We start from the raw sequence: 57446 nt of genomic DNA, 5'->3' as shown, positions 1-57446 counted from the left end.
CCCGACCGCACCCCATGCAGCTTCCGCCTGCGACCGGCCCACGCTGTCGGCGGCACCGCCCTCGGCCGCCGTTGCCTTGTAGAGGGCAAGGAGGCGGTCATCGCTCCCGAGGATCGCGTCGAGTCGTTTGGCCATTGCCTCGGATGTGCCCCGTTCGTCCCGGCAGAGCTTGGAGATTGTGCCGGGGTTGCAGGGCACCTGTCTGGCCAGGGCGCGGACGCCGATGCCGCGCTCGGTCATGAGTTCGCGCAGTGCCTCGCCGAACGACTCGCCGCTCATTGGCTTCCCACCGTTTCGCCAGGTGCGGACCGTTGCTTGTTGCCCACGCCGCGTAGCCGACAGGCAACGACTTCCACGCTAACGCCGGAGGCGGTCTGGTGGTGGGCGGAAGGTGTCGCCCGACACGAAAGACGGCCCCGGCCGGCGGGCAAACGCCAGGGTTCCGGGGCCTGACCGGACAACGGAGGTCCGGCTGACGATGACGATATCCGAGACCATGGCACGGCTCCGCGACGAGAACCCGGGCTGGCAGATCGAGTACGACGAGACCAGGCCCGTCCCGTGGCTGGCCATCCGCGAGCCGTCGCAGAAGTGGACCGGCGGGCACTCGGTCGCCGAGGCCACGCTTCCCGGGCACCTGGGCCGCCTCATGGCTCAGGCGATCGACTTGGCGGCGCTCGCGCCCACCAAGCACGCGCTGCCCTACGCCAAGCGCATCGAGCAACTGACCAATCTGCGCAAGTGGTTCCCCGAGTGGGCGTTCGAGGTGCGCGAGACCCGGCCGGTCTGGCACGGGCAGCGCAACTGGGTCGACTACGCCGAGCGGGCCGCCGCGTTCACCGAGGTGTACGGCAACGACCCGAACGAGCTGGCGCTGCTGCTGTTGCGCCTCCCGCGCGCCGAGGCCGGGGTCGGGGAGGACCGGGAGGACGGGCGGTGACCGGCCCGCGTCACGCTCGCGAGGCCGAGCGCGCGATCGCCGGGTTCGAGGTGTACGAGCTGCCGGACGGCTCTTGGCGCGCGGTCTCCCGGCAGGACGGCGCGCGGATCGTCGAGCACGAGCGGTGGTGCGAGTTGGCCTGGGCGTGCGTCTCGTCCCGGATCGCCGAGGACCTGCGCGTCGCGGGTGAGGAACTGGCCGCGCGCATGGCCGAGCCTAGCCGCGCCTGGCGCAACGAGCCCAGCGAGAAGGTCGAAGCCCAGCCGCTCAACGTCGTGCGGGAACCGCGCCGCTGAGCCGGGGTGACCCGCCCCGGCGGTTGGCCCTATCCCCTGAGAAAGGAGGCTCGCTGACGTGCGGGTCGGGTGGGTGAAAGGGGCGGTCGGCCACGCCGGTGGTGTGTCAATCATTGGAACGGCGATAGAAGTAGGACGGCCGAGTTTCTGTCACGCTCAGTGATGTCTGGTTAGCGTTGTGGCATGACGACATCGGCCAGTGCGCTTTCCCTGCAGGGTCCCTCCAAGATGTGGGTTCAGACCGGTCCGCTCGACATCAACCAGGCCCTCACGACCTCTTACGCGCAGGTCTACCCGTCGGGTCTGACGATCACGATTCCCTTCCCCGGGGTGTGGGAGGTCGCCTACCAGGCCCGTTCTGTGATCAATTCGGGCGCCGCGAACACCAACTACTGGGCGAGCACCGTCCTGTACAAGGGGCAGAGCCCCATCGACGGCAGTCAGGCCCTCGCCGGGGGCGGCGGCCCCGCGAACCTGATCCTTCAGGCCACTGCCGGGCAGACCGTCCTGGTGGCCTTTGATGCCAACGACGTCGTGAGCCTTTATGCCAAGGGCATCGGCTCGCAGGGCAACAACGCCTCCGTCCTCAGCAACGCCGACGGACGCACCGCTATCGCGGCGCACTGGGTCAGCGCGGTCTGAGCGCGGGCGCGCGGCGTGATGCCCCCTGCTCCGGCGCTCGGGTCAGGGGCTTCGGCGCAGACCCTCTACCCGCTGCCGGGTGCGGGCCACCTACGCGCATGGCGCCGCCCGGACTCCTGCAGCAGTTGAGTTTCTACTCCGACGCCAAGTAGCGGGTGGCGAGGGTGCGGACGGTGTTCGCGGCGGCGAAGGCGTGGCCGCGGGCGTTGAGGTGTAGGCGGTCGGCGCTGTAGATGGCGGGGTCGGCGGCGGTCGGGTGGTCGTACGGGGTGGTGACGTGGCAGGCGTCGTGGGCGGCGGCGACCTCGGCGGCGATGTCGTTCAGCAGCCGCGTCCGGGCCGACATGACCTCGCGGTAGCGGACGGGGCCGAGCCCGGCGGAGGTGAGGTCGAACAGGCCGATCGTGACGACGTCGGCACCGGTTGCGCGGAGCGTCGACACGATCGAGGTCAGTTCGCGCCGCACCTCGTCGGCGTCGAAGTGCGGGCGGAGCATGTCGTTCCCGCCCGCCGCGATGATCGCGAGGTCGGGGCCGAACGCGAGCGCGGGGCCGAGCTGCTCGGCCGCGACCTGTGCGGCGACGCGGTCGCGGCGGCCGAGGTTCAGCGCGGCGAGGCCCGGCGTCACGGCGCGCAGCGCCTCCTCGACGCGGTCGGCCCACGACAGGTCGCGGTAGCCGGGGACGGGTTCGCGGACGCCCTCGGCGACGCTGTCCCCGAGCGTCGCCAGCCGCGTCCAGGGCGCGCCCGCGAGCAGCGCGGCGGCCTCGGCGGCGGGCAGGACGTCCGGGTCCGTCCACTCGGACAGGCTCGTACTGGACAGGGGCATGTCGACTCCTTCAGGACCTGGTGCGCCGCAGGGTCAGCGGCAGCCCGGCGAGGGCGGCGCCGCCCGCGGCGAGGGTGCAGAACAGGTAGACGTGGGTGTAGTCGCCGTGCGTCGCCCCTGCCGGGAGCAGCGCGGCGAGGACGGCGATGCCGAGCGCGCCGCCGAGCTGGCGGGCCGTCGTGTTGAGGCCGGTGGCCCCGGCGAACCGCAGCGGGTCGACCGACAGCGCGGCGGCGGACGCGGTGCCGGTGGTGACCATCCCCATGCCGGTCCCGACGAGCAGGCCGACGGGCAGCCAGAACGTGGTGAAGTGCGGTTCGGACGGCAGCGCGGCGAGCGTCCAGACCCCGGCGGCGACCATGACCAGCGCGCCGCCGGTCACCGCCGGTCGGACGCCGATGCGGCCGGTCAGCCGTCCCATGATCACGGCGGCGGCGGTGGCGGTGAACGCGCCGGGCGTGGAGGCGAGGCCGGCCTTGAGCACCGAGTAGTCCCACTTGTCGGTCAGGTAGAGGACGCCGAGCAGGAGCCAGGAGTAGAGGGCCGTCCCGTAGAGGAACGAGGCGGCGTTGGCGACGGCGAACCGGTGGCTGCGCCACAGCGAGATCTCCAGGGCGGGCACGGGGTGCCGCGCCGACCGCCACAGCGCGAGCCCGACGAGGACGGCGCCGCCGAGCAGCAGACCGAGGGTGCGGGCGTCCGTCCAGGACCAGTCCCGGGTCTGGGTGACGCCGAGCGCGACGGCGCCGACGCCGCCGCCGAGCAGGACGGTGCCGAGCAGGTCGGGCAGCCGCCCGGCGCCGCCCTCCGCGCGCGGCAGGCGGAGCGCGGCGCCGAGCAGCGCGAGGCCGACGGGCACGTTGATGACGAACAGCGACCGCCAGCCGAACTGGTCGACGAGCACGCCGCCGAGGCTCGGGCCGATCGCGGCGGCGAACGCGCCCGCCGCGCTCCACAGCCCGATGGCGCCCGCGCGGCGCTCGGGCGGGGTGTCGCGCAGCAGCAGCGCGAGCGACGCGGGGATCATCGCGGCCGCGGCGGCGCCCTGGACGGCCCGGGTGCCGAGCAGCACGGGCACGGTCGGCGCGAGCGCGCAGGCGAGCGAGGCCAGCGTGAACAGCCCGACCCCCCACTGGTAGAGGGACCGCCGCCCGACCAGGTCGGCGAGCCGCCCGGCGGGCGCGAGCAGCGCGGCGAACAGCACCGCGTAGAGCGTGATCATCCAGGTCAGCCCGGACACCGAGGCGGCCGGGAAGTCGGCGTGCAGGTCGGGGACGGCCAGGTTCGCGACGGTGGCGTCGAGCATGGCCAGGAACGTCGCCCCGGCGGCGAGCCAGGGGACGTCGCGCCGCGCGCGGGCGGCGGCGGGCGCCGCGGCGGTCTGGACGGACGACATCGGAGAGCCTCCAAGAAAATTAAACGAACGGTCGTACACTCTTCTGTCGAAGGCTCTCCCGTCAAGGGGTTTCTCGCGTTGACTTTGTACGAACGGTCGTGCAGATTAGTTGGCGTGAGCACCGACGGACGGCTTCTCAAGGGCGCGCAGACGCGCTCCGCCATCCTGTCCCGGGCCGCCGACATCGCGTCCGCGGAGGGCCTTGAGGGCCTGTCGATCGGACGGCTCGCCACCGAGCTGCGGATCAGCAAGAGCGGCGTGTTCACGCACTTCGGCTCCAAGGAGGAGTTGCAGCTCGCGACCGTCCGCAAGGCCGTCGAGGTGTTCCGGGAGCACGTGGTCGAGCCCGCGCTCGCCGTGCCGGGCGGTCTCGGGCGCGTCCGCGCGCTGCTCGCGGCGTGGCGGCGCTACGAGCGCGAGCCGGTCTTCCCCGGCGGCTGCTTCTTCCACTCCACGATGGCCGAGTTCGACGCGCGGCCCGGCCGCGTCCGGGACGCGATCGCGGCCTCGCAGCGCGACTGGCGCGGCTTCCTGGAGCGCTGCCTGCGCGAGGCGCGGGAGCTCGGCGAGATCGACGCCTCCGCCGACATCGCCCAACTCGCCTTCGAGGTGGACGCCGTCTTCCGCGCCGGAGCTGCCTACGCGCTGCTGCACGACGACCCGTCCGAGTTCGACCGGGGCGCCCGCGCGGCCGAGGCGCGCCTCGCCGCCGTCTCCGCTAAGGGTTGACGGAGTACGACGGGCGTGTGTTCAGCGCTTCCGCGTCGTCGAACGACGTCCGCCGGTACGCCCCGGTGATCGTGCTCAGCTCCTCCGGGGTCAGGACGTCCTCGATCCTGTCGAAGCCGTCCGGGGCGCGCTCGCCGACGGCGTGCAGGACGCGGTCCGCGGGCATGTCGCGGCAGGCCAGCACGATCGCGTTGACCGGTTCGCGGCGGGCCCGCTCGTAGGCGAGCAGCCCCTCCGCCGGGTCGGCGGCCTTCGCCAGCTCGTGGGCGAGGACGCGCGCGTCCAGCACGGCCTGCGACCCGCCGTTCGACCCGATCGGGTACATCGGGTGGGCGGCGTCGCCGAGGAGCGTGACGCGGCCGGACGTCCAGCGGTCGAGCGGGTCGCGGTCGACCATCGGGTACTCCAGGATCTCCGCCGTGCGGGACAGCATGGCCGGGACGTCGAGCCAGTCGAACGTCCAGTCCGCGTAGTGGGGGAGGACGTCCTCCAGGCGGCCCGTGCGGTTCCAGTCGGCGGTCTGGCCGAGCGGAATGCCGGAGGGGAGCCTGACCTCGGCGACCCAGTTCAGCAGGGCGCGCCCCGCGCGCTCGGCCCGGATGGAGATCGGGTACACGACGATCTTGCTGGCGGCGTTGCTGCCCGCGACGGCCAGGGTCCGCCCGGACAGGAACGGCTCGCCCTCGGTGACGCCGCGCCACATCCGGATGCCGTTCCACAGCGGCGGCGGTTCGTCCGGGTTCAGTTGCGCCCGGACGGTCGAGTGCAGCCCGTCCGCCCCGACGAGCACGTCGGCGTCGACGGTCTCGGCGGCGCCGGACGCGCGGTCGAGCAGCCGCGCCCGCACCCGCGCCGCGTCCTGCTCGAAGCCCTCGAACAGCGTGCCCGCGCGGACGGCGCCCGCGCCGAGCCGCGCCCGCACCGCGTCGAGCAGCGCCATCTGCAGCTCGCCCCGGTGGATCGAGTACTGCGGCCAGTCGTAGCCGAGCGCGCGGCCGCGCGGCTCGCCCCAGATCCGCCCGCCGTGCCGGTCGAAGTGCACCATCTCGGCGGTCGGGACGCCGAGCTCCGCCAGCGCGCCGTCGAGCCCCAGCTCGGTCAGCTCCCGGACGGCGTGCGGCAGCAGGTTGATGCCGACACCGAGCGGCCGTAACCGCGCCGACGACTCGACGACGAGCGTCTCCACGCCCGCCTCGTGCAGGCTCAGCGCGGCGGTGAGCCCGCCGATCCCCGCGCCGACGATCACAACGCGCATGAAACGCCCCCTTCGTTCCAGCCTGTCCGTTCCAGCCCGGTCAGCCGCGGCCACCGCTCGCGGGCGCCGCGCCGGGGACCTTCGCGCCGCCCCGCACGAGCCGTCCGACCTCGGCCCTGAGCTGGACGAACTGCGGCATCCCCCGGGTCTCGATCTGGTCCCGGCCGGACGGCAGCCCGACGGGCAGGTCGGCGTGCACGCGGGCGGGGGACCGGTTCAGCACGACGACCCGGTCGCCGACGTACACGCTCTCGTCGATGTCGTGGGTGACGAGCAGGATCGTGATCTTCTGCGTCCGGTGCACCTGGAGGACGAGGTCCTCAAGGTCCTCGCGGGTCTGCGCGTCGACGGAGCCGAACGGCTCGTCCATCAGCAGGAGGGACGGGCGGTAGGCGAGCGCCCGCGCGATCGAGACGCGCTGCTGCATGCCGCCCGAGAGCTGCCACGGGTACTTGCGCCCGGCGTCCGGCAGGCCCACCGACGCCAGCGCCTCCTGCGCGGCGGTGCGCCGCTCCTTCCGCGCCATGCCGCGGCGGCGCAGCGGCAGCGCCACGTTGTCCCGGACGGTCAGCCACGGGAACAGCGACCTGCTGTAGTCCTGGAACACGACGGCGAGGTCGTCGGGCACACCGTTGATCGGCGAGCCGTTCAGGGTGAGCGTCCCGGAGGTGGGGCGGAGCAGCCCGGCGATGCAGCGCAGCAGCGTGGACTTCCCGCAGCCGGACGGCCCGACGATGCTGAGGAGCTGTCCGTCCGGGACGGTGAGGTCGAGGCCGTCGATCGCGCGGTGGCCGTCCGCGTAAGAGTGCGTGAGGCCGGTTATCTGGAGCATTTCCTTCGCCTTCTCCGTCTGTGGGCGCTCCATGGGCGGGGTGGTCCGGCGACGGGTGATCGTTCACCGCGCGGGGAGCGTAACGCACCACAGATCAACTATGAGTGGTATGGGAGGAATTTCCGATGATTATTGCTCGGTGGCGCTCCAGTACATGGCCTCCTCGTCGGCGGCCACGCTGACGTCCACGAGGAAGGGTCCCTCGTGCGCGAGCGCCTCGTCGAGCGCCGCGTCGAGGTCGGCGGCGGACGTGACGGTCCGCCCCGGGACGCCGAGCCCGCGCGCGACGGCCGCGTAGTCGATGCCCGCGATGTCCGCGCCGACGACGCCGTCGATGCCGATCCGGCGGCCGAGCGCCCGCACCGCCCCGTAGCCGCCGTTGTTCATGACGATCACCGTCATCGGCAGCCTGTGCCGGGCGGCCGTCCAGAGCGCCTGCACCGAGTACATGATCGCGCCGTCGCCGAGGACGCACACGATCCGCTCCCCGGACCCGGCGAGCGCGCGCCCGACGCCCATCGGCAGGCTCCAGCCGAGCACGCCGCTGCCCATGGTCAGGAACGTTCCAGGCCGTGTGATCGGGAACCGCGCGTGGAACATGTCCCGGTGGCTGGGGATCTCCTCCACCAGGACCGCGTCCGCGGGCATCCGCTCCCGCAGCGCATCCACGACGAGGGCCGCGTCGATCGGGTCGGCCGCCGCGGGGCGCGCCAGCCGGGGCCGCGGCTCGGGCGTCGGACGGTCGGCCTTGTCGACCAGGTCCAGCAGCCCGGACAGCCCCGCCTGGAGGGTGGTGAGGACGCTCGTCCCGACCGGCGCCCACGCGGTCAGCGTGGGATCGCAGTCGAACAGGAACAGCCGCGTGCCCTCCGGGATGAACGGGCCCTCCGTGTGCACGTGGTAGTTGAACACGGGCGCGCCCAGCACGAGCACGACGTCGTGCCCCTCCAACTCCGCGACGAGCCGGTTCCGGACGGGCGGCAGGAACCCCTTGAACAGGGCGTGGTCCTCGGGGAAGCCGGACCGGCCGGACAGCGGGCTGATCCACACGGGCGCGCCCGTCCGCTCGGCGAGGCTGACCACGAGGTGTCCGGCGTTCTCGTCCTCGACGCCGGAGCCGACGACGATGACGGGGTTCGCGGCGCCGTTCAGCGCGTCCGCCGTCTCCCGCAGCGCGGCGGGGTCGGCGGCGAACCCGGCCCGGATCTCGCGGTGCGGGACGGGCTCGGCCGGACGGTCCCAGTCGTCCTCCGGCACGGACAGGAACACCGGCCCGCGCGGCGGCGTCATCGCGACGCGGTACGCCTCGGCGAACGCGGCGGGCACGTCCTCCGCCCGCTCGGGCTGCCGGCTCCACTTCACGTACGGGCGCGGGAACTGGGCGGGCTCCTCCGCGCCGAGGAACGGCCGCGTCGGCAGCATCGCCCGCGTCTGCTGCCCCGCGACGATGACCAGCGGGATCCGGTCCCGGTAGGCGTTGAAGACCCCGCCGAGCGCGTGCCCGACGCCGCCCGCGGAGTGCAGGTTGACGAGGGCCGCGCCGCCGGTGCCGAGGGCGTGCCCCGCCGCCGCGCCCACCACGACGAGCTCCTGCAGCCCGAGCACGTACTCGAAGTCCGCTGGGAAATCGCGGAGCATCCGCAGCTCGGTGGAGCCGGGGTTGCCGAAGACGGTGGTCATCCCCGTCCGCCGGCAGAAGTCGAACACCGCGTCCCGGACCGTGAATTCCGCCGTCATGAATCCGCCCTCCTCATGAATCCGCCTTCGTCATGAGTTCGCCTTCCGCGCCCCGCGGTGCCAGGAGAGCACGCGCCGCTCCACCGCGAGGAGGATCGTGTTGAACAGGTAGCCGAGGATGCCGAGCAGCACGATCACCGCCCAGATCGTGAGCATGTCGGACTGGCTCTGCGCGTTCGTCAGCTCGAAGCCGAGCCCGTCCGCCGTGCCGGGCAGCAGCTCGGAGAAGACCATCAGGATCAGCGACAGCGACAGCGCGAGCCGCAGCCCCGCGAAGATCTTCGGCAGCGCGGACGGGATGATCAGGTACCGGATCCGCTGCGGCCCGGACAGCCGGAACGCCTCGGCCGTCTGCATCTGCGTCGCGTCGACGCTGCGCGCGCCGTCGGCGGTGTTGAGCAGGATCGGCCACACCGCGCCGAAGACGATCGAGGTGATCTGCATCTGCGTGCCGAGGTGCATCAGGGCGACGAACACCGGCACCAGCGTCGGCGGCGGGATCACGCGCGCGAACTGCAGCACGGGCTCCAGGTAGGCGAGGGCGCGCTCCGAGCGCCCGAGCGCCAGCCCGAGGACGATCCCGACCACCGCGGACAGCACCAGCGCGACCGTCATCCGGGCGAGGCTCGGCGCCATCGAGTCGCGCGCGCCGCCGCTGAAGAACAGGTGGCTCGCGGGCCCGGCGAACCACATCTCCCGCATCCGGGGGACGATGTCCGACGGCGGCGGGAAGAACGGGCTCTCGGCGACGCGCGTCGCCGCCTCCCAGGCCGCGATGAGGACGGCGAGGGGGAGCAGCCGGTGCGCGAGACCGCGGACGAGCCGCCAGGCGAGGGCGCCGGGCCGCCACGCGGGGCGCCGGGCGACGGCGGCGGCCGTCATGACGCACCACTCCTCTGCGCCAGGTGCCACCGGAACGCGCGGTTCTCGGCCTGCACCAGCACGGTGTCGATGATCAGTCCGATGCAGCCCGCCCAGACGGTGCCGGCGAGCACGTCGCGGGTGCCTTCGGGGACCGTCCCGGCCTGGGCGATGAACATGCCGAGGCCGTCCCCGAAGCCGGACAGGATCTCCGTCCCGACGGCGAGGATCAGCGCCACGGACGCCGACAGCCGCACCCCGGTCGCGATGAAGGGGGCCGCGCTGCGCAGCGACACCCGGATGAGGACCTGGAGGCGGTTGAAGCCGAACGAGCGCAACGTCTCCTTGGCGAGGGGGTCGACGTCGTGCAGCCCGTACATCGTGTTGAACAGGATGGGCCAGCAGCACGCGTAGACGATGAGCGGCACCTCCATGTTCAGCCCGGAGCCGAGGATCAGCCCGGCCAGCGGGATCAGCGCGACCGACGGGATCGGCCGCAGGAACTCGACGATCGCCCGGACCGCGGTGTTCACCGCCGGGACGCTGCCGAGCAGCAGCCCGAGCGGCACCGCGATCGCGACGGCGATGGCGAGGCCGAGCGCCCACGCGGTGAGCGTGACGCGCACGTTGGACAGGAAGTCGGAGTCGCCGAACAGTTCGATGGCGCGGGCGGTGACGCTCGACGCGGGAGGCAGAAAGGAACGGTCCACTATCCCGGCTCTACCGAGCGCCTCGCTCGCCAGGAACAGGACCGCCACCCCTGCGGCCCCGCGCGCCCATTTTCCTGGACGGGAGAGGCCGCGGGGCGGCGTCGTCTTGTCGGACATGAATCGCCTGCGCCTCGCGTCAGGACGCCGGCTGGAACAGGATGGTCTTCAGGTCGGGCTTCTCCTTGAGGAGGCCCGCCGAGATCATGAGGTCCACGACCCGCTGCATCCGCGTGGTGTTGAGGGAGCTCGGGTAGCCGGGGAGCGTGATGACGCCCGCGACCTTCGCGTCGATCTTGGTGTAGGTGGGGAGCACCTGCTCGACGCGCTTGCGGTCGCTGCTGGCGATCTCCTGCGCCTTGAAGATCGCGCGCTGGAACGCGGCGGCGGTCTTCGGGTTGTCCTTCACGAAGTCCTGCGTGCTGAGGTAGCCGGCGATCGGGGTGTTGGTCACCGGCTCCGAGCCCGCGTCCACGGCCACCCGCGCGCCGAGCGACTTCTCGGCGCCGGACGTGAACGGCTCGACGGCGTGGATGGCGTCGACGTCGCCCTTCTGGAGCGCGGTCGCCATCTGCGGGAAGGGCACCGCGCGGTAGGTGACCTTCGAGGCGTCGACGTTGTTCGCCTTGAGGATCGCGTTCAGCGTCAGGGACTGGATGTTGTTCAGAAGGTTGACCGCGACCGTCTTGCCCTCAAGGTCCTTGAGGGCGCGGACCTTCGAGTTCGGCATGACGAGGACGTCCATCATGTGGGACGTCAGCGACGCGCCCTCGGCCAGCACGCTCAGCTTGAGCGTGCCCTTCGCGTCGGCCTGCAGGAAGGACACGTAGTTGCCGCCGGCGATCACGTTGACGTCGCCCTTGACCAGTGCGGGAATGGCCTGGATGCTCTGCTGGACGGGCTTGATCTGTACCTTCAGCCCCTCCTTCTCGAAGAGCTTCTCCTTCTGGGCGATGTAGAGCGCCGCGTCGTCGGCGATGGGCAGCGCGGCCACCGTCACGGTGTCCTTCTCGAGTCCGCTGCCGCCGGACGAGTCGTCCGAGTCTCCGCAGCCGACGGCGGTGGACAGGAGGAGGGCGGCAGCGCTCACCAGCGCTGAGAGACGGAGGGATTGCCGCATGGGCACTCCTTAAACTCACGGGGGAAGTTGTATCGGCAGGGCTGTCGGCCGGGACATGCGAGCCAGGGGAACGACTGTAGCCACCACGCCGGACGCCTGAAGATCACGTGCGACCGGAGAGTATCGCGTACTGGGTGACTTGGGTGGTTTGGCTCCGAATTGTGTGACTGTCTTGTGTCCTGAGCGAGTGCCAGGACCGCGCGCACGCGAAGCCGAGTGGCGCTCGATAAGACGCTCGCGCTGTTTTGTTTCATTGGCCCTCGTCCGACTTCGGCGGGCTTCCGCGGCTTTCGTCGGCGCAGGTGACGATGCAGCGCCGCGCTGCTCCGCAGAGTCACGGCCCCCGCGCCATCTGGCCCGGAACCGGTTTCCGCCGTTCGGGGGACGGGTCGGGACGAGCAGCGCCTGTTACGTTGTGAGAGTTTCCGATCACCGTAGGTTCAACTGCGGAGCGTGATCGCCCGTACTCAGTAAATCGGACATACGGGCATGAAGTCACGATCATGGCATTGGTCAATATCGGCTGGCCTATGGTCCTTTGCGGCCTATCCGTGGATGTGCTGCAATGTCGTGCGCCGAGGGTGAAGAAGATGTCGCAATTACCCTTCGCGTCCGTGTAGCCACGGAGAGTGCGACATCGTGGAGAGGGTGTTAACGGCGGATGCAACCAAGCGACGAAGGTCGCGACGGTCCTCGACCCGGTAACGTCGGGACGCAGTCGGGCCAACCGACACGGTCGGGCAGCAGGCTGAGCCTGCGGAACTGGCGGGTGCCCCAGCGGCTCATCGTCCTGATCCTGGTTCCGACGGTCGCCGCCGTCGCGCTGGCCGGGGTGCGCATCTCCAGCTCCCTCAGCGAGGCGGAGGCGTACGGCCGGGTCGAGCGCATGGCGGAGATGGGCGACGGGATCACCCGCTTCGTCCAGCAGTTCACGGCGGAGCGCGACCTCGCCGTCGAGTACAGCGCGGCCAACCGCGCCGCCGCCCTCCTGCCCGAGCTGGAGGGCCAGCAGCGCAAGACCGACGCCCAGATCGAGCCGGTGCGCGCCGCCGCCGGGGCGATCAACGGGTCCTATGGAACGGAGGCCGTGCGCGACGCGCGCACCGTGCTGAACCGGCTCGACGGCGTGAAGGCGCTGCGCTCCCTCGTCACCGGCACCAAGGTGCCGGCCTTCACCGTCCTGCAGAAGTACACCGAGGTCACCGACGAGCTCGTCGCCATCCTGGACGGCCTCGCGCAGAACGTCGCCGACGACCGGCTCGCGGAGTCCAGCCGGGCGCTCGGCGCGCTCGCCCGCGCCAAGGAGGCGGTGTCGCGCGAGCGCGCGGTGCTGCTCATCGGCGCGCGCTCGCACCAGCTGGCCGCCGACGAGCTGCAGGAGCTCACCGCCGCCCGCTCCCAGGAGGACAGCCAGCTCGCCGCCTTCCGCGACTCGGCGCGGCTCGACCAGATCCAGCTCTTCGAGGACACCGTCGTCGGCCCCAAGGTCGACCAGGCCCGCGAGGTGCGCCAGCGCGTGATCGCGGGCGTCGGCGCGTCCGGCGGCAACCTGCCGCCCTCGCTCGGCACCGCCCGCTCCGCCGCCGTGATCCGCGACTCCATGACCGACATGATCGGGAAGATGCGGCTCGTGGAGGAGCGGCTCGCGAACGACATCAAGGTGCGCAGCGACGACCAGGGCGCCGCCGCCCGGACCTCCACCATCACCGACTCGATCATCGTCGCGGTGCTGCTCGCCGCCGTCCTGCTGGTCACGATCCTGATGGCGCGCTCGCTGGTGCGGCCGCTGCGCCGGCTGCAGTCCGGCGCGCTGGAGATCGCCGGCACCCGGCTGCCCGGCCTGGTCGACCGGCTGCGAGATCCGGAGGCCGCCGCGGGCGGCATCGAGGTGCAGCCGATCGAGGTCGACTCCACCGACGAGATCGGCCAGGTCGCCCGCGCCTTCGACGAGGTTCACCGCGAGGCGGTGCGGCTCGCGGCCGACGAGGCCGTCCTGCGCGGCAACATCAACGCCATGTTCGTCAACCTCTCCCGCCGCAGCCAGTCCCTGATCGAGCGGCAGCTCCGCCTGATCGAGGAACTGGAGCAGAGCGAGCGGGACGAGGAGCAGCTCGGCAACCTGTTCCGCCTCGACCACCTCGCCACCCGCATGCGCCGCAACTGCGAGAACCTCCTCGTCCTCGGAGGGCAGGAGCAGGTGCGGCGCTGGAACCAGGCCGTCCCGCTCATCGACGTCGTCCGCGCGTCGCTGTCCGAGGTGGAGCAGTACGAGCGGGTGGCGCTCCGGGTTCAAGGCGACATGACGGTCGCCGGACCCGTCGTCAACGACCTCGTCCACCTGCTGGCCGAGCTGGTGGAGAACGCGACGGTGTTCTCGTCCGAGCACACCAAGGTGACCGTCTCCGGACAGACGCTCAGCGGCGGCGGCGCCATGCTGCAGATCACCGACAACGGCGTCGGGATGTCGACCGAGGACCTGGAGCAGGCGAACTGGCGGCTCGCGAACCCGCCCGTCATCGACTTCTCCGCGGCCCGCCGCATGGGCCTGTTCGTGGTCGGCCGGCTCGCCGTCCGGCACGGGATCCGGGTGGAGCTGCGCGCCGCGCAGGGCGGCGGGCTCACCGCGTTCGTGGTCCTGCCGGACGCCGTGATCACCCCCGGCGACACCGCCGGGATCGGCGCCCGCGGCCTCGGCCCGCGCGAGGCGGGCGCGCACGGCCAGCTCGCCGCGCTCACCACCGCGCCCGAGCCGCCCGCGCTCGGCACGAGCGGCGCGTTCCCGCAGCCCGGCGAGCGCGGCCCGGTCGGTCCGCCCACCGGCCCGCTGACCGGGCCGCTGACCGGCGGGACGGGCTCGCACCCCATGGTCGGCGGCACCGGCCCGCTGCGCCCGATCCGGCGCGGCACCGGCCCCCAGCCCGCCCTGAACGAGACCGGCCCGATCCCGACCGGAACCGGCCCCATCCCCACCGGGACCGGGGCGCATCCGACGGTGCCGGGCACCGGGCCGCAGCCCGCCGTCCCGCCCGCCGAGGACCCCTACCAGCCGGGCGACCGGCGTCCGCCGCGGCGGCCGGGCGAGCTGCCCGTCCGGCGGCCGGGCGCGCACCTGCCCGGCGGCGGCGCGGCCGCGAACCCGCCCGACGACGGCCCGAACGGGCTGTTCCAGCCGCGCAGCGAGCGGCGGGACGACACCGGGTCCAACGGCGTCCACCGGCCCGACAGCCACCGGCCCGACGTCCACCGGCCCGACATGGGCCGGACCGGGCCGCAGTCCGTCGTCCCGGAGGCGCAGCCGATCGTGCCGGACCCCGGCTCCGGGCGGCAGATCCCCTGGGAGACCGGTCCGCTCGACCAGGTCGGCCCCGAGCAGAGCCCGTTCGGCGACACCCCGCGGACCGACCCGCGGGCCGGACGGCAGACCGGGGCGCACGGCACACGGTGGACGGCCGCCGCGGCCGAGCGGACGGGGGAGCGCCCCGTCCCGGTCCCGCCCGCCCCGCCGGAGAGCGCCGCGCCGGAACCCCCGGCCCCCGCCCCGCCGCAGGCACCGCCCGAGCCGAAGCAGCCGCGCCGGCTCCCCGAACGCTCGCCGATCTTCGACGCGATGCAGTCGGAGTGGTTCCAGCGCCGGTCGGCCGACGCCGGGTCCGGCGAGGACCCGGTCCGCGGCTGGGAGTCCCCGGCGGACGCCGGGTTCCGGGCCGCCGAGGCCGCCCGCCGGCCGGTGGCGGCGAGCCGTACCAGCGTCGGGCTCCCGAAGCGGGTGCCCGGTAAGAACCGCATCCCCGGCGCGGTCGGGCACGCGGCGGCGCCGGCCGCCGCGCAGCCGCCGCCGGAACCGCCGCCGGGGGCGGCCGAGCGGGAGGCGCCCGCGCAGGGCCAGCCCGCCCAGGCCCGCCAGGGTCACGGCCAGACGGCCGACGTCGTACGCAACCGTTTCGCGAGTCTCCAGCGGGGCGTCCACCGCGGGCGCCACGAGATCCGCGATACAGGCACGTCAGGTGAGGCGCCGTCGCAGCGCGACGACGAGACAGGAGGCACCCGGTGAGCGGGCAGGATCTCAACTGGTTGGTGACGAACTTCGCGGACCGTGTCGCGAAGGTCGCGCACGCCGTCGTGGTCTCCTCGGACGGCCTGCCGATGGCCTACTCGTCGGGCTTCCCGCCCGAGCGGGCGGACCAGCTCTCGGCGATCGCCTCGGGGCTGATGAGCCTGACCCAGGGCGCGGCGAAGATCTTCGACGCGGGGGGCGTGAACCAGACCGTCGTCGAGATGGACCGCGGGCTGCTGTTCGTCATGTCCATCACGAACGGGTCGGTGTTCGCGGTGCTGGCCGCGCCGGACTGCGACCTCGGCCTCGTCGCCTATGAGATGACGCTCCTGGTGGAGCGCGTCGGCCGGGTGCTCACGCCCGCGCTGCGCGCCCAGGACCAGCAGCAGCCGCCGTTCTCGGGTCCTCCCGTGACCGAGATGGGCGCCGGGCCCGCCCGCTACTGATCGTGACTGACTAGGCCGGAGGTCGGCGACATGGATCGAGGCAGTCCCTTCGGAGGCGGTCCCGGAGGGCCCGGACGCTGGCCGGGCGACCCCCAGGGGAGGACGCCGGCGCAGGGACGTCCTCCCGAGCGCGACGATGACCCGAACGCGAGCTCGTCGCTGGTGCGCCCCTACGCGGTGACCGGCGGCCGGACCAAGCCGCGCTACGACCTGGCCATCGAGGCCCTGGTCACCGCAGCGCCGTACCCGCCGCGGGACGTGGCCGTGCTGACCCCGGAGTACCGGGCGATCATGGACCTGTGCCGGTCCGCCCGCTCCGTGGCCGAGGTCTCCGCCCTGCTGCGCCTGCCGCTCGGCGTCGCGCGGGTCCTCATCGCCGACATGGCCGTCGAGGGGCTGCTGCGGCTGCACCAGTCCCAGCCCGCCACCACCGCCGGCGGACAGCCGGACCTTCGCTTGCTAGAAAGGGTGCTCAGTGGCCTTCGGAAGCTCTGACCAGATCCCGGGCCCGCCCGGCGGCGAGGCCGAGCTGACCTCGGTCAAGATCGTCGTCGGCGGCGGCTTCGGCGTCGGCAAGACCACGTTCGTCGGCTCCGTCTCGGAGATCATGCCGCTCACCACCGAGGCGGTGATGACCGCCGCGAGCGCCGACGTGGACGACCTGTCCGCCGTCCCGGACAAGACGACCACCACCGTCGCGATGGACTTCGGGCGCGTGTCGCTCGACAGCGAGCTGATCCTGTACCTGTTCGGCACGCCGGGCCAGCACCGCTTCTGGTTCATGTGGGACGACCTGGTCCGCGGCGCGATCGGCGCCGTCGTCCTCGTCGACACCCGCCGGCTGGAGGACTGCTTCGCCGCCGTGGACTACTTCGAGGAGCTCGGCCTGCCGTTCGTGGTCGGCGTCAACGGGTTCCACGGCGAGTTCCAGTACGCCGTCGAGGACATCCGCGAGGCCCTGTCGATCAGCGCGCACGTGCCGATCGTGCAGTGCGACGCGCGGAGCCGCGAGTCCACCAAGCAGGTGCTGATCACGCTCGTCCAGCACGCGATGACGGTGCACGCCACGACCTCCTCCGCCGCGTCCGCGCCGCCCGCCGGCCCCGGCGCGCAGCCGCCGGGCGTCCAGCCGGGGACGACGTCGCCGAGCTGGACCTGACGCCCCGCGACCGACGCCCCGCAGCTGACGTCCCGCAGTTGACGTCTCGCGTCCCCTGACCCGGCCGGAATCCGGTCGCGTAACTCGTGTGCACGATGCATGATCTACGTGATCTACCATGAACCGGTGTTGGGGGTTGCGATGCATGAAATGAGGCGGATCAGGACGTACGTGGCCATCGGCGACAGCTTCACCGAGGGCCTGGACGACCCCTACCCCGGCGGGGACGACCGCTTCCGCGGCTGGGCCGACCGCCTCGCCGAACACCTCTCCGCGCGCCACCCCGGCCTCCGCTACGCCAACCTCGCCGTGCGCGGGAAACTCGTCCGCCAGATCGTCGACGACCAGGTCCCCCTCGCCGTCGACCTCGCCCCCGACCTCGTCACGTTCTGCGCCGGCGGCAACGACATGATCCGCCCCGGCGCCGACCCCGACGCGCTCGCCGTCGTCTTCGACGACGCCGTCCGCAGGCTCCGCGCCACCGGCGCCGCCGTCGTCGTCTTCACCGGCTTCGACACCCGCGGGCTCCGCACCGGCGGCCGCATCCGCGGCAAGGCCGCCACCTACAACATGCACCTGCGCGCCATCGCCGACCGGCGCGGCTGCACCGTCGTCGACCTGTGGCCCCTCCGCGTCTTCAACGACCCCCGCGCCTGGTCCGAGGACCGCCTCCACCTCTCACCCGAAGGCCACCGCCGCATGGCCCTCCTCGTCGCCGACGTCATCGGCGTCCCCGGCGACGACGACTGGCGCGCCCCCTGGCCCCCCGCCGACCCCGCCGACTGGCTCACCCTCCGCCGCGAAGACGTCCGCTGGGCCCGCACCTACCTCCTCCCCTGGATAGGCCGCCGCGCCACGGGCCGCTCCACAGGAGACGGCCGCGCCCCGAAGCGGCCCTGGGCTACGCCGCTTTGACCCAGGGGGGACGACCCCCCTGGAACCCCCCGTTGCGGCGCAGGCGATCCTCACGCCGCCGTTTCGGTCTGTCTTGCCTGTTGCGGGTGTGTGTGGCGTCGCTGCGGTCGCCTGCGCCGGCGGGTCGGGCGGCCTCCGGCGCTGGGGCGCCTCCGGCCGCCCGACCCGCGACGCTGGTTTGGGTTCCGTCCACGGAGCGTTCTTGCTGGAGCCCTCAAGTTGTCCGGATCCGCGACGCGGGGTTGGGGGTTGTCTGCGGAGTGTTCTTGTTGGGTGACCTGGGGTTGCTTGAGCTGATGTGGCGGTCTGGGGCGTCCAAGGCGCGTTCGCGTTGGCCGCCTTCGGTCGCTTGGGGGTGGGGCGGGTTGGGGGTTGTTCGAGGGTTTTCGCGGGATCCCGGTGGGGGTGTGAATTGTCTTGGATGTATTGATTTGGGGTGGTTGGGGGGTTGGCGAGTCGGTTATGGGGTGGTCGCGGGGCGGGGAGCGGAAATGTGCGGGGCGCATGGGGCGGGGCTAGATTGGCCGTCGGTTCCGCGCGAATGTTCGTGCGCGGGCTCGAATGACGCGAAAGGAATCTCAACGTGGGTTCTCCTCGGCTGCCTGATCATCTTGAAGTGCTGCTCACCGAGGAGCCCGTGCTGGATGTGTACGCGTTCGGGCCTTGGCGGGTGCCGGACGGGTTGTACGAGGAGATGCGCGAGCGCGCGCTGGAGTACAACCGCGACCAGCGGGCCGTGGTGCTGACGCGGCAGCTCAGCGACTTCTACGGGGGCGACACCAGCGCGGCCGGGGCGGAGCAGTGGTCGCTGCTGACGTTCCTGCTCGGCGCGTCCGCCGTGCGCGGCGGGTCGCGGGGGGACGTCGACTACGAGCTGCTGTCGGCGTTCCTCGCGACGCCGGAGTCGGCCGTCCGGGAGCCGACCGCGTGGTTCACGCAGGGCGGGCGGTGGCGTCCGCCGGGGCTGTGGCTGCCCGAGCCCGCCGGGAACGACCGCGAGCGGCGTGCGGTGATGTTCGAGCTGGCGCGCGCGGGGCTGGACGTGTTCGACGGGCTCGAACCCGTCCAGCGGCGGCGGAAGACGCTGATCGATCTGTTCGATCGGCGGGCCGCTGATCCCGAGCTGCGGGAGCTCGACATGAGCGTCCCGAACGCGCGGCTTGAGGATGTGTGGGTCTCCGGGTTGACCGAGGAGGAGTTGTCGGTCCTTCCCGAGTTGGCGGGGCCGGTCGCGTATCTGGGCTGGGCCTGCTCTGGGCTGGACGCGGCGCACGAGCGCCTGGCCGGGGCCGTCTCGGACGGCGACGAGCCCGACGTCTCGCTCGCTCGGCTGCTGCTCGCCGCCGAGGCGCGGGTCGTCCCGGCGGAGCTCGCGGTGGTGCTCGGGACGACCCGCTACGAGAACGTCGAGGAGCGGTTCCGGGCGGCGCGCGAGGGGTTCTCGCCCGACGCCTGGCAGCAGGACGTCCGGGCGTGGCTGGCGCGCGGCTTGGTCGCGGGCGAGGCGGACGCCGCCCGCGCCTGGCTGGACATGGCCGTGCGGATCACCGGGTCCGTCCAGGGGCTGCCCGAGGCGCCGGTGAGCCCGCGCTGCCGGGTGCCGGTGCGGATGTTCCAGGCGGACCTGCGGCGGCTGTTCAGCGTGCGGCGCGTCCTCAACACGCTGGCGTTCGGTGGGCGGGACGTCGTCGAGGAGGAGGCCGCTGAGGAGGCGTCGAATGTCGTCGGCGGCGCGCTCGTCGGGCAGCCGGAACTCGCCGGGGCGGTCGGGGAGGCGGTGGTCGCGCGGCTCGCCGGGGAGCGGCCCGTCCGGCTGCTGGTCGCGGGGCCCGAGGGCACCGGCAAGGGGACGGCGGCGGAGCTCGTCGAGGCCCGGCTCGCCGCGGGCGGCGCGGTGCGCGAGGCGATGTGGATCTCCGACCAGGTGTTCGCGTCGCTGGGCGTGAGCGACGCCGTCCTGTGGCTGCAGACCCGGGTCCGCGAGTGCCTGGACGCGCGGATGCTCCTCGTCGTCGACGACCTGGAGAAGCTCGCCGCGCACGAGCGGTGCGGCGCGGCGGCGGCCGAGGAGCTGCGGCGGCTGATGGCGCGGTCGCCGTCGCTGAACGTCGTTGCGCTGTGCCGCCCAGGCGGCGACCGGCGGCTGTTCGACGCCAACCCCGCCCTGGTGCGCGCGTTCGACGTGGCGCGGACGCGCGACTTCGGCGAGGACGACTTCGCCGAGCTGTTCGCGCTCGCCGCCGCCCGGCGCGGGGCGCGCGTCGCCCCGGAGGTCGCCGCGACGGCGGGCGGCATGCTCCGCCGCACCCCGCCGCTGCGGAACCTGCGCGGCGCGCGGCTGGTCGAGCACATGGCCGCCGAGGCGGTCGCCGCCGCCTACCGGCGCGACGGAGAAGGCGCACTTGAGATCACCGCGGCCGACCTGCCGCAGCGGCTCGTGCCGGGGCGTCCGGCGGAGGCCGACCCGCTCGCGGAGCTGGCCGCCTGCGCGGGCATCGAGCCCGTCAAGCGGGAGGTGGACGCGCTGGTCGCCGAGGCCAAGGCGGCGCGGCTGCGGCGCGAGGCGGGCATGACCGCGCGGACCCGGCTCCGGCACCTCGTCTTCACCGGCAACCCGGGCACCGGCAAGAGCAAGGTCGCCGGGATCCTCGGCCGGGTCTACGCCGATCTCGGCGTGCTGACGTCCGGGCACCTCGTCCAGGTCGAGCGGGCCGACCTGCTGGGGGAGTACGCGAGCGAGAGCGTCCTGCGGGTCCGGCGGGCCGTCGAGCAGGCGCACGGCGGCGTGCTCCTCGTCCGCGACGCGCACGCGCTGGTGTCCGCCGCGTCGGACGCGGCGCGCGGCCGCGAGGTCCTGGACGTGCTGCTCACCGGCGTCCAGGCGTACACCGAGGACCTCCTCGTCGTGCTGACCGGGCCCGAGGCAGAGCTGAACGGGCTGCTCAAGTCGCATCCCGACCTCGCCGCGCTGTTCCCGCGCACCGTCCGGTTCCCCGACCTCACCGTGGACGAGCTGGTCGAGGTGTTCGCCGCCAAGGCCGCCGACTCCGGCTTCGCGCTCGCCCCCGGCGTCCTCGGCCGCGTGCGGGAGCTCGCCGAGTCCGCGCCGCGCGACCGCGGCTTCGGCAACGCCCGCGCGATGATCAACCTGCTGGACCGGGCGGTCGCGCTGCAGGGCCGCCGCGTCCTCGCCGACGGGATCGTCGACGAGACCGAGTCGCTCGACGAGATCCTCCTGGAGGACGTCCCCGACACGCTCAGCCGGGGCCGCGACGACGTCCCCGGCGACCCGCTCGCCGAGATCGAGCGGCTGATCGGGCTCGCCGACATCAAGCGGGAGGTGGCCGCGCTGGTCGCCGAGGTCCGCGCCGAGCAGATGCGGCGGGACGCCAAGGTGTCCCCGGCGTCGCCGTCCCGGCACATGGTCTTCATGGGCAACCCCGGCACGGCGAAGACGACGATCGCCCGACTGATCGCCGCCGTGTACGCCCGGCTCGGGCTGCTGTCGTCCGGCCACCTGGTCGAGGTCGCCCGCGCCGACCTCGTCGGCGAGTTCATCGGGCAGACCGCGCCCCGGGTGCGCGGCGCGGTCGAGCGGGCGCTCGGCGGCGTCCTGTTCGTGGACGAGGCGTACTCCCTGTCGTCCGCCGCGGGCGACAGCCGCGACTTCGGCCACGAGGCGATCGCCGAGCTGCTCCGGCTGATGGAGGAGCACCGCGGCGACCTCGTCGTCATCGTCGCCGGGTACGACGCGGAGATGGAGCAGTTCCTGAACGTCAACCCGGGCCTGAAGTCCCGGTTCCCGAAGGTGCTGCGGTTCCCCGACTACACCGACGACGAGCTCGTCGCGATCTTCGAGTTCATGGCGGCGGAGGCCGGGTTCGCGCTCGCCCCCGGCGTGCTGGACGCGCTGCGCGTCCTCGTCGGCGCCCAGCCGCGCGGCGCGTCGTTCGGCAACGCGCGGCTCGTCCGGAACCTGCTGGAGGAGTCGATCTCCCGGCAGGCGCGCCGGATCACCGCCGCCGACGACGCCGCGCCCGGCGGGATCGCGCACGACGAGATCGTGACGCTCCGCCCGGACGACCTGCCCGACGTCCCGGCCCGCGAGCGGAGCATCGGGTTCGGCCCCTACATCTAACCCGCGCGCGCCTGCGGGTCGGCGGCCCCGTACGCGGCGGCCTGAAGGGAGTACAGCTCGGCGTAGAGGCCGTCGCGCGCCATCAGCGCGGCGTGGTCCCCCTCCTCGACGACGAGGCCCCGCTCCAGGACGTAGATCCGGTCGGCGTACCGGACGCTGGCCAGCCGGTGCGTGATCAGCAGCACCGTCCGGCCGTCGGCGTGCGTGCGGATCCGCTCGAACAGCAGGTGCTCGGCCCGCGCGTCCAGCGCGGCGGTCGGCTCGTCGCAGATCAGCAGCGGCGCGTCCCGGTAGAAGCCGCGGCCGACCGCGAGCCGCTGCCACTGCCCGCCGGACAGCTCCGCGCCGCCCTTGAACCGGCGGTCCAGCAGCGTGTCGTAGCCCGCCGCGAGACCGTCCACGACCTCGTCGGCCCCGGACGCGCGGGCGGCGGCGAGCAGCGCCGGGTCCTCGTCCTCGCCGCGGACGTGCTCGCTTCCGCGGCCCATCGTGATGTTGTGCCGGGCGGTCATCGGCCAGTGCGTGTACTCCTGCGCGATGACGGCGACGCGCTGCCAGACGTCCTGCGGCGCGACCCGCGTCAGCGGGACGTCGTCCCAGCGGACCTCGCCCTCGTCCGGGTCGTACAGGCCCGCCATGATCTTCGCGAGCGTCGTCTTGCCGGACCCGTTCTCGCCGACGAGCGCGACCACCTCGCCCCGGCGGAGGTCGGCCGAGACGCCGCGCAGGGACGGCTCGTCCGCGCCCGGGTAGGTGAACGCGACGCCCTCGACGCGGATGCGCGCGAAGTCGTCCGGGAGGCGCGCGGTCCGCTCCGCCTCGGCGGCGGGCAGGGCGCGGCGCGGGATGCGCTCCTCGGCGGCGTCGCAGAAGGCCACGTAGTCGCCGAAGTACAGGCCCTCCTCGTAGCACCGGTTGACCGCGTAGACGAGGTTGGCCAGGGACGTCTGGCCCGTCCTGATCGCCAGCACGGCCGTGCCCGCGACGGCCAGCGGCACGGCCCCCTTCCACAGCATGACGCCGAGCGCGATGTAGACGGCGGCCGTCGCGACGCCCTTCAGCATGTCGCCGGTGATCTTCACGACGGTCTGCCTGCGCGCCACGTCCAGCTCGACGTGCCGCTGGTAGGACGCCGCCCGGTCGTACTGGCCGAGCAGGAACGCCCGCATCGTGAACGACCGCACCTCGGGGGCGTGGCGCCGCTCCACCATCAGGTCGGACAGGATCCACTTGCGCCGCGTCACGCCGACCAGGGAGAGCAGCATCAGGTACCGCATCCGCGCGCTGCGGACCGACGCCCACCCCTCCGGCACGGCCGTCAGCAGGAGCAGCGGCAGCAGCAGCGGGTGCAGGACGCCGAGCGTGCCCGCCGCGGCGACCATGCCGACGGCGCCGGTCAGCACGTCCACCGCGTACTGGACGACCATGGGCGCCGACACCATGCCGCGTCCCTGGGCGCGTTTCAGCTCGTCCAGGAAGTCGGAGTCGTCCAGCGCGGTGAGGTCGACGGCGGTCGTGGCCTCGAACAGCCGCAGCTCCACCAGCCGCTCGACCTGCGGCTGGAGCCGGGCCTGCGACCAGCCCGCGCACGCCTGCAGCCCGGCCCGCAGCGCGACCGCGCCCGCCACCAGCGCCAGCGAGGGCAGCGCGTCCCGCACCCGGGACGGCGTCGGCGCCTCGCTGAACAGCGCGGTGAGCACCCCGGTCGTGGCGAGCAGCCAGAACGCGGTGAAGAACCCGGCGGCGAGGTTCAGGCCGACGGTGACGAGCGTGTCCTTCCTGCTCGCCCGCCAGGCGAGGCCCGCCGCCTGCGCGATCACGGCCGGAAGCCGCTGCGCCATCGTGCGCATGCCCGTCTCGGTGAGTTCCTTGTCCCGCGCGTGCCAGTTGAGAATCACCTCGGGCAGGCCGGGGTCGGGGGGCGGTTCCCGGCGGCGACGGCTGCGCCGATTCGTCCCATTCTGGTGGCTACCTCGGGAGAAACGCCGTCCTGTGCCCATACGCCGCCCTTCGCGCATCCTGACCGGCCCAGGGCAGTGTGCACCTTGAGGAGGACGGTGTCCGCTTCATCTGTCACATAGGGAGGTGATTCGCCTTATTGGACAATCATGCGCTGGATGGACGCGCCGAGTGCTCCCGGTTGTCTATGGTCTACGGGACGACAGACGGCCGGCCCAGCGCCGGACAGGCTGAGGAGGGCGACCGGGTGGCGCGCAGCAGGGACCGTTCCGTACGCGCGGAGCACCACCACGCGGCCTACGGGCGGGAGGCGTACGACGACCCGTACGCCGACCCCCACGCGGGCGACCAGCTCGCCGGGCACCGCGTCGGCAAGGGCGGCGGCGCCTACGACGGGTACGACGCGCCGCCGCGGCGGCGGCGCCGCAAGCGGTGGCCGAGGGTGCTCGGCGCCGTCGTCGTGGTGCTGCTGCTGATCGTCGTCGGCGGCTACTTCTACCTCGACTCGCGGCTCAAGCGGGAGTCCGTGCTCGTCGACTACCCGGGCCGGGCCGGCGACACCCCGGGCACGAACTGGCTGATCGTCGGCTCCGACAGCCGCGAGGGACTGTCCAAGGCCGACCAGCGGCGGCTCCGGACGGGGTTCGCCTCGGGCCGCCGCACCGACTCGATGATGCTGCTGCACTACGGCTCGGGCGGGACGTCCCTGATCAGCCTCCCGCGCGACTCCTACCTCCCGATCCAGGGGCACGGGTCGAACAAGCTGAACGCGGCGTTCGCCTACGGCGGGCCGAAGCTGCTCGCCCAGACGGTGGAGAAGGCGACCGGCGTCCACATCGACCACTACGCCGAGATCGGCTTCAACGGCTTCGTCGGCGTGGTCGACGCGGTCGGCGGCGTGGACATCTGCGTCAAGGACGCCATCAACGACCCGAAGGCCGGGCTGAACCTCAAGGCGGGCTGCCAGACGCTGAACGGCGGGCAGGCGCTCGGCTACGTCCGGACCCGCAAGTTCGCCCGCGCCGACCTGGAGCGGGTCGAGCACCAGCGGCAGTTCTTCGCCGCGCTGATGAAGAAGGCGACGAGCCCGGGGACGCTGTTCAACCCGTTCCGCGGCGTCCCGCTCGCGCTGAACTCCACCAGCAACTTCCTCGTCGACGACGGCGACCACCTGTACGACCTCGTCCGGATGATGTGGGCGATGAAGGGCGTCAGCGGGGGCGGCGGCGTGACGACGACCGTCCCGATCGGCGGCACCGGCAGCTCGGCCGCGGCGGGCTCGTACATCACCTGGGACCGGAGCAAGGCGTCCCGCCTGTTCGACGCGCTCAAGCAGGACCAGAAGATCCCCGAGGACGTCATCACGAAGTGACCCCTTTTCGGGCGCGCGGGCCGTCCGGTTAGAGTCGGGGCATGTCCAACGTAACGCCGGACGGCGTCGCCGAGCTGGAGGCGCTGCCGTCCAAGGAACTGTACGAACGCGCGGTCGGCCTCGCCAAGGAGCGGCGCGACGTCGGCTTCCTGTGGGACCTGCTGCGCGCCATTCCCGCCGCCGCGGCGGCGACCGGGGAGGTCGGCCGCGCCGAGTTCGACCTGCTCCACGGGCTGTCGCTGCTCGAGGAGCTCACCCACGCGGGCGAGGGCGAGATGGCGGACGCGCTCCGTCCCTTCTACATCGAGTACCTCACCGAGCACGCCAAAGGGACCTGACGCTCTCTTGCCGCTCCCTTGATCTCCGTCGCGCGGCCGGAGGGAATCACTCTGTGTAGTCTGTAGACCGCAGAGGGTGGTTGAATTGAATAAGAAGCACTTCAAGATCGCCGCGATCGCCTTCGTGGCGTGGTACGTCATCAGCAGGCCGGAGGGAGCGGCGCATCTCGTCAACAACGCCCTGAGCGGGCTCGGCACCGCAGCCGAGTCGTTGTCGCAGTTCATGAGCGCCATCCCGAGCTGACGGACGGCTCGAAGGCCCCGTACCTCCGGCGGTACGGGGCTTCTTAGCGTCCCGACACCAAGCGGTTGCCCGCGCGTCACAGTAAAATCGCGCTTTGCGGGCAGACGCGCGTGGGCACAATTGAATCGGGTCAGTTGTTGTCGTTGCGCTACAACCAGGGACGGCGTACGGATGAAGAAGAACCTCCGCTATGTGGCGATCGCCTTCGTCATCTTCTACTTGCTGAGCTCACCGACCGACGCGGCGGGAGTGGTCAACAACGCCTTCAGCCAGCTCGGCAAGGCGGGCAACCAGCTTGCCTCCTTCGTGAACGCGTTGGGGACGTAAGGGCGCGCCGGCGGCGCGGGCCCACCGTCCCCGGGGGCGCGCGGGGGTTCTCCTCCGCATGGGGCGGGCGCGGCCCGGCGGTGCCGGTGAACGAGACGAACGACACGGCCGACCGGGGGGACGATCTCCTAGGATCGGCCTCATGTCTGTCTTCGACGTAGAGATCGATGGTCTGCGGGGCGGTTCCGCCGACCTCGGCCAGTACCGGGGCAAGGCCATGCTCGTCGTCAACGTCGCGTCCCGGTGCGGCCTCACCCCTCAGTACTCCGGTCTGGAGCGGCTGCAGGAGAGGTTCGCCGGGCGCGGCTTCACCGTCCTCGGCGTCCCCTGCAACCAGTTCATGGGCCAGGAACCCGGCACCGCCGACGAGATCGCCGAGTTCTGCTCGACGACCTACGGCGTCACGTTCCCGCTGACCGAGAAGATCGAGGTCAACGGCGACGGGCGGCATCCGCTGTACCAGGGCCTCGTCGGCTCGCCGGACGCCGAGGGCCACACCGGCGACATCCGCTGGAACTTCGAGAAGTTCCTCATCGCCCCGGACGGCGCGGTCGCGGCGCGCTTCGCGCCGCAGACCGAGCCCGAGTCGGACGAGGTCGTCGCCGCCATCGAGAAGAGCCTGCCGTCCTGACCGCGGACGCGCCCTCCGGGCCCTCGGAGGGCGCGCCCCCCGGTGAGTTGCCGCGAGCCGCCGTGAGCCGCCGTGTGGAGCGCGGCACATCGCACCCGGTTGCCCTCTATTCGAGTCGGCGTCTAACTTGGGATTCGCGATGTGACCTGCGTGGAGGTGCGGCATGGGCGGTTGGACGGTGCGCGACATCCCCGGCCTGCGCGGCCGCCGGGCCGTCGTCACCGGGGCGAACAGCGGCATCGGCTACCACACGGCGCTCCAGCTCGCCCGGCACGGCGCGTCCGTCGTGCTCGCCTGCCGCAGCGCCGAGCGCGGGCAGGCCGCGTTCGACCGGATGCGGGCCGCCGCGCCGGACGCCGACCTCGTCCTCGGCTCACTCGACCTGGCCGATCTCGCCTCCGTCCGGACGTTCGCGGACCGGCACGGCGGCGAGCCCCTCGACATCCTCGTCAACAACGCGGGCGTGATGGCGCTGCCCCGGCGCTCCACCGCCGACGGGTTCGAGATGCAGTTCGGCACCAACCATCTCGGCCACTTCGCGCTCACCGGGCTGCTGCTGGACGCGCTGCGGTCCGCGGCGTCCCTTCGCGGGCCGGCGCGCGTGGTGACCGTGACGTCCGCCTTCGCCTGGACGGGCCGGCTGAGCTTCGACGACCTCCAGGGCGAGCGCCGCTACCGCAAGTGGTCCGCCTACAGCCAGGCCAAGCTCGCCAACCTGATCTTCGCGAAGGAGCTCGACCGGCGCGTCCGGGAGCTGACCAGCGTCGCCGCCCATCCCGGCTACGCGGCCACGAACCTCCAGCAGGCGGGGCCCAGGATGCAGGGCAGCTCGCTCATGGAGAAGGCGACCGGGCTGGGCAACGCGCTGATGGCGCAGTCCGCCGCCGAGGGGGCGCTGCCGTCGCTGTACGCGGCGACGTCCCCGGACGTGGAGGGCGGCGCCTGCTACGGGCCCCGCCTGCTCCAGTACCGCGGCTCGCCGGCCAAGGTCGTCACGCCGCCGCAGGCCGACCGCGCGGGCCTGGGCGAGCGGCTGTGGGACGTCTCCGAGGCGCTCACCGGCGTCGCCTACGCGCCCGCGCCCGCCTGACGGCCGAGCCCGTGGACGGCCTGCGCCACCGTCGCCGCGACGACGCCCTCCGCCTCGGACGGCGTGCGCTGCGCGAGCCGGGCGGCCGCGTCCACCAGCCCCTGGATCAGCTCCGCGCGCAGCGCGGGCTCCGGGACGCCGCCGTCGTCGAGCGCCGCGACCAGCGGGCGGAGCAGCTGCGCGTGCCCGTCGCGGATGCGGTCGAGGGCCGGTTCGGCGAGCGCGTGCTCGACGAGCGCGACGGCGGCGGCGTGCCGCCCGTCCGTCATGACCTCCAACTGGGCGCGGACGTAGGACTCGACCTTCGCGTCCAGACCGGCCGCTCCGGCGAGCGCCGCCTCCACGAGGGACGTCCACCGGGGCAGCTCGTCCTCGACGATCGCGGCGACCAGGTCGTCCTTCGACCGGAAGTACTCGTACAGGCTCGGCCGGGACAGCCCGACCCGCCGTGCCAGCGCGGCGAGCGACAGCGCCTCGATGCCCTCCTCGGCGACGAGCGCCCGCGCGGCGTCGAGAAGGGTGCGCAGTTGCCGCGCCCGGTGCTCGGCGACGGTCGCCTCGCTGATCTTCGGCACCCACCCATCCTAGGTCGCCCTCGGGCGCAAGCCTCCGCCCACAAGCCCGCGGCTCCACGGGCCTATAGGCGCGGCCGGGTCCATGGAGCCGTTGGGCGGCGAAGTCACGGGGCGCGGGTGATGTCCCAGTCGAGGGTGGCGGGGATCGCGCCCTCCAGCGTGAGCAGCCAGCGCTTGACCTCGACGCCGGTGCCGCCGCTGTAGCCGCCGAGCCCGTTCGAGGCGACGACCCGGTGGCACGGGACGATCAGCGGGATCGGGTTGCTGCCCATCACCTGCCCGATCACCTGGGCGTGCACCTCGGTGCCGCTCCGGTCTCCGAGCCCGCCGTACGTGATGACCTCCCCGTACGGGACGGTCTCGTACAGCGTCGTCAGCACCTGCCGCTGCAGGTCGGACGTGAGCCGCCAGTCGATCGGCGTCTCGAAGCTCTTGAGGTCGCCGGCGAAGAAGTCGCGGAGGGCGGACAGGACCGGGGCGAGACGGTCGGGCGCGTCCACCACCGGCAGCCCGGCCGCCTTCGCCGTGCGGGCACGGTTGGCGGGCGTGTCGCGGAAGTGCAGGGCGGCGACGCCCGTCTCGGTCTCCGCGACGAGCAGGCGGCCGAGCACGGTGTCGACCGTGCCGAACGCCAGGGTCTCGGTCATCGTTCAGCGCTCCTTCCCGGGCGGGGGTCCAGCGTGTCACGCCGGACCGACATTCCCTTCAACACCGCGGGACCCCGTCACGTTGCGAGGGTCCGGTGCAGCCGCGCCGCCTCCTTGACCAGGCGGGACGAGCCTCCGCGTCCGGCGACCTCCGCCACCTCGGCGATGGCGCCCCTCGCCCCGGTGGACTCGGCCGTCCGGGTGGCGAGGGCCAGCAGGTCGGGGACGCCCGTCGCCGCGCGCTCGCCCGGCGCGGGGAGCAGGTGCGGGAGGGCGGCGGCGAGGACCGTCCAGACGCCGCTCTGGGCGCCCGCGTCGGCGGCCGCCGTGAGCGCCTTCACGGCGCGGGGGAGGGTGACGCGGCCGAGGGCGGTGAGGCGGCCGAGCGCCGTGCCCGTCTCGGCGGCGGGGAGGGCGTCGCGGGCGGCGAGGGTGAGGAGCGCCTCGGTGGCGTCCGCGCGCACGCGCTCGTGCCGGTTCACGAGGGCGCAGGCGAGGAGCGTCCCGGTGGCGGCGCCCGCCGGGCCGTCGGCCTCCGCCAGATCGAGCAGGACGGAGCCCTGGTTCCAGTCCGCGTCCTCCCCGCCCGCCATCTCGGGGACGAGGTGCGCCGCGGCGATCTCGCGGTGCGACGGCAGCACGGACGGCCAGTAGGCGGCGGACTCGATGTACCGGCCCCCCACGGGCGCGGTCCGGCCCTTCTCCGGGAAGCGGCACAGCCGCGCGATGTCGGAGTCGCCGGGGACGTCCACCCTGGTCACCGTCCGGATGGACGGCCGGACGTTCCGGCCGGGCGTCTGCTCGGCCGGCCTGCCGAGCACCCGGCACTCGACGGGCGGGTCGGCGAGCCCGCCCGTGGCCAGCCAGGACGCGACCGTCCGCCCGGCCTCGGACGCCAGGCCCTTCGCCCGCGCCGCGGCCGTCTGGTCGACGTCGCGGGGGACGCGGAGCAGCGCCTGCGTGAGATCGGCCCGGCCTGGCTCGGCGCCCGCCTCCTCCAGACGCTCCAGCCGCCGGACGAGCACGCCGGGGTCCACGTGGCCGCTGCCCTCGGTCGGCGTCGCGAGCAGCACCGGGACCTTCCCGACCGCGGCCGCCGCCTCGTGCCGCCGCCACCAGAGGAACCGCTCGAACGGACCGCCGGGCATCGTCGGGTCAGGCTCGGGCGTGGGCTCGGTCGGGCGGGGCTGTCTCCTCAAGAACTCGGCGAACGCCCTCATCTGCCGCGACGGCGTTCGCGGCGCGATCAGCCTCCGCACCGGAAGGAACACCCAACTCCTCTGGATGAAGTGGTTCATGTGCTGGTAGTCCTGGGTGATCCAGAGCGCGTGGGTGAAGGCGGTCTCCCGTATCGCCTTCCGCGTCGCGTCGAAGTCGAGGTAGGCGAACTCGACGAGCGCGCCGAGGAAGCGCTCGGCCGCCGCCCACGGCGTCCGGGACCGCGCGAGCACCGCGAACTCCTCGGTCAGCTCGGCGAGCGAGCCGATCGGGGCGGGCGCCGGACGCGGGACGAACGGCGGCGGCCCCGCGAGCGGTTCCAGCGCGGCGAGCAGCCCGGTTCCGGCGTCCGCGGGCCCGACCTCGCCGAACGCCGCGGCGATCGTCTCGCGGAGGTCGGCGGGCAGCCCGGCGGCGGCGTCCCGGACCTCGGCGCGGACCGCGTCGCCCGCCAGCGCCGCGTGCTTCGCCGCGCTCTTCACGGCGCGTTCGCGCAGGTCGAGGGCATCCGAGTCGAAGACCGGGAGGAGGGCGCGCAGGGTGGCGTCGACGCGGTCGCGCCTGCGGGCCGTGCGGTCGAGCCAGGTCAGCCCGGCGCGGACGAGCTTCTTCTCCGGCCGGAACAGCAGCGCGCCCGCCGCGTCCTCGAACAGCGCCGCGTCGAGCAGCCCCCGGTCGTCGGCGCGCCGCACCTCCCGCAGCGCCAGGTCGGCGACGGTCGACGGCGCGGCCGGGAGCAGGTGGACGTAGTCGCGCACGCGGTCGGCGACCTCGGCGTCGGTCGGCTCCAGCGCGTCGTGCAGCCGGCCGAACCAGCGCAGCTCGCGGGCCGTCCCGCCGCGCAGGAAGCGGCTGACGCAGCCGTCCAGGAGGGCCGCGCGGTCGAGCCGTCCGGCGCGGGCGAGGGCGGCGAGGGAGTGGGCCCAGGGGCTCGCCACGGACGGGTCGGGCCGCACCTCCTCGGCGAGGGCCGCGCCGACGCCGTTCGCCTCGAACAGCGCGGGGACGAGCGTGTCCAGGAACGGGTCGTCGGCGAGGGCCTCCGGCTCCGGGGACCGGGCGACCACCCATCCGACGACGAAGCCGTCCGACACCGGCGGGGCCGCCCCGGCCGACCTGATCAGGGCCGCCGCCATCTCCCAGCGCGCCCGGTCGCCGTCGGCGGGGCGGACGCGGCCGGCGAGGCGGCGCCCGACGTCCGCGCGCCATTCGTCCGGACGCGCGGCGGTGACCGTGCCAAGCGCGGCGTAGAACTCGGGGATCCGGGCCTGGGCCCACCACCAGATCTGCAGGTCGCGGCGGTTCAGCCAGGTCGCGGCCGCGGCCGGACCGCTGATCGTGCCCGCGCCCGCGACCAGCAGCGCCGCGGTCACCTGCTGCGCGTGGACCCCGAACCTCGCCCCGTCGCGCGAGGATCTCACCAGCTCCGAGAGGTCCTTGGCGACGGCGCGGCGGGCGTCGTCGCCGAGCGCCCGAACGAGGCCGGCCGTCCGTGACACGTCACCGGCGGAGATCGCCTTCCGGATGTCGTCCCGCTCGCTCATCGCGCGACCTCCACCGCGGCCTCGCGGCGGACCATCCGGGCGGCGAGGACGTGCTTGCACGGCCCGCGCTCGCCCCTGTGGTCGAACCACCACGGGCAGGTGCAGGTGGCTCGGTCTCCGTCGAAGCGGACCTGGCGGTCGCCGCCGTCCGTCCGAACGATCGCCGTGTCGTCGGACGTGAACCGCACGGCGTCCCCTTCGACGAGCGCCTGCGCCGACCGCAGGCGCGGGTTGAGCGCCGCCACCCGCGCGGGGTCGTAGGGCAGCTCGCGGTGGAAGAACCCCGCCTCGGCGGCGTCGAACCCCACGCGGCCGGACGTCCCGAGCTGGGTCAGCGCGGCCCTCGTCCGCTCCAGGGTGAGACCTGACCGCTCGGACAGCAGATCGGGGTCGACGCGGGGCTCGAACGACAGCAGCGCGCCGATCAGGTCGGCGTCGCCCGCGACCTCGTCCGTCGCGAGGGCGTCGAGCACGGCGCCCTCACCGGAGAACCCGCGCGAGTTCTGCGGGGACAGGGTCAGGACGTAGCGCATCCCCGGCAGCTCCAGTTCCCACACGCTCGACACCGGCCCGCTGCCGTTCGCGACGGACGGCCCGTACACGCGCAGGGCGCTCGCGAAGCGGAGCAGCGGCAGCATCGTCCGCAACCGGTCGGGCCCTGCCAGGCACACCGCGCCAGGGACCGGACGGGACGAGACCCGCAGCGTCCGTCCGGCGGGTACCACCCAGAGGACGTCCCGCGCGCGCTTGGGCAGCGACCGCAGGAAGCGGACCGCGTCCGGGCCGGTCAGCTCGGCGCGCGGATCGAACCCGGCCGTGATGACCTGGACCTCGGCGAAGCCTCGCAACCAACGGTCAGGGAGCGGGACCTTCTTCTCCACGACGGCGCCGTCCATGGTCGTCACGGCCAGTTCCTCGGCGCCGACCGCCAGGTGCAGCGGGTCGGAGCCGCCGACCCTGGCCAGGGCCTCGCGCAGCGGTCCGTTGACGTCGACGTTGGTCGTGCCGCGCTCGTGGACGTCGCCGTCCATCGCGGGCTCCAGCACGTCCAGCCGGGCGTAGACGCCGCCGCACGCGGAGAACGACTCCATCCGCAGCCGGTCGCCGTTGCACGTGACGACCGGGTCGCGGAACGACGTAGGGCGCGGCTGGTGGTAGCGGGTCTGCGCGACGTCCGCGAGCGCGATCAGCCCCGCCGCGGCGGGCGCCGCCTGGGTGAGGACGCCGCTGAAGAAGTGCGGGTGCGGACGAGGCCCGGCGCTGGTCGTCCCGCCCGACGTGGACAGGCCGAGGAGCCCGCCGTCGAGGCCGGACGGCCGCGTGTACGTGTATGCCTGGGCGGCCCCTGCCGCCACGGTGCTGCTCGCCATGCCGAGAACGTACGGCCACGCACCGACAAAGCGCGGCGCGTTGGAGGATCAGCCGAGTTGACCTGGGAAGAGAAGGGCGAGTTCACGCGGATGGGTGCCGATCAGACGCAGTTCGTCGTCGGTGAGCGGACGCCCGGTCTGCGCGTTGCAGAGCTGGACGAGCTTGAACGCGAGGTCCTCGTCGACGGGGTCGATGCCCAGTCCGTCCATGACGTGCCTGAACCCGGCCTTGCCGCCGTACTCGCCGGTGAGGACCACTCGTCCCGGACGGGTGTGCCAGTCGTCCGGGAACGGGCCGAGGGTCTCCTCGTCGTACAGCTCGTAGTTGCCGTGGTCTTTCAGCGCGCCGTCCGCGTGGATGCCGGACTCGTGCGCGAACGCGTTCCGGCCCACCCCGACCTGGGTGTAGGGGAGCGGCTGGCCGAAGGCGTAGCTCGCCCACAGCGCGAAGCGCCGCGCCCAGGACAGGTCGATCGGATCCCCGATCTCGGCGCCGTGCTTCTCCAGCCCGAACCCGTGCCGGAACGCGAGGATGGTCGCCAGGAGGTCGGCGTTGCCCGACCGTTCGCCGATCCCGTTGACGCACGTGTTGATCCAGGCGTCCTGCCCGGCCTCCAGGTCGCCGAGCGCGCCGCTGACGGAGTTCGCCACGGCCAGGCCGAGGTCGTTGTGGCAGTGGGTCTCGACCGGCATCCCCACGGCGGACGCCAGCCTGGCGAAGCGCTCCCTGACGCGCTCCGGGGTGTCGCCGCCGATCGTGTCGCAGTACCGGACGCGGTCGGCCCCGGCCTCCTTCGCGGCGAGCGCGAACTCGGTGAGGAAGCCGTCGTCGGTGCGGGAGCCGTCCTCGGCGTTGACCCCGACCGTCAGCGCCCCGGCCGCCTTCGCCGTCCGGACGGCGGCGACCGTCTCCCGGACGATCGCGTCCCGGTCCAGCCGCCCGCGGAACTTGTTCGCGATCATGTAGTCGGACGTGGAGATCGACAGGTTGTAGTGCGCGAGCCCGGCCCCGGCCACCCGCACCCCGGCGGCCTTCTCCACGTCCCGCGCGACGCCCCGGCACCAGCCGGACAGCCGCAGCCCCCCGAACGCGCCCGCCTCCGCCAGCGCGAGCTGCGCCCGGACGTAGGGGACCTCGTGGAACAGGAACGGGAAGCCGATCTCCGACTGCGCCGCGCCCAGCCGTCCCAGGTAGAAGTTCACCATCGTCTTGCCGAACTTCGAGAGCCCGGTCCGGGCCGTCTGAACGCCGTCGCGGTTGGTGACGTCAAGGAAGTGAATCTGTGGCATGCCCTCAGATTGACACTGCAATCCATATGTATCAATATTGACGAAAATCAATATTAGGACGTTGACATGAGCGAGAACGACCGGCTCGACGGCTGGATCGACGCGCGGGCGGCGGCCGAGCGGCTCGGTGTGAAGCCCGCCACGCTGTACGCCTACGTGAGCCGGGGCGTGCTGCGCCGCAGGCACGCCGCCGACGGCCGCCGCAGCCTCTTCGACGCCGCCCAGGTCGAGGAGCTGGCCCGGCGCGGCAGGCCGCGCCGCCCGCCCGGCTCCGGCGAGCTCGCGATCGAGTCGGCGATCACCGCGCTCGGCCCCGACCGCCCGTACTACCGGGGACGCGACGTCCTGGCCCTGGCCGGAGACGCCGCCTTCGAGGACGTCGCCACCTGGCTGTGGACGTCCCGCGAGACCAACGCACACCCCTGGCGGGCGCACGCGGACGGCGTCGCGAGGGCCGTCGCCGCCCAGTCCGGCCTCCCCGCGGACCTCCTCCCGCTCGACCGGCTCCAGCTCATCGTCACCGCCCTCGCCACCGCCGACCCGCTGCGCCACCACCTCGACCCCGAGGGCGTCGTCGTCACCGGGCGAGCCCTCAGCGCGGGCCTGGTCGAAGCGCTCCCGGCGTCGCGCCCGTCCGCCCGCGAGGGCCGCCTGGCCGAGCGCCTCTGGGACCGGTTGTGCCCGCACGCCCCCGAGCCGGGCCTGCTGCGCGCGTTCGAGGCCGCCATGATCCTGCTGGCCGACCACGAGCTGGCCGCGTCCACGGTCGCGGCGCGGGTGGCGGCCTCGGTGCGCGCCGACCCGTACGCCGTCGTCGCGTCCGGCCTCGGCGTCGCGAGCGGCCCGCTGCACGGCGGCGCGTCCTACGGCGCGGAACGCCTGCTGGCCGAGGTCGCCGATCCGGCGTCCGCCGGGCGCGTGCTGGGGGAGCGGCTGCGCGGCGGCGAGCGCGTCCCCGGGTTCGGACACGCGGTCTACAAGGCGGGCGACGGCCGCGCGACGGCGCTGCTGGACCTCGTCCGGGCCGCTGCGCCGGACGACGATCGCGTAGCCGCCGCGGACGCCGTCCTCGACGAGGCCGCGCGCCGCCGCCTGCCCGCGCCCAACGTCGACTTCGCGCTGGCCGCACTGGGTGCGGTGGCGGGGCTCGTCCCCGGCGCGGGCGAGGCGATCTTCGCGGTGGCGCGCACCGCCGGGTGGCTGGCGCACGCGCTGGAGGAGTACGGACGCGGCGGCCCGCTGCGCCCGCGCGCCGTCTACACGGGCCCGCCGCTCCCCTCGGCCTGACGATCACCGGGGTCGGGGCGGCACTCCGCGGGGCCGGGGGTACGCTCGTTGGCGTGCGACGGTTTCTCACCCCTGGCTGGATAGGGCTGCACGCGATCGCGATCACGCTGTGCGGCGCCTTCCTCGGCTTCGGCTGGTGGCAGTACGACCGCGCCCAGAGCGGCAACGACCGGAGCTGGGCCTACACCTTCGAATGGCCGATCTTCGCGATCTTCGTGATCGTGATGTGGGTCAAGATGATCCGCGACGAGCGGTCCGGCGCGGCCCCCGCGCCCGCCGTCCTGGAGGAGCCCGCTGAGGACGAGGTCAAGCGCGAGATCATCCGTCGCCAGGAGGAAGAGGACCCGGCTCTTGCGGCCTACAACCGCTACCTGGCCCGCTTGAACTCCGAGACCAACGGCACCTCCCGCTGACCCACGGGCCGGCAGGACGCGTGCACCTCACGACACCCCAAGGGCCACGCTCGCTGACGGGGGTCCAGGGGGTCGCCCCTTGGGGAAAGAGAGAAGGCTTAAGTGGAAGGCGCGGTGACCAGGTACCGGATCCTGGCTCTGGTGGTCGGCACGTTGCTCGTGCTGCTCGCGATCGGGATGGTCTTGAAGTACGGGCCGACCGACATGCCCGCGATGGCCGGGATCGTGGCGCAGATCCACGGGGTGGTCTACATGGTCTACCTGGTGGCGGCGTACGACCTGTGGCGCCGGACGGGGTGGCCGCTGAGCCGGATGGCGCTGATCGTGGTGGGCGGTTTCGTCCCGCTGATGACGTTCTATGTCGAGCGCAAGGTCGTGCGTGAGGCGCGCGAGCTGCGGCAGGAAGCAAAGGCCGAGGTGAACGCCTGACCCGTCGGCCGTGAAGGCTGGCGGATCCGGTGCCCCGTCGACTAATGTTTGACTCAGTCAAACGTTAGGAGTGGTGCGGATGGAGGCCACCGAGGGGGACGTCGGAACGGTCCGCGCGTTCAACCGGTTCTACACCGGCGTCATCGGAGTGCTCGGCGAAGGGCTCGTCAAGACCCCGTACTCCCTGACCGAGGCGAGGGTGATCTTCGAGCTGGCCCAGCGGGAGGACACCGAGGTCCTCACCCTGCGCCGCGTCCTCGACCTGGACGCGGGCTACCTCAGCCGGATGCTCGCGCGGTTCGAGACCGACGGGCTGGTCGTCCGCGAGCGGGCGGCCGGGGACGCGCGCCGCCAGATCGTCCGGCTCACCCCGCGCGGGCGGGAGGTGTTCGCGATGCTGGACGAGCGGTCCGTGGCCGAGATCCGCGACCTGCTGGACGGGCTGCCCGCCGCCGACCGCCGCCGCCTCGTCGCCGCGATGAGCACGATCCACGGCATCCTCGGGGACCGTCCGCGCCCGGACGACTTCGTGCTTCGCCCGCTCCGTCCCGGCGACCTCGGCTGGGTGGTCGAGCGCAACGGCGCCCTCTACGACCAGGAGGTCGGCTGGGACCGCACCTACGAGGCCCTCGTCGCCAAGGTCGTCGCGGAGTACGTCCAGGACCACGACCCGGAGCGGGAGAACGCCTGGATCGCCGAGAGCGACGGGGAGCGGGTCGGCGGCGTGTTCTGCGTCCGCCGGACCGACGACGTCGCCCAGCTCCGCCTCCTGCACGTCGAGCCGGGCGCTCGCGGGACGGGCGTCGGCGCCGCGCTGGTCGCCGAGTGCGTCCGCTTCGCCGCCGAGGCCGGATACAAGGAGATCATGCTCTGGACGACGGCGCTCCAACGCGCGGCGCACCGCGTGTACGAGCGTGAGGGCTTCGTCCTGGACGAGGAGGAGCCGCCCGTCGAGCGCTTCGGCGACGTGGTCCACGGCCAGATCTGGCGCAAGCGCCTATGAACCGTGGCCCGTGGGGCGTCGTTGGCTCCACGGGCCCGGCTCCGCAGCGATCCCTTACTGCGCGGGCGGCCGGGACGGGGGTCGGACGGAGTTCCGGCCGCCTGTGTTCACCGGCGTAGCGCCGGTTCTGCTGGGGACTGGCTCCCACCTCCTCTCCGGTCCGGGCCGGCCGGACGGGCCGGTCGGCGTGCGGGAGCGGGCGCCGCCGCGGCGCCCGGATGCCTGCGGCCGGGTCGGCGGCACGGCTGGAGGATGCCGCCGGCCCGGCCGGTGGGGGACGCCGGCGCCGCGGGGGCATGCGGTGCCGGGGTCCGGGGATGGTCGATCGCGCGAGCCCCGCCGCCGGGGAGGTGCGCCGGTCCGGTACGGCCGAGGACCCGAGGTGTGCCGCCGCGCGTTCGCGCCGCGGCACCCGTCCGGGTACGGTGCCTGCCGCGGGGAACCAGGCCGCGGACGCCCTCGGCCGTACGGACCGGGCCCTGCGGGAAGGCGCGCGGCGTGACACGCGCGCCCGGACGCCGAGCGCCGCGCGGGCGGGGCCGTTCCGTGGAAAACCGCATGCCGACCCCTCCCGCCGCTGGACCTGGGACTTTGCCGTCCCGATGATCTTTCGTTCACCCATTGTCACGATCTCGTTGCGGTAGGTACCCGCGCGTCATGCGCGCGTAAACCGACACCGGCGCAAAGAATCGCGGCCGAGGGCTGGACTTTGCCATCGCATTGCCCGGCCGCTCCGAACTGCCAAGACGGGCAGATTTCGGGATTTTCGGGGAAGAGGCCACCGTGTGCGACCCGAACGGGTCCGGACCATCGACGACGCTTTGGGGGAAGCAACGATGGGCTTCATCAAGACACGTGACGGCAACGAGATCCACTACAAGGACTGGGGCAGGGGGCGGCCCGTCCTGTTCATCCACGGCTGGCCGCTGAACGCGGACGCCTGGGAGGACCAGATGAAGGCGGTCGCCGACGCCGGGTACCGGGCCATCGCCCACGACCGGCGCGGGCACGGGCGGTCCAGCCAGCCCTGGGAGGGCTACGACTTCGACACGTTCGCCGACGACCTCAACGACCTGATCGACGCGCTCGGCCTGTGGGACGTCGTGCTCGTCGCCCACTCGATGGGCGGCGGCGAACTGGCCCGCTACATCGGCCGCCACGGGACGAGCCGCGTGTCCAAGGCCGTCCTGCTGTCGGCGATCCCGCCGCTGATGATGCGGACGCCCGACAATCCCGAGGGCGTGCCGGCGGAGGTGTTCGACGACATCAAGGACGGCATCCTGGCGGAGCGGTCCCAGTACTGGAGGGACGCCTCGGCCCCGTTCTTCGGCGCGAACCGTCCGGGAACGAAGGCGACCCAAGGGAACCGGGACGCGTTCTGGTTCATGGCGATGCAGGAGAGCGTCAAGGCGGGCGTGGACTGCGTGACGGCCTTCGCCGAGACCGACTTCCACGAGGACCTGCGGGCGTTCGACGTCCCGACCCTGATCGTGCACGGCGACGACGACCAGATCGTGCCGATCGACGCCACCGGCCGGAAGTCCGCGCAGATCATCCCGAACGCGACGTTCAAGGTGTACGAGGGCTCGTCGCACGGCATCGCGCTCGTCCCCGGCGACAAGGAGCGCTTCAACGCCGACCTGCTGGAGTTCCTGGGGACCTGAGGGCTCCCCGGAGCCGGGGGCGCCCGGCGGGCGGCGGCGACGGGACCCGCCGCCCGCCCGGGTCCCGCGCCCGGACGCCGGCCGTCCAGTCGCCAGCCGTCAGCGGAAGTGGTTCTCCTTCAGCTCGATCACCCACGCGCGCCGCTCGGCGATCTTGCCGTCCCGCATGACGAACACCTCGGCCATGGACATGCGCATCTCGCCGCCCTCGGCGCGCCGGGCCACGCCGTTGATCTCCGCCATGACGACGTCGTCCTGCTCGACCATGCGCACGACCTCCAGTTCGGGCGGGTCGATGAAGTGCGGTGCGCCGTCGATCGCCTTGTCGTAGGCCTCCTTGCCGGTCAGGTGGAAGCCGCCGAAGACCGTCCACTCGATGTCGTCGGTCAGGCAGGACAGGATCTGCGCGTGGTCGTTCTTCCGGAAGCCGTCGAGGTAGGCGTTGACGGTGTCGGTGTTCCGCGACATGGCCGCTCGTCCTCCAGGGTGGGTGCCACGAGTGCTTGCTAAGTGCAAGCGGCCAGCGTAGCAGGGTGCGTGATCGCTTAGAGCGAACGTTGCTGCGGAAACAAATTGCTGCTCCGTTTTCTTGAGTGTGAGTGACTCAACTTGACGGGTTGGGTCCTCTAGACGGACTTGGAGCTGAGCATGAGCGAGACCCTGACGCTGCCGGTGCTGCCCCTGGACGACGGGGTCGTTCTGCCCGGCATGGTGGTTCCCCTCGACCTGTCGGAGAGCGAGGTCCGCGCGGCCATCGAGGCGGCGCGGGCGGCGGCGCAGGCCAAGGGGCCGGGCATCCGGTCGGTGAGCAAGCCGCGCGTGCTGCTCGTCCCCAGGCTGGACGGGCGGTACGCCGGTGTCGGCACCCTGGGCGTGATCGAGCAGGAGGGGCGGCTGCCCGGCGGTGAGCCGGGCGCGGTCGTCCGCGGCGTGTCGCGGGTGCGGATCGGCACCGGGACGACCGGTCCCGGCGCGGCCCTGTGGGTCGAGGGCACGGTGCTCGACGCGCCGCCCGCGTCCGGCCGGGCGCAGGAGCTGGCGAAGGAGTACAAGGGCCTGGTCAGCGCGATCCTGCAGAAGCGGGGCGCCTGGCAGGTCGTGGACGTCGTCCAGCAGATCGACGACCCGTCCGCCCTGGCGGACAACGCCGGGTACGCGCCCTACCTGTCCGACGAGCAGAAGATCGAGCTGCTGGAGACCACGGACGTGGTCGAGCGGCTCACGCTGGTCATCGGCTGGGCGCGCGACCACCTCGCCGAGCTGGATGTGGCGGAGACGATCCGCAAGGACGTCCAGGAGGGCATGGAGAAGACGCAGCGCGAGTTCCTGCTGCGGCAGCAGCAGGAGGCCATCCGCAAGGAGCTGGCCGAGCTGAACGGCGACCCCGCCGACGAGGAGGACGACTACCGCGCCCGGATCGAGGCCGCGAACCTCCCCGAGAAGGTGCGCGAGGCCGCGCTGAAGGAGGTCGACAAGCTGGAGCGGTCGTCCGACGCCTCGCCCGAGGGCGGATGGATCCGCACGTGGCTGGACACCGTCCTCGACATCCCCTGGAACGAGCGCACCGAGGACGCCTACGACATCGCGGGCGCCCGCGAGATCCTCGACGCCGACCACGCGGGGCTGGACGACGTCAAGGAGCGCATCGTCGAGTACCTGGCCGTGCGCAAGCGCCGCGAGGAGCGGGGCCTGGGCGTCGTGGGCGGACGCAGAAGCGGCGCCGTCCTCGCCCTGACCGGCCCTCCCGGCGTGGGCAAGACCTCGCTGGGCGAGTCCGTCGCGCGGGCCATGGGGCGCAAGTTCGTCCGGGTCGCGCTGGGCGGAGTGCGCGACGAGGCCGAGATCCGCGGACACCGCCGCACGTACGTCGGCGCGCTTCCGGGACGGATCGTCCGCGCCATCCGGGAGGCGGGCTCGATGAACCCGGTCGTCCTGCTGGACGAGGTCGACAAGGTCGGCGCCGACTACCGCGGCGACCCGACCGCGGCGCTGCTTGAGGTCCTCGACCCCGAGCAGAACCACACCTTCCGCGACCACTACCTGGAGGTCGAGCTCGACCTGAGCGACGTGCTGTTCCTCGCCACCGCGAACGTGGTGGAGGCGATCCCCGGCCCGCTGCTCGACCGGATGGAGCTCGTGGAGCTGGACGGCTACACCGAGCACGAGAAGGTCACCATCGCCCGCGACCACCTGCTGCCGCGCCAGCTCGACAAGGCCGGCCTCGACGCGGCCGAGGTGGGCTTCGGCGACGACGCGCTGCGGCTGCTCGCGGCCGAGTACACCCGGGAGGCCGGCGTCCGGTCCCTGGACCGCTCGATCGCGCGGGTGCTGCGGAAGGTCGCCGCGAACGTGGCGCTCGGCAAGGCGACGCTGCCGGTCTCGATCGGCGCGGACGACCTCAAGGGCTACCTCGGACGCCCGAGGTTCACGCCCGAGGTCGAGCTGAGCCGCAACGAGCGGCGGACCGGCGTGCCGGGCGTCGCGACCGGTCTCGCGGTCACCGGCGCGGGCGGCGACGTCCTCTACATCGAGGCGTCGCTGGCCGACAAGGAGACCGGCGACACGGGCGTGACGCTGACGGGGCAGCTCGGCGACGTCATGAAGGAGTCGGCCCGGATCGCGCTCAGCTACCTGCGCTCGCGCGGCGCGGAGCTGGAGCTTCCGGTCGGCGACCTGAAGGACCGCGGCGTCCACGTCCACGTTCCGGCGGGCGCGATCCCGAAGGACGGCCCGAGCGCGGGCATCACGATGACGACGGCGCTGGCGTCGCTGCTGTCGGGCCGACCGGTCCGCGCGGACGTGGCGATGACCGGCGAGGTGTCGCTGACCGGGCGGGTGCTGCCGATCGGCGGGCTCAAGCAGAAGCTGCTGGCCGCGTCCCGGCTCGGCATCACGACCGCGATCGTGCCGAAGCGCAACGAGCCGGACCTGGAGGACGTCCCGGACGAGGTGCTCGACAACCTGACGGTCTTCACCGTCAGCGACGTGCGCGAGGTGCTGGACCTCGCGCTGGAACCGGCCACCACCACCGCCGTGGCGGCCTGACCCGCGGGGACGCCCGCGCCGGGTTCGCGCCCGGCGCGGGCGTCCTGTCGTCTATGGGGAATTCGGTCGTCCTATATTCCGGTGTCTCGCATGAGCGACGCCACGGCGGGGATCGAACGTCGGGTGTTGGTGGAAATGTGGCAGCGTGCGGTACCGGGCGAAAAGGCGGCCTGGTATGTGGTGGTCCTGCGCGTGGTCGTGGTGGCGATCGCGCTCGGCTTTCTCGGCGTCTTCTTCTATTTCGCGTTCAGACTGACCCTGACGCCCGTCCATGACCGGGGGCAGGCGGGCGGGAACACCGATCCGGGGCGTTCCCTGCGGTTCTACCTGGATCGTCCTACCAAGGAGGCCGTTCTCCAGTTGGGCGGCAATCTCGTCCTGCTGGCGCCCTTGGGCGTGCTTCTCCCGGTGATCTGGAAGTCCCTTCGCGGGCCGGTGCGGCTGGCCCTCGTCACCGGGGTCATGTCGCTGGCGATCGAGACGATCCAGGGCGCTTTCGTGGTCGGCCGGGCTTTCGACATCGACGACGTCATCCTCAACGTCGCGGGGGTGGTGGTCGCTTACGTTCTGTTCGGGCGGCGCCTTTCCCGGACTCTGCGCGGCACGTAAGGGGATCAGCGTGGGCTCAAGCGGAAGACCCTTAGCTGGCGCGTGGTGCGTTCCACGTATCGGTCGTAGACGGGCCAGATGGCGGTGAGGCGGGGCCAGACGGCCGCGCGTTCGTCGTCGTCTAGGAGGTGGGCCGTGACCGGGATCGTGCGGCCCTGGAAACTGACCTCCGCCTCGGGATGCTTGAGGAGGTTGCCCGTCCAGGCGGGGTGCTTCTCGCGTCCGAAGTTGGAGCCGACGACATACCAGCCGCCCCTGGGGTCGGTGTCTGGTAGGCAGGCGAGCGGAGTGCGGCGGGGTAGGCCGCTGACGGCTCCGGTCGTCGTCAGGACGAGGGACGGGACGAGAAGCTGCCCCAGGAGGAAGCGGCCTCCGGTGAGCCTGTGCAGCGTCCGGTCGATCGGGGGGACGACCTTGGGGCCGACCTTGGCGAACCATGCCGCCCCGGAGATCCGCTGGAACAGCGGGCCGAACGCGCGCTGGACGAGGGTCGGCATCGGTTTCCCTCCGGGTGTGTTCGGCCGGGGCGCGAGGCGTCCCGCGCGGCGCGGGTTGAGATGGCCGCTGTCGGCCAGCCACCGCACCGAGTCGGTGACCGTTTCCTCGACGGGACGCAGGGTCAGGCCGAGCGCGTCCAGGGCGGGACGGTCGTCGGTCGGCACCAGCGTCACCATGAACTCGGCGGCGTCGCGGGTGAGCGGGTAGTCGAAGGGGCGGATGCGCTTGGCCGCGTCCAGGGCCGAGCCGAGCCCGAGCATGACGGCGCTGGGGACGCGGATACGGCGGCATCTCACGCCGGTGAGGCGGTCGCACAGGTCCGCGTACTGCGGCCATGTCAGGTAGTGGCCGCCGAGAAGCCATCGGCTGGGGCCCTGCCTCGCCTCGACGGAACGTGCCAAAGCCTCGCCAACGTCGCGGACGTCGACGACCGACACGCCGCCTCCGGGTAGGGGCCACACCTTTCCGAGCGCGGCGGCGAGACCCTCCATCAGGGCGTCCAGTGAAGGCTGATGGGGCCCGCAAATACCGCCTGGGTAGAGGATCGTGACCGGTGCGCCTTCGTCCTGGAGGGCGCGCACGTAGTTTTCGGCGGCCAGTTTGGAGCGTCCGTAGGCGGTGCGAGGATGCGCCAGAGCCCCTTGGGCGGTGATGACCCGGGCGGACGGCGGGACGAACACGGCGACGGTCGATACATGGACGACCGGGTTCAGCCCCTTGGCGACGGCGCCGCCGACCACGTTGCGCGTACCGCGCACGTTGATGTCGACCAGGTCGCCCGAAGCGCCGGTCACACCGATCGCGGCGGCGGCGTGGATGGCGGCGTCGCAACCGTCCAGTGCTTCGGTCACGGCATCCGCGTCGAGCATGTCTCCTGGGATGAGTTCCACGTCCTCGGCGGCGACACCGATGGTCTGTAGCACTTTCGTCGTCTTGCCCGGGTCGCGGACAAGCGCGCGCGGGCGATGTCCCGCCGCCAGGAGGGCGCGGACGGTGTAAGACCCGACGAACCCGGAGGCGCCGGTGACGAAGACCCGCATGACGGACAAACCTAGCGCTTGGTCTGAATCGGCTGGCAGCCACCACGCTGCGACTTTCAGACTAGCCGCCGGTTTTTCGGACATCTTCCGGTCGGTATGGCCGCCTCCGCTCGTTGACGGAGCCGGAATGCTCCGGCCACACTCGTGGCTCACCTGACCGCCGACCGGGAGGGGATCGATGAGGATCGGACTGGCCGGCGCGGGGCGCATCGGTGCGCGCCACGCCGCCGCCCTCTGCGCACTGCCCGAGGTGGACGCCCTGGTCATCGCGGACGCCGACGCCGCCCGCGCGCGCGACCTCGTCGCCCGCCTGCCCCCGGAGTCGCGCGCCGCCGTGCCGGACGCCGTCGAGGACCTGTTCTCCGCCGGGCTCGACGGGCTCGTCGTCGCGGCCGCCACGGACGCGCACGCGGACCTCGTCGCGCGCGCGATGGCCGCCCGGATGCCGGTGTTCTGCGAGAAGCCGCTCGCCCCGGACCTTGATGGAACGTTCCAAATCGTGTCCGCCTGCGCCGCCGCCGAAGTGCCCGTGCAGGTGGGGTTCCAGCGCCGCTTCGACGCCGGGAACGCGGCCGCGCGCGAGGCCGTCGCGTCGGGACGGCTCGGCTGGCTGCACACCGTCCGGTCGTGCAGCTTCGATCCCGCGCCGCCGCCCGCCGGGTACGTCCCGACGTCCGGCGGGCTGTTCCGCGACTGCGTCATCCACGACCTGGACCTCATCCGGTTCGTGACCGGGCGCGAGGTCGTCCGGGTGATGGCCGCCGGAGCCAATCGCGGGGACGAGTTCTTCCGCGAGTGCGGCGACGTCGACACCGGCTCGGCCTTGCTCGTCCTGGACGACGGGACGCTCGGGGTCGTCTCCGCCACCCGCTACAACGCGGCGGGTTACGACTCGCGCCTCGAACTGTTCGGATCCAAGGACAGCGTCGTCACGGGACAGGACACGCGTACGCCCTCGACCGCCCTGCCGGAGCGAGACGGCGGGTCGAGGAATGTCTACAGCGGTTTCATGGAGCGGTTCTCCGACGCCTACGACGCGGAACTCCGTGCCTTCGTGGATGTGATTGCCGGTCGGCGAGGCAACCCATGTCCACCCGAAGAGGCACTTGAAGCGTTCTATCTCGCTGAGGCATGCGAGCTGTCGCTCAGGGAGGGACGGGTCGTCGGCACCGAGGAGGTGCGGCGATGACGGTCGCCGGAGTACCTCGCTGAGCCTCGGCAGGACGGGCCGGGGCGCGATGATCGCGGCCTCAGCGGCTTGTTCATGTGCCGTGGGACCGCAGGTCAAAGGGCCTCTCAGGGACGCGGTTCGGTGGTGTCCCGGCTCGCGGGGAGCGCCGCTGGACGGGGTTATCCACATTCGCGCGGACCCTTGGAGACGCCCCCGGCGGTGGGGCATCGTGTGGGACGTCCCGGTCGCGGAGGCGTCGGCGTCCAGGTGGCGGTCGCCCACGGGCGGCTGCCGCGCCCAGCCGGAACGCGGGTGCCTGCCGCCGCCTTCTGTGATCAACTCCTCTGACCGATCATTCGGGGAGAAACGGAGAGCAGCCGATGAGAGGCGTTTTCGCGGGTGGAGCTTCCAGGGTCCTCGCGGTCCTGGCGGTGGCGGGGCTCCTGGCACTGGCCGCCTGCAGCAGCGAGGGCGGCAAGAAGGCGGAGAAGGGCACCGAGGGCGCCGGGCCCCGGCTGAAGATCGCCATGGTCACCCACTCCGGCGCCGGCGACACCTTCTGGGACATCGTGCAGAAGGGCGCTCGGGCCGCCGCCGCGAAGGACAACACCGAGTTCCTGTACTCCGCCGATCCGGACGGCGGCAAACAGGCGCAGCTCGTCCAGGCCGCGATCGACAAGAAGGTCGACGGTATCATCGTCACCCTCGCCAAGCCCGACGCGATGAAGGACGCGCTGGCCCGCGCCGCCGCCGCGAAGATCCCGGTCGTGTCGATCAACTCCGGCGCGGGGGAGTCGGCGAAGCTCGGCGCGGTCGCCCACTTCGGGCAGGACGAGGCGATCGCCGGTGAGGCCGCCGGCGCCGAGATGGCGCGGATCGGCGCGAAGAAGGCGCTGTGCGTCATCCACGAGCAGGGCAACGTCGGCCTCGAAGACCGCTGCGCCGGGGCGAAGAAGACGTTCGGCGGCGACCTGCAGAACCTGTTCGTGCCGGGCACGAACATGCCGGAGGTCAAGTCGTCCATCACGGCCAAGCTGCAGGCCGACAAGAGCATCGACGGCATCCTGACGCTGGGCGCGCCGTTCGCCGCGACGGCCGTCGACTCGGTCAAGGAGACCAACGCCAAGGCCGAGATCGGCACGTTCGACATGAACAAGGACCTCATCGCCTCGATCAAGTCGGGCGACATCCAGTTCGCCGTCGACCAGCAGCCCTACCTCCAGGGATACGAGGCCGTCGATCAGCTGTGGCTGCTGAAGAACAACGGCAACGTCCTCGGCGGCGGGCGCCCGGTGCTGACCGGGCCGGCCATCGTCACCAAGGCGAACGCCGCCGCGCTGGAGGCGTTCGCCACCCGGGGGACCCGATGACCCACGCGGTGGCGGAGCCGCCCGCGACCCGGCCCCCCGGCCCCGACGAGCGGCTGGCCCGGCAGTCGCCGCTGCGGCGGCTGCTCGGCCGCCCCGAACTCGGCGCGCTGCTCGGCGCGATCGCGCTGTTCGCGTTCTTCTCGCTCGTCGCGGACTCGTTCCTGCAGACCGACTCGTTCTCGACCGTGCTGTACGCGAGCTCCACGTTCGGGATCATGGCGGTCGGGGTGTCGCTGCTGATGATCGGCGGCGAGTTCGACCTGTCCGCCGGGGTGATGGTGACGTCCGCGGCGCTGATCGCCGCGCTCACCGCCTACCAGTTCACGCTGAACGTGTGGGCGGGCGTCGTGATCTCCCTCGTCCTGACGCTCGGTCTCGGCATGGTGAACGGCGTGCTCTACGTCCGGACGCGGCTGCCGAGCTTCATCATCACGCTCGCCACGTTCTTCATGCTGGCGGGCCTGAACCTCGGCGTGACGAAGGCGCTGACCGGCAACGTCGCGAGCGACTCCGTCCGCGACATGGACGGCTTCGACAGCGCCCGCGCCGTGTTCGCGTCCGACGTCGACGTCCTCGGCGTCAACGTCAAGGTCACGGTGTTCTGGTGGCTGCTGTTCGTCGCCGTCGCGACCTGGATCCTGCTGCGCGCCCGCGTCGGCAACTGGATCTTCGCGGCGGGCGGCGCGGCGGGCAGCGCCCGCGCCGTCGGCGTCCCGGTCGACCGCGTCAAGATCGGCCTGTTCATGGGCGTCGCGTTCTGCGCCTGGTTCTCCGGGATGCACCTGGTGTTCGCGTTCGCCACCGTCCAGTCGGGGGAGGGCGTCGGCAACGAGTTCCTCTACATCATCTGCGCCGTCATCGGCGGCTGCCTGCTGACCGGCGGCTACGGGTCGGCGATCGGCGCGGCGATCGGCGCGTTCATCTTCGGCATGACGAACAAGGGCATCGTCTACGCCGAATGGAACCCCGACTGGTTCCGCTTCTTCCTCGGCGCGATGCTCCTCATCGCCACCGTGGTGAACCTGATCGTGCGGCGCAGAGTGGAGCGGTCGTCATGACGGAGCAGACGTCCGGTGCGGCGGCGCCGCTCCTCAGGCTGACCGGCGTCGGCAAGAACTACGGCAACGTCATCGCGCTGCGGGACGTCAGCATGGAGGCGTCCGAGGGCGAGGTCATCTGCGTGTTGGGTGACAACGGCGCGGGCAAGTCGACGCTCATCAAGGTCGTCGCCGGACTGCACCGCCACGACACCGGCACCTACGAGGTCCAGGGCGAGGAGGTCGCGCTCGGGTCGCCCCGCGACGCGCTCGATCGCGGCATCGCCACGGTCTACCAGGACCTCGCCGTCGTCCCGCTGATGCCGGTGTGGCGCAACTTCTTCCTCGGCTCGGAGAAGCGCAAGCGCCTCGGCGCCATGGACGTCGAGTTCATGCGCGAGACCACCCACCGCGAGATGGCCGCGATGGGCATCGACCTGCGGGACGTCAACCAGCCCATCGGCACGCTCTCCGGCGGCGAACGGCAGTGCGTGGCGATCGCCCGCGCGGTCTACTTCGGCGCCAAGGCCCTCGTCCTGGACGAGCCCACCGCCGCGCTCGGCGTCAAGCAGGCGGGGGTGGTGCTCCGGTACGTCGTCCAGGCGCGCGAACGCGGCCTCGCGGTCATCTTCATCACGCACAATCCGCACCACGCCTACCCGGTCGGCGACCGCTTCCTGATCCTCAACCGCGGACAGAGCATCGGCTACCACGCCAAGAGCGACATCACCCGCGACGAACTGACCGCCCTCATGGCGGGAGGCAGCGAACTGGAGGAACTCGCCCACGAACTGGACACCACCGCCGCGGGCACGGCGGCAGCCAAAGAACTGAGAAAGGAGACCCCCGATTCCTGATCCTCCCGGGCCATCGCGCGGGTTCAGGGCCGCTCGGCGCTGCGACACCGCCTGCTAGCCCGGCGCCAGGAACGCACTCGCGCGGGGTCATGTCCACTCGGCGTGTTGGAGCATCTGGGACAGGTTCGGCGTGTTCCAGATGTCCACGATGAGGATCTTCGAGGCCGGCAGGTACCAGAGGCGCTCGGTGTAGGTGAACCGGGTCCTGCGGTTGGGGCCGTACCCGCTGGGGTCGTCGCGCGTGTAGCAGGGGACGACCCATTCGCGGTACTCGGCCTTCTTGGACCCGACGTCCGCGAGCCGGTTCACCGTCAGCCGGGCCCCGTTCTGGACGCCGACCGCGCGCAGGTCCTCGTGCTCGGGGCAGCTCATGCCCTCGTCCTGGCTGAACATCGAGGCATAGGTGTCGGAGGTCGAGTACTTGTCCGCGACGTAGGCGTAACTGTCATCGAGGAAGGAGCGTCCGAGGACATGGACACCGGGGCACCACGCCTGGCCGGGAGAGAGCGACGCCCTGACCGGTTCGCCCTTGGAGCACGTCCGCCAGGTGCTCACGTAGAAGCTGTCGCTCGGCGGCCTTTCCTCCTCCCCGTTGGGCTTCGTCCGGGTGAAGGGGATCCCGTAGGTCTTCCAGAACTTCGGGGTCTTGAGGGTGATCTGGCCGATCCGCAGCGGGACGCCCGGCGGGGGCTGCTCGGCCCGCACCGCGGCGGGCGGCCGGTCCTCCTTGGTCGCCTCGTAGACGCCGATCCCGCCCGCGGTCGCGCCGACGACGGCCGTGCCCGCGACCGCGACCGCCGCCTTGGCGCCGACCGCGGCGAGGATCCCGGACGACCCGGCGGCCGCGCCGGCCCCCGCTCCCGCACCGGCGGCCGGGGCCAGCCCGGCGGCGAGGGGGAACAGCGCGGCCAGGGCGACGGCCGTCCCGGCGAGGGTGCGCACGCCGCGCGCCTCCCAGTCCGGCCCGTAGGCGGTCCGGGCGAGCTCGTCAAGTTCGGCGACGAATGCCGCAGCGCTCGCGGGCCGGTCCGCCGGGTCCTTCGCCATGCCCCGCGCCACGAGCGGCCGCAGCGGCTCGGGCGCGTCCTCCGCCGGGACGTCCCCGGACAGGTGCCCCGCCATGATCGACGCGCGGTCCCCGGCGCCGTACGGGCGGCGCCCCGTCAGGGCCTCGAAGAACACGCAGGTGGCGGCGTAGACGTCGGCGGCGGGCGTGGCCGGTTCGCCGCGCCACTGCTCGGGCGCCATGTAGAGCGGCGTGCCCCCGCCCGGCGCGGCGCCCTCGGGCGCGGCGATGCCGAAGTCGATGAGCTTGCTGCGCCCGTCCGCGGGGACGATCACGTTCGCGGGCTTGTAGTCGCGGTGCACGACGCCGACCGCGTGGGCGGCGGCGAGGCCGAGCAGCGAACCCCTGAGGACGGTCAGCGCCGCCTCCGGCTCCAGCCGCCCGTACCGGCCGAGGATCTCCTTGAACGAGACGCCGTCCACGGCCTCCATCACGATGGCGAGGTCGTCGTCGTGCTCGACGAGCCGGAAGAGCCGCGCCACATGCGGGTCGTCCACCTGCCCGAGCATCCGCGCCTCGTGCCGGAACCGCGCCCGCGCGTCCGGGTCGGCGTCCGCGGGCAGGTACTTGATCGCGACCGGGGTGCCGCTCCCGGCGTGCCGCGCGAGCACGACCCGCCCCTGGCCGCCGCGTCCCAGCTCGCGGACCTCCTCGAACCCCGCCACCCGCCATTCCGCCACGGGCCCGCTCCTCAAGCTAGGTCTGCGATTTCCCCCATTCTGACGCCGCCCCGGTACGCCTGGTTGGCTTTGCGGCCACCACCGTCCACCCGCGCCGCACGACAGGCCCAAGCCTTCAACCCACTCCACACCCGTGCCTCACGACCGCGACCCGAACTGCTCAATGTCGCGGTGGTCGGGTGGGCGTCGCGATTACTCCGGTTCATCCGCCGTGGCGGCGGGGGACGTGCTCGGCGAGCGGGCGATCTGGTCGGCCAGTTTGCGGACGCGGGGCTCATTGTCGTCGTAGCCGACGACGACCGGGGGCTCGTTGTAGGGCATCGTGTCGGACGATCGGCGCAGCTTCACATACTGTCCGCAGGCGTCGATCGCGTACGGCTCCATGTCGTCCTGGAGCGCGCCGATCACCGTGATGCCGTGCGTCTCGCCGATCTTGCGGAACAGCGCGACGGCCTCCTTGCGGTGCTCCTTGCCGAGGTTCCGGCCGAGCTCGTCGAGGACGAGGCAGAGGCGTCCGCCGCCGGAGCTCGCGAGCGCCGCCGCGCACACCAGCTTGACGGCCTTCTCGTCCATGAGCGCGGTGTTGGCGCGCCGGTTGTACGGGACGTAGCGCTGCCCCTCCGAGCGCCGCCATTTCGGCGTGACCCGCCAGCGCCATTCCTGCTCCGGGTCGCCGGGCTGCTCGGGCGTGGGGAATTCCAGCGTCGCGCCATAGCCGCCGTACGCGACGTCGAGTTTCTCGAACTCGTCCGACACCCGCTGGAGACGCGCCCGGATCGCGGCCGTCAGCGCGGTGCGGTGCGCTTCCGCGGCGCCCGCCGCCTCCGCAGCGCCCTTCTGCGCCTTCTCCAGGTCGGTGCGGCGTGCCGACAACTGCACCTCGATCTGGCGCCGCTGGTGCTTCTCGTAGTCGTCCTGCTGGCGCAGATACGCCTCAAGGGATTTCGCCAGGCGTGGGAACGTCGCCTGTTCGCGGTCGGTGCGCCGCCCTTCGCCCTCGGCGCGTTCGCGCAGGAGAAAGCGCGTCTCCTCGGGCATGTCCTCGTCGGACGGCCCGTCCGGGAAGACGCGGCGGAGCGCCTCCGAAAGGTGCTTCTCGGCGGTGTGCCACCATTCGGAGGGCGTCCAGGTCGCCTCGTCGTCGTCCAGCGCGGACAGCCATTCGGCCGCGCCCTCGCGGGTGCCGCCCCACTCCTTCTCCAGGGCGTCGAGGCCGAGCACGGCGCGCTTGTCCGCCAGCTCGGCCGACGCCCGCCGGACCTTGTCCCGCTCGCGTTCGTGCGCCTCCCGGCGGCCGCGGAGCCGGTCGATCTCCAGGGCCCGCGTGTCGGCCTTCGCCTGCAGCCGCCGCAGCGTCTGCTCCGCCGCGCCGAGCCGCGGGCCCAGCCGGGCCTCGCCCGCCGCCAGCTCCTCCAGGCGTTCGCGCAGCTCCGTCATCGCGTCGCGGACGGCGTCCAGCTCGTCGGCCGCGCCGGCGCCCGCGAGCCGCCGCCCGGCGAGGGCCACGTCGGCGGCGGCGTCGGACGTGGCCCGCCGCGCCCGTTCCAGGGCCTCCCGCGCGGTCTCGAGCGCGGCGTGCGCCGCCCGGACGCGCGCCACGCGCCCGGTGACCGGCTCCGCGAATCCGCCCACGACGACGACTCCGGCGCCGCCCTCCGCCGTGTCGCCGGAGTGGACGGGGTCGCCCGCAAGAGCGGCGAAGAACCGTCCAAGGGGCGGCTCGCAACGCACCCCATCCGGCAGCCCACCGCCCGTGGGTCCGGTGGGGGTGTCCGCGGGGACGATCATGGAGCCGGGCATGTTCTTGAGGGCGGCGACGGCGGCGGCGAGGTCGTCCGCGCTGACGACGACGGCCTCCCGGTACGGCCACAGCGCGGCCTCCCAGCGTTCCCGGACGCCGTCCGCCAGTTCCACCGCGTCCAGCAGGCCGACCGCGGCGATCCCCTCGGCGGCGAGCGCGCGGATCTGCGCGGGCGCGCTGCCCTCGCCCGCCTCCGCCTCGGCGAGGGACCGCTCCGCCCGCGCGACCGCGCCCTTCGCCATGCCCAGTTCCTGCTGCGCCTCGTCCCGGCGCGCCTCCGCGGCGGCAAGCTCGGCGCGGGCGGCGGCGCCGTCGCGGCCGTCCGCCTCGCGCTGCCGCTCCTCCAGCGCGGACACCTGGCGGCGCAGCTCGTCCAACCGGTCGCGGGCGACGGCCTTTTCCGCGGCGAGCTGGCCCGCCTGGCCCTTCAGCTCGGCGAGTGCCGCCCCGGCCTCCTGCAACCGCGCGTCCAGAGCCCCGCCGGTGAGCTGCTCGATCTCGCGTTCGGCGGCCTTCGCGGCGGCGGCCAGCTCCGCGCCCTCCGCGCGCAGCCGCTCCTGCTCGGCGGCGTGCGCGGCGTCGGCGGCGGACGCGTCCGCGAGCAGCCGCGCCTGCCGCGTCCGCCAGTGCCGCAGCGCGGCCGCGACCTCGTCACGGGCCCGGTCCCGGCGGTCGAACGTCTTCAGCAGGGACGCCGCGTCGCGCTCCCAGTCGCCGAGCCGCTCGGTGGCCTCCGCGGCCTTGGCGCGCTCGCGGTGCTCCTCCGCCCGCGACGTGCGCTCCGCCTCGAGCTCCCGGTCCAGCCCGGTCAGCGCGGCGATCGCGCTGAAGATCCGCTCCGGGCTGATCTCGTTCAGCGGCTGCGACAGCAGGTTCGTCGCGACCTTCGACCTCACCGACGTGGACAGGAACGACACGCACCGGACCTGCCCCCCGTACAGGACGCGGGAAAGGTCCTTCGCGACGAGGTCACGGCGCCCGGCGCTGCGCGGCAGCCCGGCCCACAGCCGGTCCGCCAGCGAGACGCGCTCGGCCTCGGACGGCGCCGCCGCCAGGTGGACGCCGTCCCGCCAGCGGATCTCCAGGTGCGGCGCGTCCACGTTCACGCGCAGCCAGACGGTGACGGCGGTCTCCCCGTCGTCCTCCACCGGGTCGGCGTGGTCGAAGACGCCGACGATGTAACCGTGGTCCGCGCTCGCCCACTGGCTGTCGCCCTGCGCGGCGAGTTCCGCGTTGAACAGCAGCTCCGCCACCGCGCGCGCTCCGGACGCGAACCGCCACTGCTCGTCCCCGAGCAGCGCGGTGATCGCGGCGATGAAGGACGACTTGCCCGCGCCGTTCGAGTCCTTCGGGCCCTGCCCGGCGACCACGATCAGCGTCCCCGGGACGGTCGGGACAGGGTGCGTGGACAACCGCGAGATGTTCACCGCCTGCACCGCGACCAGCGTCCGGTCGCCCACCACGTTCTCCGCGTCGCCGCGCGCCGGGACCGGCACCAGCGGTTCGAGGACGGCCGTCATGCGCTCTCCCCCTGCTCGCGTTCCCGGCCTCTGCGGCGCGCCCGGATCGCCGCGGCGAGCGGCGAGTCGGGGCCCGCGGCCAGGATCAGCTCTTCTTGCAGCCGCCGCCGCGCGGCGGCGGTCAGCCGGTGGAACTGCGGGCCGGGGACGAAGCCGCCAGCGTCGTCCGCACCCGCTTTGACCTGCGACACCAGTCCCGCGAGGCGGAGCCTGCGCAGCGCCGCGTCCAGTTCCCCGACGGGCAGTTGGGTGCGGCGGCGCAGCTCGTCCAGCGGGGTCGGGTGGGGCGACAGCCACGTGTCGTCGGCGAGCCGTCCCGCCGCCCGCGGGATCGCCACCGAGTGGATCAGGATGAGCGTCAGCACCGCCCGCTCCCGCACCGGCGGGACGCACTCGGGGTCTTTCGCCAGCTCGGCGGCGATGTCGTCCCGGTATCCGGAGGTCCAGCGCGTCTGCTCGTGGCGGACGAGCGTGCGGCCGCTGAGCGCGAGCATCTCCTCGACCGTCCGGCGGAGCGCGGGCTCCCGCAACGCCGCGAACCGGACCTCCGGGACGGGCTCGGCCGCGTGCTCGACCGCCATGTACGCGGCGACGAGCTCGGCCCGGCGCCGCTCGTCGTACGACCGCAGCAGGCCCTCGAACAGGTCACTCATCGCCGTCCTGCCCAGGTTTCTCCGCAGCCTCCGGAAGTTCGCCGGACGAACCGACCGGCGGCGTGGCGGGCTGCGCGGCGGGCTGCGCGACCGACGGCGAAGCGGGCTGGGCGGCGGGCGAGTTATCCACAGGCGCAAGTTTTTCGTCGGTGGGGGCGGACTGTGCGGGAGGGTCTGATGACAGAGGGAAATCGAGGTCGTCCGGAGGTGCTGATGAGCCGCTCGGTTCGGTGGCGGGCTGGCGCTCGGCCTGCGCGGGCTCGGCCTGTGGGGGCTCCGGTTGTGGGGGCTCGGGCAGGCGGTGGAGGAGGTCCCGGAGGGAGGCGAGGGAGCCCTCCGCCCAGAGCGCGACCCGGGGGCCGGGGCGGACGCTCCCTGAGGACTCGTCGAGCAGCAGCCAGCCGGTGTCCGACAGGCGGCGCAGCTCGCCGGTGGCCCAGCGGCGGGCCAGGTCGGTGTCGCCGCGCGTCATGTTCGCGTACACGTCCAGGACGTCCGCGACCGTGGCGGCCGTGCCCGGCCACGGCGCGTCGTCGAGCCGCCGCCAGCAGCAGCGGAGCGCCGCGGCGAGGACGCGGCGGGCCAGTCCCGCGCGGTCCAGCGGCATGGGCGCGGTGTCGTACTCCTCCAGCAGCGCGGGCGTGGCGCCGTCCGGCCAGACGGGGAGCAGCCAGACGCGGGCGCCGTCCGTCGCCGCGGCCGTGCCCGGCGGGACGGGGTCGGCCGCCGGGATCGACGGCGCGCCCAGCGCGCGGGCGCGTGCGCGGGCCAGCACGTGCGGGTCCACGGCCGGAGCGGTGGTCGGCGCGGTGGACGGGGCGGCACGCGAGGCGGCACGCGGGGCGGCGGGCAAGGCGGCACGCGGGGCGGCGGGCAAGGCGGCGGGCGAGGCGGCACGCGGGGCGGCGGGCGAGGCGGCGTGCCGGGCGTCGGGCGGGACGGCGGAGGCGTCCCGTGGTGAGGAAGCGGTCACGTGCCCGTCCTCTCGAACCAGCCCGGGGACACCCAGGTCGGGGTGCCCTCGGGCCGCACGGTCAGATCGTCCGACCAGACGAGCCGGTAGGGGAGTTCGGGATGCAGATGTACGGACGACAGGTCGGCGAGGATGCGGCGCGCCGCCGGCCAGTCCTGGGCGAGGACGTCCTCGACGGCGACCCGGTCGCGCCCCCGGAGGACCTGCTCGGCGATGTCGCGGAGCCGGTCGGCCGCGGCCGTGTCGGAGCCCGTGTCGCCCGACAGGCCCGTGTCCGGGACGGCGGGGCGCGGCGGCGCGGGACGCGGCGGCGTCGCGCGCGGGCCGTCCTCCACCGCGGTCACCACCGCCGACGGCTCGTGCCACGGCGCGGCGGCGTCGAAGACGAACCCGTCCAGGACGGCGGCGAGGTCCTCGCGGGACGCGGTGCGCGCGAACGTCCGCCACGTCTCAGGCGGCAAGAGGGTCAGGTTCCGGGTCGTGCCCGCCGAGTCCGACAGGCGGGCGGCCGCGCGGCGGGACGCGTCGCCGTAGGCGTAGATGGCGGCGCGCAGGTCGGTGCAGGTCCGGTCGAGCTGCGGCCACCGGCGCAGGATCGCGCCGTGCAGCCGCTCCGCGCGCACCAGGATCTCCTCGGTGCCCCACAGCTTCGGCGCCTGCTCGCGAAGCTCCTCGATAGTTCCGTTCGTCAGCGTGACCAGCTCGACGCTCCACAGCCGGAACGCGCGCGCCAGGCCGTCCGCGCCGTCGCGCGCCTGCTCCGGCGTCATCCGCGGGTCGGCGACGTTGAGCTGTTCGAGGGCGAGCAGGCGGTGCATCTCGCTCTGGCCGCCGTCCAGCATCATCCGCCGGACGAACATCAGCCCGACCACGCTCGTGAACGACGCCCGGTAGCGGAGCTGGTTCGGCTTCGGGAACACCTCCCGGACGGCGCCGAGCCCCTTCAGCACCCGCAGCCGGTTCTCGAACACCTCCGGCGGGTAGCGGCGGCACACGTACCGCATCTGCTCGCGGCTCAGCCCGTCCTCACCCGCGTCGGCGAACGCGGCGAGCAGCGTCTCGGCGACGTCCACGAGCTCCGGGTCGTCCACGACGGCGCCGCTGTCGCGGGCCAGCGCGGCGAACATCTGCCGGTAGACGCCCAGCACCGCCTCGCCGACCAGCACGTCGTCGAGGCTGGCGGCCGCGTTCTCGGAGGCGGTGGACACGGCGCACTACGGTACGGCCCGCGCGCCGCCAAGGTGGAATCGGCGGCCTCCTCCGTGGACAATCGAGAACGCGAAAGCGTGGCGGTGCACGGAGAGCGATGCCACACTCACGCCATGACGGATGTCCCGGCCGCGGGGCGCACCGGGCACGGAACGGCAGGGAACATGGCCACGCCGAACACCCCCGTGAAGACGAACCTCCCCGCCGAGCCCAACGCCTTCGTCGGCCGCGAGCGCGACGTCGCCGACCTCGGCCGCCTGCTGGAGGGCATGCGCGCCGTGACGCTGTGCGGCGCGGGCGGCATCGGCAAGACCAGGCTCGCGCTGCACGTCGCGCACACCCTGCTCGCCGCGCACCCGGACGGCGTCTGGTTCGTGGAGCTGGCCGACGTCCGCCCGGACGGCGCGCCGGAGCCGGTCGCGCGCCGCGTCGCGGCGGTCCTGGACGTCGCGGAGGAGGA

At 73.0% G+C, this 57446-nt stretch carries 50 protein-coding genes (2 of these 50 running past the window's edge); 28 read left to right on the top strand and 22 right to left on the bottom strand.

The genetic code is table 11. The features are described from left to right. Positions 1-279: the beginning of a helix-turn-helix domain-containing protein gene (locus FXF68_RS27300; RefSeq protein ID WP_148764069.1), read on the bottom strand. The gene continues 1104 nt to the left of window position 1, outside the view; the window shows 279 of its 1383 coding nt (coding positions 1-279); its start codon is at positions 277-279; the stop codon falls past the left edge of the window. Between the two features lie 199 nt (positions 280-478). Between FXF68_RS27300 and FXF68_RS27295 the strand changes: the two genes are divergently transcribed. The 3 genes from FXF68_RS27295 (at position 479) to FXF68_RS27285 (ending at position 1878) form a co-directional block, all read left to right on the top strand. After that, a complete protein-coding gene (locus FXF68_RS27295) occupies positions 479-940 on the top strand; it encodes a hypothetical protein (RefSeq protein WP_148764067.1) in 462 nt (153 codons plus the stop codon). Further along, positions 937-1236 carry a hypothetical protein gene (locus FXF68_RS27290; protein WP_148764065.1) on the top strand — a complete coding sequence of 100 codons (300 nt, stop codon included), beginning with the start codon at positions 937-939 and terminating at the stop codon, positions 1234-1236. The genes FXF68_RS27295 and FXF68_RS27290 overlap by 4 nt, the downstream gene beginning before the upstream one ends. A gap of 183 nt (positions 1237-1419) precedes the next feature. Continuing rightward, a complete protein-coding gene (locus FXF68_RS27285; RefSeq protein WP_148764063.1) occupies positions 1420-1878 on the top strand; it encodes a hypothetical protein in 459 nt (152 codons plus the stop codon). Between the two features lie 133 nt (positions 1879-2011). On the opposite strand, the gene FXF68_RS27280 is transcribed toward FXF68_RS27285, so the two are convergent. Then, positions 2012-2707, bottom strand: a complete 696-nt coding sequence (locus FXF68_RS27280) for an SGNH/GDSL hydrolase family protein (protein ID WP_148764061.1) — start codon at positions 2705-2707, stop codon at positions 2012-2014. Between the two features lie 10 nt (positions 2708-2717). After that, complete coding sequence (locus FXF68_RS27275; RefSeq protein ID WP_148764059.1) at positions 2718-4103, bottom strand: MFS transporter; 1386 nt, start codon at positions 4101-4103, stop codon at positions 2718-2720. Between the two features lie 114 nt (positions 4104-4217). Between FXF68_RS27275 and FXF68_RS27270 the strand changes: the two genes are divergently transcribed. Continuing rightward, positions 4218-4832 carry a TetR/AcrR family transcriptional regulator gene (locus tag FXF68_RS27270; RefSeq protein ID WP_148764057.1) on the top strand — a complete coding sequence of 205 codons (615 nt, stop codon included), beginning with the start codon at positions 4218-4220 and terminating at the stop codon, positions 4830-4832. Here the strand turns inward: FXF68_RS27270 and FXF68_RS27265 are convergent. The 6 genes from FXF68_RS27265 to FXF68_RS27240 all read right to left on the bottom strand — a co-directional run bounded on the left by FXF68_RS27265 (position 4822) and on the right by FXF68_RS27240 (position 11344). Beyond that, the gene (locus tag FXF68_RS27265) at positions 4822-6087 is read right to left on the bottom strand and encodes a flavin-dependent oxidoreductase (protein WP_148764055.1); all 1266 of its coding nucleotides are present in this window, start codon (positions 6085-6087) and stop codon (positions 4822-4824) included. The genes FXF68_RS27270 and FXF68_RS27265 overlap by 11 nt on opposite strands. A gap of 40 nt (positions 6088-6127) precedes the next feature. Beyond that, positions 6128-6919, bottom strand: coding sequence for an ABC transporter ATP-binding protein (locus FXF68_RS27260; RefSeq protein ID WP_148764860.1), 792 nt, complete (start codon positions 6917-6919; stop codon positions 6128-6130). 129 nt (positions 6920-7048) lie between these two features. Beyond that, positions 7049-8656, bottom strand: coding sequence for a benzoylformate decarboxylase (gene mdlC / locus FXF68_RS27255; RefSeq protein ID WP_148764053.1), 1608 nt, complete (start codon positions 8654-8656; stop codon positions 7049-7051). Between the two features lie 30 nt (positions 8657-8686). Further along, positions 8687-9538 (bottom strand): ABC transporter permease, encoded by an 852-nt coding sequence (locus tag FXF68_RS27250; RefSeq protein WP_148764051.1) that lies wholly within the window; start codon positions 9536-9538, stop codon positions 8687-8689. Further along, positions 9535-10344 (bottom strand): ABC transporter permease, encoded by an 810-nt coding sequence (locus FXF68_RS27245; protein WP_148764049.1) that lies wholly within the window; start codon positions 10342-10344, stop codon positions 9535-9537. The genes FXF68_RS27250 and FXF68_RS27245 overlap by 4 nt, the downstream gene beginning before the upstream one ends. 19 nt (positions 10345-10363) lie before the next feature. After that, the gene (locus FXF68_RS27240; protein ID WP_148764047.1) at positions 10364-11344 is read right to left on the bottom strand and encodes an ABC transporter substrate-binding protein; all 981 of its coding nucleotides are present in this window, start codon (positions 11342-11344) and stop codon (positions 10364-10366) included. 769 nt (positions 11345-12113) lie between these two features. Here FXF68_RS27240 and FXF68_RS27235 point away from each other — a divergent pair. The 6 genes from FXF68_RS27235 (at position 12114) to FXF68_RS27210 (ending at position 22056) form a co-directional block, all read left to right on the top strand. Next, on the top strand, positions 12114-15395 hold the full coding sequence (locus FXF68_RS27235) for a nitrate- and nitrite sensing domain-containing protein (protein ID WP_187438134.1): 3282 nt from the start codon (positions 12114-12116) through the stop codon (positions 15393-15395). Further along, positions 15392-15844 carry a roadblock/LC7 domain-containing protein gene (locus FXF68_RS27230; protein WP_067893504.1) on the top strand — a complete coding sequence of 151 codons (453 nt, stop codon included), beginning with the start codon at positions 15392-15394 and terminating at the stop codon, positions 15842-15844. The genes FXF68_RS27235 and FXF68_RS27230 overlap by 4 nt, the downstream gene beginning before the upstream one ends. Before the next feature lie 30 nt (positions 15845-15874). Further along, positions 15875-16339 (top strand): DUF742 domain-containing protein, encoded by a 465-nt coding sequence (locus tag FXF68_RS27225; RefSeq protein WP_148764043.1) that lies wholly within the window; start codon positions 15875-15877, stop codon positions 16337-16339. A gap of 34 nt (positions 16340-16373) precedes the next feature. Continuing rightward, entirely contained in the window at positions 16374-17003 is a 630-nt protein-coding gene (locus FXF68_RS27220; RefSeq protein ID WP_246179005.1) for a GTP-binding protein, read from the top strand. A gap of 141 nt (positions 17004-17144) precedes the next feature. Further along, entirely contained in the window at positions 17145-17918 is a 774-nt protein-coding gene (locus FXF68_RS27215) for an SGNH/GDSL hydrolase family protein (RefSeq protein ID WP_148764041.1), read from the top strand. A 616-nt stretch (positions 17919-18534) separates the two neighbouring features. Then, positions 18535-22056 (top strand): AAA family ATPase, encoded by a 3522-nt coding sequence (locus FXF68_RS27210; protein WP_148764039.1) that lies wholly within the window; start codon positions 18535-18537, stop codon positions 22054-22056. Here FXF68_RS27210 and FXF68_RS27205 read toward each other — a convergent pair. Beyond that, a complete protein-coding gene (locus tag FXF68_RS27205) occupies positions 22053-23954 on the bottom strand; it encodes an ABC transporter ATP-binding protein (RefSeq protein WP_342787185.1) in 1902 nt (633 codons plus the stop codon). The genes FXF68_RS27210 and FXF68_RS27205 overlap by 4 nt on opposite strands. Before the next feature lie 308 nt (positions 23955-24262). Between FXF68_RS27205 and FXF68_RS27200 the strand changes: the two genes are divergently transcribed. From FXF68_RS27200 to FXF68_RS27185, 6 genes are all read left to right on the top strand, one after another. Continuing rightward, positions 24263-25387, top strand: coding sequence for an LCP family protein (locus FXF68_RS27200; RefSeq protein WP_246178966.1), 1125 nt, complete (start codon positions 24263-24265; stop codon positions 25385-25387). 41 nt (positions 25388-25428) lie between these two features. Then, a complete protein-coding gene (locus tag FXF68_RS27195) occupies positions 25429-25725 on the top strand; it encodes a hypothetical protein (protein ID WP_148764033.1) in 297 nt (98 codons plus the stop codon). An 85-nt stretch (positions 25726-25810) separates the two neighbouring features. After that, positions 25811-25969, top strand: a complete 159-nt coding sequence (locus FXF68_RS42595) for a hypothetical protein (protein ID WP_187412476.1) — start codon at positions 25811-25813, stop codon at positions 25967-25969. A gap of 171 nt (positions 25970-26140) precedes the next feature. Continuing rightward, positions 26141-26296, top strand: a complete 156-nt coding sequence (locus FXF68_RS42590; RefSeq protein ID WP_169809316.1) for a hypothetical protein — start codon at positions 26141-26143, stop codon at positions 26294-26296. 142 nt (positions 26297-26438) lie between these two features. After that, positions 26439-26927, top strand: coding sequence for a glutathione peroxidase (locus tag FXF68_RS27190; RefSeq protein ID WP_148764031.1), 489 nt, complete (start codon positions 26439-26441; stop codon positions 26925-26927). 163 nt (positions 26928-27090) lie between these two features. After that, positions 27091-28017, top strand: a complete 927-nt coding sequence (locus FXF68_RS27185; protein WP_148764029.1) for an oxidoreductase — start codon at positions 27091-27093, stop codon at positions 28015-28017. Here the strand turns inward: FXF68_RS27185 and FXF68_RS27180 are convergent. From FXF68_RS27180 to FXF68_RS27160, 5 genes are all read right to left on the bottom strand, one after another. Further along, on the bottom strand, positions 27996-28592 hold the full coding sequence (locus FXF68_RS27180) for a TetR/AcrR family transcriptional regulator (RefSeq protein WP_148764027.1): 597 nt from the start codon (positions 28590-28592) through the stop codon (positions 27996-27998). The two genes, FXF68_RS27185 and FXF68_RS27180, sit on opposite strands and share 22 nt — an antisense overlap. A 104-nt stretch (positions 28593-28696) precedes the next feature. Next, positions 28697-29239, bottom strand: a complete 543-nt coding sequence (locus FXF68_RS27175) for a methylated-DNA--[protein]-cysteine S-methyltransferase (RefSeq protein ID WP_148764025.1) — start codon at positions 29237-29239, stop codon at positions 28697-28699. Positions 29240-29316: 77 nt separating this feature from the next. Then, entirely contained in the window at positions 29317-32001 is a 2685-nt protein-coding gene (locus FXF68_RS27170; protein WP_148764023.1) for a DUF7824 domain-containing protein, read from the bottom strand. Next, complete coding sequence (locus FXF68_RS27165; RefSeq protein WP_148764021.1) at positions 31998-33371, bottom strand: SWIM zinc finger family protein; 1374 nt, start codon at positions 33369-33371, stop codon at positions 31998-32000. The genes FXF68_RS27170 and FXF68_RS27165 overlap by 4 nt, the downstream gene beginning before the upstream one ends. 48 nt (positions 33372-33419) lie before the next feature. Further along, on the bottom strand, positions 33420-34661 hold the full coding sequence (locus FXF68_RS27160) for a LeuA family protein (protein ID WP_148764019.1): 1242 nt from the start codon (positions 34659-34661) through the stop codon (positions 33420-33422). A gap of 66 nt (positions 34662-34727) precedes the next feature. Here FXF68_RS27160 and FXF68_RS27155 point away from each other — a divergent pair, with 66 nt between their 5' ends. The 5 genes from FXF68_RS27155 (at position 34728) to FXF68_RS27135 (ending at position 39457) form a co-directional block, all read left to right on the top strand. Beyond that, positions 34728-35948 carry a citrate/2-methylcitrate synthase gene (locus FXF68_RS27155; RefSeq protein ID WP_148764017.1) on the top strand — a complete coding sequence of 407 codons (1221 nt, stop codon included), beginning with the start codon at positions 34728-34730 and terminating at the stop codon, positions 35946-35948. Positions 35949-36001: 53 nt separating this feature from the next. Further along, positions 36002-36361, top strand: coding sequence for a hypothetical protein (locus tag FXF68_RS27150; RefSeq protein WP_148764015.1), 360 nt, complete (start codon positions 36002-36004; stop codon positions 36359-36361). 114 nt (positions 36362-36475) lie between these two features. After that, on the top strand, positions 36476-36790 hold the full coding sequence (locus FXF68_RS27145) for a DUF3817 domain-containing protein (protein ID WP_246178965.1): 315 nt from the start codon (positions 36476-36478) through the stop codon (positions 36788-36790). Between the two features lie 79 nt (positions 36791-36869). Continuing rightward, positions 36870-37793, top strand: a complete 924-nt coding sequence (locus FXF68_RS27140) for a bifunctional helix-turn-helix transcriptional regulator/GNAT family N-acetyltransferase (protein WP_148764011.1) — start codon at positions 36870-36872, stop codon at positions 37791-37793. A gap of 836 nt (positions 37794-38629) precedes the next feature. Then, positions 38630-39457 (top strand): alpha/beta fold hydrolase, encoded by an 828-nt coding sequence (locus FXF68_RS27135; protein WP_148764009.1) that lies wholly within the window; start codon positions 38630-38632, stop codon positions 39455-39457. Between the two features lie 99 nt (positions 39458-39556). On the opposite strand, the gene FXF68_RS27130 is transcribed toward FXF68_RS27135, so the two are convergent. Beyond that, positions 39557-39925, bottom strand: a complete 369-nt coding sequence (locus FXF68_RS27130) for a nuclear transport factor 2 family protein (protein ID WP_148764007.1) — start codon at positions 39923-39925, stop codon at positions 39557-39559. 180 nt (positions 39926-40105) lie between these two features. On the opposite strand from FXF68_RS27130, the gene lon reads away from it, so the two are divergent. After that, on the top strand, positions 40106-42502 hold the full coding sequence (gene lon / locus FXF68_RS27125; RefSeq protein WP_148764005.1) for an endopeptidase La: 2397 nt from the start codon (positions 40106-40108) through the stop codon (positions 42500-42502). Positions 42503-42592: 90 nt separating this feature from the next. Further along, positions 42593-43111, top strand: a complete 519-nt coding sequence (locus tag FXF68_RS27120; protein ID WP_148764003.1) for a VanZ family protein — start codon at positions 42593-42595, stop codon at positions 43109-43111. Between the two features lie 5 nt (positions 43112-43116). Here the strand turns inward: FXF68_RS27120 and FXF68_RS27115 are convergent, their stop codons facing one another. Next, complete coding sequence (locus tag FXF68_RS27115; protein WP_148764001.1) at positions 43117-44649, bottom strand: nitroreductase family deazaflavin-dependent oxidoreductase; 1533 nt, start codon at positions 44647-44649, stop codon at positions 43117-43119. Positions 44650-44827: 178 nt separating this feature from the next. Between FXF68_RS27115 and FXF68_RS27110 the strand changes: the two genes are divergently transcribed. The 4 genes from FXF68_RS27110 (at position 44828) to FXF68_RS27095 (ending at position 49084) form a co-directional block, all read left to right on the top strand. Continuing rightward, a complete protein-coding gene (locus tag FXF68_RS27110; protein WP_148763999.1) occupies positions 44828-45838 on the top strand; it encodes a Gfo/Idh/MocA family protein in 1011 nt (336 codons plus the stop codon). Between the two features lie 362 nt (positions 45839-46200). Further along, entirely contained in the window at positions 46201-47190 is a 990-nt protein-coding gene (locus FXF68_RS27105; RefSeq protein WP_148763997.1) for a substrate-binding domain-containing protein, read from the top strand. Further along, positions 47187-48248, top strand: coding sequence for an ABC transporter permease (locus tag FXF68_RS27100; RefSeq protein WP_148763995.1), 1062 nt, complete (start codon positions 47187-47189; stop codon positions 48246-48248). The genes FXF68_RS27105 and FXF68_RS27100 overlap by 4 nt, the downstream gene beginning before the upstream one ends. Further along, positions 48245-49084: an ATP-binding cassette domain-containing protein gene (locus tag FXF68_RS27095; protein WP_148763993.1), complete on the top strand. Its 840-nt coding sequence runs from the start codon at positions 48245-48247 to the stop codon at positions 49082-49084. The genes FXF68_RS27100 and FXF68_RS27095 overlap by 4 nt, the downstream gene beginning before the upstream one ends. Before the next feature lie 87 nt (positions 49085-49171). Here the strand turns inward: FXF68_RS27095 and FXF68_RS43195 are convergent, their stop codons facing one another. The 5 genes from FXF68_RS43195 to FXF68_RS27070 all read right to left on the bottom strand — a co-directional run bounded on the left by FXF68_RS43195 (position 49172) and on the right by FXF68_RS27070 (position 56985). Beyond that, complete coding sequence (locus tag FXF68_RS43195) at positions 49172-50830, bottom strand: serine/threonine-protein kinase (RefSeq protein WP_222870113.1); 1659 nt, start codon at positions 50828-50830, stop codon at positions 49172-49174. A 192-nt stretch (positions 50831-51022) separates the two neighbouring features. Continuing rightward, a complete protein-coding gene (locus FXF68_RS27085) occupies positions 51023-54151 on the bottom strand; it encodes a coiled-coil domain-containing protein (protein WP_148763991.1) in 3129 nt (1042 codons plus the stop codon). Beyond that, the gene (locus tag FXF68_RS27080) at positions 54148-54804 is read right to left on the bottom strand and encodes a DprA-like winged helix domain-containing protein (protein WP_148763989.1); all 657 of its coding nucleotides are present in this window, start codon (positions 54802-54804) and stop codon (positions 54148-54150) included. Before FXF68_RS27080 ends, FXF68_RS27085 begins: the two co-directional genes overlap by 4 nt. After that, positions 54797-55777: a hypothetical protein gene (locus FXF68_RS44095; protein WP_246178964.1), complete on the bottom strand. Its 981-nt coding sequence runs from the start codon at positions 55775-55777 to the stop codon at positions 54797-54799. The genes FXF68_RS27080 and FXF68_RS44095 overlap by 8 nt, the downstream gene beginning before the upstream one ends. Then, the gene (locus FXF68_RS27070) at positions 55774-56985 is read right to left on the bottom strand and encodes a hypothetical protein (RefSeq protein ID WP_148763987.1); all 1212 of its coding nucleotides are present in this window, start codon (positions 56983-56985) and stop codon (positions 55774-55776) included. Before FXF68_RS27070 ends, FXF68_RS44095 begins: the two co-directional genes overlap by 4 nt. Before the next feature lie 114 nt (positions 56986-57099). On the opposite strand from FXF68_RS27070, the gene FXF68_RS27065 reads away from it, so the two are divergent. Next, positions 57100-57446 carry the 5' end (the start) of a helix-turn-helix transcriptional regulator gene (locus FXF68_RS27065; protein WP_246178963.1) on the top strand. It continues 2203 nt past the right edge of the window, so 347 of the gene's 2550 nt are visible here — the first part of the coding sequence; its start codon is at positions 57100-57102; its stop codon lies off the right edge, out of view.

It is taken from the genome of Actinomadura decatromicini (assembly GCF_008121305.1).
Lineage (GTDB): Bacteria > Actinomycetota > Actinomycetes > Streptosporangiales > Streptosporangiaceae > Spirillospora > Spirillospora syzygii.
This window is presented reverse-complemented; position numbering and strand designations above follow the sequence as displayed.

Coding starts and splice junctions, on each gene's coding strand:
- FXF68_RS27295 (WP_148764067.1), top strand. CDS start 479: ATGACGATATCCGAGACCATGGCACGGCTCCGCGACGAGAACCCGGGC.
- FXF68_RS27285 (WP_148764063.1), top strand. CDS start 1,420: ATGACGACATCGGCCAGTGCGCTTTCCCTGCAGGGTCCCTCCAAGATG.
- FXF68_RS27280 (WP_148764061.1), bottom strand. CDS start 2,707: ATGCCCCTGTCCAGTACGAGCCTGTCCGAGTGGACGGACCCGGACGTC.
- FXF68_RS27275 (WP_148764059.1), bottom strand. CDS start 4,103: ATGTCGTCCGTCCAGACCGCCGCGGCGCCCGCCGCCGCCCGCGCGCGG.
- FXF68_RS27265 (WP_148764055.1), bottom strand. CDS start 6,087: ATGCGCGTTGTGATCGTCGGCGCGGGGATCGGCGGGCTCACCGCCGCG.
- FXF68_RS27260 (WP_148764860.1), bottom strand. CDS start 6,919: ATGCTCCAGATAACCGGCCTCACGCACTCTTACGCGGACGGCCACCGC.
- mdlC (WP_148764053.1), bottom strand. CDS start 8,656: ATGACGGCGGAATTCACGGTCCGGGACGCGGTGTTCGACTTCTGCCGG.
- FXF68_RS27250 (WP_148764051.1), bottom strand. CDS start 9,538: ATGACGGCCGCCGCCGTCGCCCGGCGCCCCGCGTGGCGGCCCGGCGCC.
- FXF68_RS27245 (WP_148764049.1), bottom strand. CDS start 10,344: ATGTCCGACAAGACGACGCCGCCCCGCGGCCTCTCCCGTCCAGGAAAA.
- FXF68_RS27240 (WP_148764047.1), bottom strand. CDS start 11,344: ATGCGGCAATCCCTCCGTCTCTCAGCGCTGGTGAGCGCTGCCGCCCTC.
- FXF68_RS27225 (WP_148764043.1), top strand. CDS start 15,875: ATGGATCGAGGCAGTCCCTTCGGAGGCGGTCCCGGAGGGCCCGGACGC.
- FXF68_RS27215 (WP_148764041.1), top strand. CDS start 17,145: ATGCATGAAATGAGGCGGATCAGGACGTACGTGGCCATCGGCGACAGC.
- FXF68_RS27195 (WP_148764033.1), top strand. CDS start 25,429: ATGTCCAACGTAACGCCGGACGGCGTCGCCGAGCTGGAGGCGCTGCCG.
- FXF68_RS42590 (WP_169809316.1), top strand. CDS start 26,141: ATGAAGAAGAACCTCCGCTATGTGGCGATCGCCTTCGTCATCTTCTAC.
- FXF68_RS27190 (WP_148764031.1), top strand. CDS start 26,439: ATGTCTGTCTTCGACGTAGAGATCGATGGTCTGCGGGGCGGTTCCGCC.
- FXF68_RS27185 (WP_148764029.1), top strand. CDS start 27,091: ATGGGCGGTTGGACGGTGCGCGACATCCCCGGCCTGCGCGGCCGCCGG.
- FXF68_RS27175 (WP_148764025.1), bottom strand. CDS start 29,239: ATGACCGAGACCCTGGCGTTCGGCACGGTCGACACCGTGCTCGGCCGC.
- FXF68_RS27170 (WP_148764023.1), bottom strand. CDS start 32,001: ATGAGCGAGCGGGACGACATCCGGAAGGCGATCTCCGCCGGTGACGTG.
- FXF68_RS27165 (WP_148764021.1), bottom strand. CDS start 33,371: ATGGCGAGCAGCACCGTGGCGGCAGGGGCCGCCCAGGCATACACGTAC.
- FXF68_RS27160 (WP_148764019.1), bottom strand. CDS start 34,661: ATGCCACAGATTCACTTCCTTGACGTCACCAACCGCGACGGCGTTCAG.
- FXF68_RS27155 (WP_148764017.1), top strand. CDS start 34,728: ATGAGCGAGAACGACCGGCTCGACGGCTGGATCGACGCGCGGGCGGCG.
- FXF68_RS27140 (WP_148764011.1), top strand. CDS start 36,870: ATGGAGGCCACCGAGGGGGACGTCGGAACGGTCCGCGCGTTCAACCGG.
- FXF68_RS27135 (WP_148764009.1), top strand. CDS start 38,630: ATGGGCTTCATCAAGACACGTGACGGCAACGAGATCCACTACAAGGAC.
- FXF68_RS27130 (WP_148764007.1), bottom strand. CDS start 39,925: ATGTCGCGGAACACCGACACCGTCAACGCCTACCTCGACGGCTTCCGG.
- lon (WP_148764005.1), top strand. CDS start 40,106: ATGAGCGAGACCCTGACGCTGCCGGTGCTGCCCCTGGACGACGGGGTC.
- FXF68_RS27120 (WP_148764003.1), top strand. CDS start 42,593: ATGAGCGACGCCACGGCGGGGATCGAACGTCGGGTGTTGGTGGAAATG.
- FXF68_RS27115 (WP_148764001.1), bottom strand. CDS start 44,649: ATGCGGGTCTTCGTCACCGGCGCCTCCGGGTTCGTCGGGTCTTACACC.
- FXF68_RS27110 (WP_148763999.1), top strand. CDS start 44,828: ATGAGGATCGGACTGGCCGGCGCGGGGCGCATCGGTGCGCGCCACGCC.
- FXF68_RS27105 (WP_148763997.1), top strand. CDS start 46,201: ATGAGAGGCGTTTTCGCGGGTGGAGCTTCCAGGGTCCTCGCGGTCCTG.
- FXF68_RS27100 (WP_148763995.1), top strand. CDS start 47,187: ATGACCCACGCGGTGGCGGAGCCGCCCGCGACCCGGCCCCCCGGCCCC.
- FXF68_RS27095 (WP_148763993.1), top strand. CDS start 48,245: ATGACGGAGCAGACGTCCGGTGCGGCGGCGCCGCTCCTCAGGCTGACC.
- FXF68_RS27085 (WP_148763991.1), bottom strand. CDS start 54,151: ATGACGGCCGTCCTCGAACCGCTGGTGCCGGTCCCGGCGCGCGGCGAC.
- FXF68_RS27080 (WP_148763989.1), bottom strand. CDS start 54,804: ATGAGTGACCTGTTCGAGGGCCTGCTGCGGTCGTACGACGAGCGGCGC.